Below are 56,598 nucleotides of genomic sequence, written 5' to 3' on the forward strand. Positions count from 1 at the left end.
GACCCTCGCAGCTGACCGGTACTAATAAGCCGACAACTTCACCACCTCATTCAATTATTGCTACGCGTCCACTGTGCGGTTCCCGAGAGACGAACGGGAACCCGTTTGACAACTCGACAACGTTACGGCGGTCATAGCGAAGGGGAAACGCCCGGTCCCATTCCGAACCCGGAAGCTAAGCCCTTCAGCGCCGATGGTACTGCACTCGCCAGGGTGTGGGAGAGTAGGACGCCGCCGGACATCATTCAGGAGAAGCCACCCCTACGGGGGTGGCTTCTTCTGTTTCCACCGAACAACATTTGCGCGCAGCGTCGGGCGTATTGATCAGCAAGTTTCACCGCAGTGTCGTCCCCGCTCCGCCTAATCGGCGCGGCCCCACGGCCGCCGTTCGGCGTCCGGAGCAGGGGATGAGACGATGGGGCGGTCGATCGCGACGAGGAGAACACAGATGAACAGCGAGAATCGTGCCGGGGGCACACCTGACGACCGTGGTCGGTCGGGTGGAGCGAACCGCGGTCGACCCGAGGGCTCTGGCAGCTCAGCGCGCGGCCCGCGTGACTCGCAGGGTCGGGGCGGCTCCGGCGGTTCGTCCGGTCGCGACGGCGGTTCCCGGTCGGGAGACCGGCCGCGCTCCGACGGTTCTCGTGACTCGCGCGGTGCTCGACCGGCCTACGGGGCGAGCAACGACCGTGGTTATGGCCAGCAGTCCGGTGGGCGCACAGGTGACTCGCGCGGCGGACGGCCGGCGTCGGGTGACCGTTCGTACGGCAACCGGCCGAGCGGCGACCGTCCCTCGTACGGCGACCGTCCCAGCGGCGGCGACCGGAGTCGTGGTGGCGACCGTCCTTCGTACGGTGACCGGCCTAGTGGTGACCGTCCTTCCTACGGGAACCGGCCCAGCGGTGACCGTCCTTCCTACGGGAACCGGCCCAGTGGTGACCGTCCTTCCTACGGGAACCGGCCGAGCGGCGACCGTCCCTCGTACGGCGACCGGCCCAGTGGCGGCGACCGGAGCCGTGGTGGCGACCGTCCCTCGTACGGTGACCGGCCCAGTGGCGACCGGTCTTCCTACGGGAACCGTCCCGGTGGTGACCGTCCCTCGTACGGCAGCCGGCCGAGCGGTGACCGTCCCTCGTTCGGTAGCCGTCCCGGTGGTGACCGTCCGTCTTACGGCGACCGTTCCGGCTCGGGTGACCGCAACCGAGGTGGCGACCGTCCCTCGTACGGCGATCGTCCCGGTGGTGACCGGTCCTACGGGAACCGTCCCGGTGGTGACCGTCCTTCGTACGGCAACCGACCGAGTGGCGACCGTCCGTCGTACGGCGACCGTCCCAGTGGCGGCGACCGCAGCCGTGGAAGCGACCGCCCCTCGTACGGCGACCGCCCTGCGGGCGGCGACCGCAGCCGAGGTGGGGACCGTCCGTCCTACGGGAACCGCCCCGGTGGCGACCGCCCTTCGTACGGTGACCGTCCCGCTGGCGGCGACCGCAGCCGAGGTGGCGACCGCCCCTCCTACGGTGACCGTCCCGGCGGCGACCGGCCCTCGTACGGCAACCGTCCCGGCGGCGACCGACCCTCCTACGGCGACCGCTCCGGCGGTGGCGACCGCAGCCGTGGTGGCGACCGCCCGAGCTACGGCGACCGGCCTTCCGGTGAGCGCACGTCGTACGGCAGCCGTCCGTCCGGTGACCGACCGACCGGCAACCGTCCCGGCTACGGTGACCGTCCCGCCTCCGGTGACCGGTCCGGTGGTGGGCGTCCCACGGGTGCCCGACCGTACGGCGACCGTTCCGGTGGCGGGCGTCCGACCGGCGATCGTCCCGGCGACGACCGCCGTCCGTACGGCGACAGGTCCGCGAGCGACCGGCCTTCCTCCGGTGGCCAGCGGCCGGCGTACGGCGACCGTGGTGCGCGCCCCGCGTCGGCCGAGCGTCCCGAGCGTTCCGGTTCCGGGCGTCCCCCTGCGGGCGGCAGCCGGTCGGACCGCCCGGCCACGGGTGATCGTCGGCCCCCTGCCGGTCGCTCGGGCTACGAAGGTGCCCGGAGCTCGTCCGGGCCGGACCGGCGGGAGAGCGACGACCGTCGCCTCACGCGTCCGCCGCAGGAGGAGCGCGTCGTGGCCCCCGAGATCCCGGACGAGGTCGTCTTCAGCGATCTCGACCGCGCGGTCCGCGGTCGCCTGCGCACGCTGAGCAAGGACAACGCCGAGGGCGTCGGGCGCCACCTCGTGATGGTGGGCATGCTCCTCGACACGCAGCCCGAGCTGGCGTACGAGCACGCTCAGGCGGCAGTTCGTCGTGCGGGTCGTGTCGACGTCGTCCGCGAGGCCGCCGGCCTGGCCGCCTACCGCACCGAGCGGTACGCCGAGGCGTTGCGCGAGCTTCGCACGGTGCGCCGGCTGAACGGCTCGTCGGAGCACCTCGCGATCATGGCGGACTGCGAGCGTGGCCTCGGCCGGCCCGAGCGAGCGCTCGCGCTGGCTCAGGAGCCCGAGGCGGAGACCCTCGACGCCGAGGCCAAGATCGAGCTCGCGATCGTCGTCAGCGGCGCCCGGCTCGACCTCGGCCAGGCCGAGGCTGCGGTCGCGGCTCTCGCGACGGCGGAGGTCCGGGCGGCCACGGGGCTCGTCGCGGTGCGCGTGGCGCAGGCGCGGGCAACCGCGCTCGAGGCGGCGGGCCGTGCCGACGAGGCAGCGGCCGAGCTCGCGCCGTACACGCAGGACCAGCTCGACGAGGCCGCCGGAAACGTCGAGGTGGAGGACGACGTCGTCGCGTTCGACCTCAGCGAGTTCGACGAGGACGGCGAGTACGACGAGGACGAGTCGGATGACGACGCGCCCGTGGACTCCGCCGCGGCGGAGCTGGACGACGAGGACGACGCGCACCAGGACTCGGCTGCGGCCGAGGACGACGGCGACGCGCCGGCCGACTCGGTCCACCTGGAGTCGGACGCCGACACGGCGGATGACGAGGTGCGCGAGGACTCGTCGAAGGACGACACCGACGACCACGGCGACGACGAGGACGACGCGCCCGCGGGCACGGTCGACGTCGAGGCCGGCGACACCGTGGGCGACGACGAGTCGGTGGGCGACGCGCCCGAGCCCTCGGTGGACGTCGAGTCGGACGAGGCCAGCGACGACGAGGCGGAGGGCGGCCGGTGACGGGCGGGCTCGTCGGGTCGTCGACGCCGCTCGCGGACCGGTTCGACCTCGCGCTCGTCGACCTCGACGGCGTGGCCTACCGCGGGCACGAGCCGATCGACGGCGCGGCCGAGGGGCTGACGTCGGCGCGCGAGCGCGGGATGCGGCTGGTGTTCGTGACCAACAACGCGTCGCGGGAGCCGGAGTCGGTGGCTGACCAGCTCACGGACCTGGGCATCGTCACACACGCGTCCGAGGTCATGACGGCGGCCCAGGCCGCGGCGCAGCTGCTGCGCACGCGCCTGCCGCGGGGTGCGAAGGTGCTGGTCGTCGGGGGCGCAGGTCTGGTGACCGCGGTCCGCTCGGCCGGGTACGAGGTCGTGCACTCCGCCGACGACGAGCCTGCGGCCGTGGCCCAGGGGTTCGCCCCGGAGGTCGGGTGGCCGCAGCTGGCCGAGGCGGCCTACGCGATCGGTCGCGGCGCGTGGCACGTGGCGTCGAACCTCGACCTGAGCCTGCCGACCGCCCGCGGTTTCGCCCCGGGCAACGGCTCGCTCGTCGGGGCCGTCCAGGCGGCGACGGGCGTCGTGCCCGACAGCGCGGGCAAGCCGTCGCCGACGATGTACCGGATGGCCGTGGAGCGCGTCGGTGCGCGCGAGACGCTGGTGATCGGTGACCGGCTGGACACCGACCTCGCCGGGGCGCGCGCGGGCGGCTACATCGGCCTGCACGTGCTCACCGGGGTCAGCTCGGCGCGCGACGACGTGCTGGCCGTGCCGGGGGAGCGTCCGCACCTCATCGGCGCCGACCTGCGATCGCTGCTCGTCGCCCACCCCGAGCCCGAGCAGGGCGCCGAGGGCTGGTGGACGGTGCGCGGGGCGTCGGCGCGGGTGGTCGGTGGGGCGCTCGAGATCGGGCGGGGGACACCGTCGTCGGTCGAGGATCACGTGGACGTCGTCCGGGCCGCGTGCGCAGCGGCCTGGGCCGCCGTCGACGAGGGTGTCGACCTCGACCCGAGCTCGGTGCCCGAGCTCGCGACGGGACCCGCCCAGGGCTGACGGCGTCCGACCGTCGGGCTGCGGCGGGCGCTTCCCCCACGGGTTGTGTGTGGCGAGCAGGCCGCGTCGCCCGCGGCAGGTAGCGTGGGCGCGTCCCGGGTGCAGCGGTTCCCGGGCGCTCGACGTCGCCCGCTGTGCGCGACGTCAGGTCCGACCGGCCGACGTCGTCGTCGGTCCGGGAGCACGACGAGAGCTTGTGGAGGCGGCGCAGTGAGCGAGACCGGAACGTCCGAGACGGCGGACGACGTGACGTCGGTGTCCGACGACGCCGTCGACGAGGCGCTGTCGGCGCTGGTCGGCCTCGAGGACCAGCCGCTGCGCGCGCACGTCGCCGTCTTCGACGCGGTCCACGGCGCGCTGCAGGACCGGCTCGCCGACGCGGAGGGCTGACCAGCGGTGACCACACGCCTCGACACGGAGCTGGTGCGCCGCGGCCTGGCCCGGTCGCGCCGGCACGCCGGGGAGCTGATCGCGGCCGGTCGCGTGACGGTCGACGGTGCGGCGGTCTCGCGCAGCGCAGCTCAGGTGACGGACGACCGGCAGGTCACGGTCGAGCTCGACGACGAGGACCCCGGCTACGCCTCGCGCGCCGGGCACAAGCTCGCGGGAGCGCTGGAGGTGCTCGGCACGCACGGTCCGGCGGTCGCCGGGCGGCGCTGCCTCGACGCGGGCGCCAGCACGGGGGGATTCACGGACGTCCTGCTGCGGGGCGGTGCCGCGCACGTGGTCGCGGTCGACGTCGGGCACGACCAGATGGTCGCGGAGCTGCGAGCCGATCCCCGGGTCGACGTCCGCGAGGGCGTCAACGTCCGGACGCTGACCCGCGGTGACGTCGAGCCGGCACCCGAGCTGGTGGTCGCCGACCTCTCGTTCATCTCCCTGACGCTCGTGCTGCCCGCGCTGGTCGACGTCGCCGCCCCCGATGCCGACCTGCTGGTCATGGTGAAGCCGCAGTTCGAGGTCGGGCGCGACCGGCTCGGATCGGGCGGGGTCGTGCGCCTGCCGGAGCTCTGGGTCGACGCGGTCGTCGGGGTGGCCCGGGTGGCCGCAGGCCTCGGGCTCGCCGTGCTCGGGGTGGTCCGCAGCCCCCTGCCCGGGCCGAGCGGGAACGTCGAGTTCTTCCTCTGGCTGCGCCGACCGGCAGACGGATCACCGGTCGAGGTCCCCGTCGACCAGATCACCGCCGACGTGCTCGGGGTGCAGCGATGAGCCGGCGCGCCCTCGTCGTCACCCACGGTGGGCGCGAGGAGGCCGTGCAGGCCACGCGCGACGTCGTGCGGGAGCTCGAGCGTGCCGGTGTCGAGCCGGTGCTCGCGGCCGAGGACGCCGACGCCGCGGACCTGCCCTCGTTCGAGCTGGCGGTCGTGCTGGGCGGCGACGGGACGATCCTGCGGGCGGCCGAGCTCACGCGCGGGACCGGGGTGCCGCTGCTCGGGGTCAACCTCGGGCACGTCGGGTTCCTCGCGGAGAGCGAGCGTGACGACATCGGCGAGGCGGTGCGCCGACTGACCGCCGGCGAGTTCGACGTCGAGGAGCGCGGCACGCTGGACGTCCGCGTGATCCACCCCGACGGCAGCGTCGGGACCGGTTGGGCCCTCAACGAGGCCGCGCTCGAGAAGGTCGACCGCTCGCGCATGCTCGAGGTGCTGCTCGAGGTGGACGGCCACCCCTTGTCCTCCTTCGGCTGCGACGGGATCGTCGCCGCCACCGCCACGGGCTCGACCGCGCACGCGTTCTCGGCCGGCGGCCCGGTCGTGTGGCCCGACGTCGACGGCATGATCCTGGTGCCCATCTCCGCGCACGCGCTGTTCGCGCGGCCCTTGGTGGTCGGCCCGCGCAGCCTCCTCGCGATCGAGGTGCTCGAGCGGTCGCCCGCGGCCGGGCTGGTCACGCTCGACGGTCGTCGCCGGCTCGAGGTGCCCCACGGCTCGCGAGTCGAGGTCACGCGCAGCGCGGTCCCCGTGCGTCTCGCGCGACTGACCCCGGCCCCGTTCACGACGCGGCTGGTCAACAAGTTCGACCTCCCGGTCGACGGGTGGCGCGGCCGTCCGAGTGCGCCGCGCCCCACGTTCCACGACACCCCGGAGGCCACGCGGTGATCGAGGAGATCCGCATCGAGAACCTCGGCGTCATCGGCCGGGCGCACGTCGAGCTCGGGCCCGGGCTGACCGTGCTCACGGGTGAGACCGGCGCGGGCAAGACGATGGTGCTGACGGCGCTCAACCTCCTGCTCGGTGGCAAGGCGGACCCGGCCACCGTCCGGGTCGGCTCGGCGGCGGCAGCGGTCGAGGGTCGGGTGGTGCTCGAGGCGGGCGCCCGGGCGCTCGGGCGCGCGCAGGAGGCCGGTGCCGAGCTCGACGACGACGGCAGCCTGGTGCTCCTGCGGACGGTCGGCGCCAGCAGTGACGGCACGGTCGGGCGGTCCCGCGCCTACGTCGGCGGCCGGTCCGTGCCGCAGGGCCTGCTCGCGGAGCTGGCGGACGAGCTGGTCACGGTGCACGGGCAGGCGGACCAGGCGCGGCTGCGCTCACCCGCGGTCCAGCGCGAGGCGCTCGACGAGTTCGTCGGTGCCGAGCACGGTGAGCTGCTCGGGCGCTATCGCGCGGCGTGGGCCGAGCGGGCCGGAGTCGACGCCGAGCTGACGGACCTGGTGGACCGCGCCCGCGACCGCACCCGGGAGGCCGAGCTGCTGCGGCTCGGGCTGGCCGAGGTCGAGCGCGTCGACCCGCAGCCCGACGAGGACGTGACGCTGGCCGAGGAGGTCGACCGGCTCTCGCACGCGGAGGACCTGCGGACCGCGGCGGCAGGGGCGCACGCGGCGCTCGTGGGCGCCGACGACGGGACGGACGAGGCGTCCGCGGTCGGCACCATCGAGCTGGCGCGCCGGCTCCTGGAGCACGAGGGTGCCCACGACCCGGCCCTCGCCGCCCTGGCCACCCGCGTGGCGGAGGCCGGGTACCTCCTGGCCGATGCGTCGACGGACCTCGCCGCCTACCTCGAGGACCTGCAGGCGGACCCGTTGCGGCTCGACGCGGCGCAGCGTCGCCGGGCCGAGCTCGGCAGCCTGACCCGCAGCTACGGGTCGACCATCGCCGAGGTGCAAGCCTGGGCGGACTCCGCGGGACTGCGCCTGCTCGCGCTCGACGGCGGCGACGAGCGCATCGAGACCCTGCGGGCGGATCGTGCGCGGCTCGATGCGGAGCTCGACGCGATGGCCGCTCGGCTGACGCAGGGTCGCCTCGCCGGCGCCACGCAGCTGTCCGCGGTGGTGTCGGAGGAGCTGTCCGGCCTGGCGATGGGGGGCGCCGAGCTTCGCGTCGTCGTCGACCCGGCCGACGAGCCCGGACCGCACGGCGGCGACCGGGTCGAGATGCTGCTCGTGCCGCACGCGGGGGCGCCGGCCCGGCCGCTGGGCAAGGGCGCGTCCGGCGGCGAGCTCTCGCGCGTGATGCTGGCCATCGAGGTCGCGCTCGCGACCGCACCGGGTGCCACGCGGCCGGGCACGTTCGTCTTCGACGAGGTCGACGCGGGCGTGGGGGGCCGGGCCGCGATCGAGGTGGGCCGACGCCTGTCGTCCCTCGCGCAGGGCAGCCAGGTGCTCGTCGTGACCCACCTGGCGCAGGTCGCGGCGTTCGCCGACCGGCACCTGGTGGTGACCAAGTCGACCGCGAACGGGGTCGATGTCATCACCGAGTCGGACGTGCGCTTGGTCACGCAGGACGACCGTGTACGCGAGCTGGCCCGCATGCTGTCCGGTCAGGAGGACTCCGACGCCGCGCGGACGCACGCCGCGGAACTGCTCGAGCTCTCGGCCGTGGGACGATGAGCGGCGATGAGAGCCTCCCTGCGCAAGCGCACCGCCCTGCCCGAAGCCGGCGTCGTCGCCGGTCCGGCACGAGTCGACCCACGCACCAAGGCGCTGACCAAGCGTCTGCGCCCGGGTGACATCGCGGTCATCGACCACCTGGACCTCGACCGCGTCTCCGCCGAGGCCCTCGTCGCGTGCCAGCCGGCCGCCGTGCTCAACTCCGCCCGCTCCACGTCGGGCCGCTACCCGAACCTCGGCCCCGAGATCCTGGTCGAGGCGGGCATCCCGCTGATCGACGACCTCGGCGCCGACGTGATGGCGGTGACCGAGGGGCACCGGCTCCGGGTGGTCGACGGGGCCGTGTACGACGGCGAGACGCTGGTCGCCGAGGGCGTGCTGCAGACGGCCGCGACGGTCGAGGCGGCGATGGAGGAGGCCCGCGCCGGCCTCTCCGTGCAGCTCGAGTCGTTCGCCGCGAACACGATGGACTACCTGCGCCGCGAGCGTGACCTGCTCCTCGACGGCGTGGGCGTGCCCGACATCGCCACCGTGATCGACGGCCGGCAGGTGCTCATCGTGGTCCGCGGCTACCACTACAAGGAAGACCTGGTCACGCTGCGGCCGTACATCCGGGAGTACCGGCCCGTGCTGATCGGGGTCGACGGCGGAGCCGACGCGATCCTCGACGCCGGCTGGAAGCCCGACCTCATCGTCGGCGACATGGACTCCGTGTCGGACCGCGCGCTCACCTGCGGCGCCGAGGTCGTGGTGCACGCCTACCGTGACGGTCGCGCGCCCGGTCTCGCCCGCGTGGAGCAGCTGGACGTCAAGCACGTCGTGTTCCCGGCCACGGGCACCAGCGAGGACGTCGCCATGCTTCTTGCCGACGACAAGGGCGCCGAGCTCATCGTCGCCGTCGGCACGCACGCCACGCTCGTGGAGTTCCTGGACAAGGGGCGCTCCGGCATGGCCAGCACGTTCCTGACCCGCCTGCGCGTCGGCAGCAAGCTGGTCGACGCGAAGGGTGTCTCGCGGCTGTACCGGAACCGGATCTCCAACGTGCAGCTCACGCTGCTCGTCCTGGCCGGCCTCCTGGCGCTCGGGGTGGCGCTCGCCTCGACCGCGGCGGGCCAGACCCTCATCGGCCTGCTCGGTGCGCGCATCGACGACATCACCTCGTGGGTGAGCGGGCTGTTCGGATGACCCCCGCCGCCTGCACCCTGCACCCGGTCCCGGTTCACGCCGGCCACGTACCCGACGGAGACCTCGCACCGTGATCGACTTCCGCTACCACATCGTCTCGCTCATCTCCGTGTTCCTGGCGCTGGCCGTCGGCATCGCGCTGGGGGCCGGCCCGCTCAAGGAGACGATCGGCGACACGCTCACCGGTCAGGTCGAGCAGCTGCGCGGGGAGAAGGACGCCCTCCGGGCCGAGCTCGACGTGACGTCGGGCGACCTGAAGGACACCGAGACGTACATCGACGCGGCCGGTCCGCAGCTCCTCGACGGTGCGCTGACCGACCGTCGCGTCGCGGTCATCGCGCTGGGCAAGGTCGACGAGTCGACTCGCACCGCGATCGACGAGCGGCTCGCGCAGTCGGGTGCGTCGGTGACGGCCCACGTCACGCTCGAGGAGACCTGGGCGGACCCCGACGCCCGCACGTTCCGCCAGGCGCTGGTCGGCCAGCTGCTGACGTACCTCGACCCGGTGCCCGCCGACGACGCGGGCGTCGAGGGCGAGCTCGCCTCGGCGCTGGTGCAGGCGCTGGTGACGTCCGACCCGACCAACCCCGACGCGCTGTCCGACGACGCGTCCGTGCTGCTGCAGCTGCTGTCCTCGAGCGAGAGCGACAGCCCGCTGGTCACGGTGGCCGACCCGGTGACGGTCCCGGCCGACGCGATCGTCGTGATCGGTGTGCCCATCGTGGTGCCCGCCGGCGACGCGACGCCCAGCCCCGAGCCGTCCGCGTCGGTCGTGGCGTCGCAGCTCGCGGTGCTCACGGCCGCCCAGGAGCTCTCGTCCGGCGCGGTGCTGGCCGACGGGCCGCGCGGCAAGGGGAGCCTGACGGACGCCGTGCTCGCGGACCAGGACCTGGCCGGCTCCGTCACGACCGTGTCGGGCACCGACGTGGTCACCGGGCAGGTCAACGTGCCGCTCGCCCTGGCCGGCCGGATCGCCGGCACCAACGGCCACTACGGTTTCGGCGACGGCGAGACGCCCATCCCGGCGGCCGTCGTGCTGCCGCCGGTCGACCGCACCCCGAGGGTGACCGAGGGGGCGGGCGTGTCCGGCGGGACCGACGGATGACGGTCGGCCTGCTGCGGCGGGTGCTGGCCGGGGTCGTCGCGAGCGGGGTGACCGCCGTGACGCGCGGCGCCCTGGACGGTCAGATCCCGGGCGGCCAGGAGCGCTGGCTGCGCACGAACCATCGCGGTGAGCCGATCAGCCTGCTCGAGGGCCCTGCGGTCGCCGCCGGGCTGCTCGCGGGCGGGCTCGTCGGAGCGCCATCGACCCGGGGCGCGCTCGCGCTGACGGTCGCGGCCGCGTCCGGTGCGGCGTTCGGGCTCGTCGACGACCTCGGCGAGGACACCTCGGCGCGGCGCAAGGGGCTGCGGGGGCACCTCGGTGCCCTGGCGCGCGGTGAGCTGACGACCGGCGGCCTCAAGGTTCTCGGCATCGGCGCGGGCGCGCTGGTGGCGGCCGCCGTCGCGACGCCGGTGCACCGGCCCGACGGCACGCGCCGGTCGGCGGTCGGCTGGCTGGCCGACGTCGCCGGCTCGGGCGCGCTGGTGGCGTCGAGCGCCAACCTGCTGAACCTGCTGGACCTGCGGCCCGGGCGCGCGCTCAAGGCGGCGACGCTCATCGCGGCGCCGCTGGCCGTCGGACCGGGCAGCGGGTCCGGTGCGGCCGCGTCCGTCCTCGGCATCGTCGGTGCGGCGATGGACCAGGACCTGGCCGAGGCCGACATGCTCGGCGACGGGGGAGCGAACGCCCTCGGCGCGACCCTCGGCACCGCGGTGGTGCTCAGCGCGCCCCGGCCCGTCCGGCTCGCCGTGCTCGCGGTCGTCGTCGGGCTCACCGTGGCGAGCGAGAAGGTGAGCTTCACGCGCGTGATCGAGAGCACCCCGGTGCTGCGCGAGATCGACGCCTGGGGCCGTCGGGCGGCCGACACCCCGGTGGACCGGTCCGCGTGAGCCCCGCCGCGCGGCGCACCCTCGCCGGGCTCGGCGGCGCCGCCGCCATGATCGCGGCCGTGACCGTCCTGAGCCGCGTGCTCGGGTTCGCGCGCTACCTGGTCCAGGCGCACGCGTTCCAGGCGGGGAGCATCGGAGGCGTCTACAACACGGCCAACACGCTGCCGAACGTCCTCTTCGAGGTCGCCGCCGGTGGTGCCCTCGCCGGTGCGCTCGTCCCCGTGCTCGCCCTGCCGGTGTCCCGCGCGCTGCGCAAGGACGTCGACGCGATCACGTCGGCCACGTTCGGCTGGACGCTCCTGGTCCTCGTCCCGCTCGGAGCCGCCCTGGCGGCGTGCAGCGGGCTGATCGCCTCGGCGTGGCCCGGGCAGCTCGGTGACGCCGAGCGCGACCTGCTGCAGTACTTCATTGCGGTCTTCGCGGTGCAGGTGCCGATGTACGGCGTCGCGGTGCTGCTCTACGCCGTGCTCCAGGCGCACAAGCGGTTCTTCTGGCCGGCCTTCGCGCCCGTGCTGTCGTCGCTCGTCGTCATCGCGACGTACCTCGTCTACGCGGCGCTGGCCGACGGCGAGCTCGACGACCCGGCGGCCGTCACCAGCGGGGCGCTCGCCGTCCTCGGCTGGGGGACCACGCTCGGGGTCGCCGCGATGTGCTTCCCGATGTTCGTCCCGGTCCACCGCCTCGGCGTGCGGATCCGGCCGACCCTGCGGTTCCCGGCCGGCGTCGGCCGTCGCCTGGCCGTCCTCGCGTTCGCGGGCATCGGCTCGCTGGTCGCGCAGCAGCTCTCCGTGCTGGTCAGCCTCGTGGTCGCCAGCGCCCGGGGGAACGTGGGCACCTGGTCGGTCTTCCTCTGGTCGCAGCAGGTGTACCTGCTGCCGTACGCGGTCCTCGTCGTGCCGCTGGCCACCTCGACGTTCCCCCGCCTCGCGGCCCGCGCGGCGTCCGGCGAGCACGAGGGGTTCGCACGCATGGCCTCGGGGACCACCCGCGCGGTGCTGGCCGCCGCCGCGCTGGGCAGCGCCGCGCTGGTGGCGGCGGCACCGGCCGTCACGGACATCTTCGTGGGGATCGCCGACGGCGGGGCGGGCATGCGCGCCATGACCACGACGATCACGTGGCTGATGCCCGGGCTGCTCGGCTTCGCGCTGATGTTCCATGCGTCGCGCGCCCTGTACGCCCTCGAGCGCGGCCGGTCGGCAATCGCCGCGAACGTCGCCGGATGGGGCACCGTCGCGGTGGCGACCCCGGTGATCGCGGCGGCGCTGGTCCCGGCCGGCCACGACCCGGACGCGACGCTGCTCGCGCTCGCGCAGGCCAGCTCGCTCGGCATGCTGGTCGGTGGCACGGTGGCGGTCGTCCTGCTGCGGCGCGCCGCCGGCCGGGCCGCGACCGCCGGTCTGGTGCGGGCCGCGGTCGTCCTCGTTGTCGGTGCGGGCCTCGGCGCCCTCCTGGGTCGCTGGGTGGTGGACACGGTCGCGCAGGTGGCCGGCCACGGCGTGCTCACGGCGATCGGCGCGGCGGCCGGAGGCGGGATCATCGCCGCCCTCGTCGTCGCCGGTGCCGTGCTGGCCGGGGACCGCGGGACGCTGCGGGACTTCCGGAGCCTCGAGGCGCAGCCGCGGCCGCTCGTCGACGTCCGGGTCACAGACCCCGCCAACCCGAACGCGCCGCTGTCCTGACCTCCGACGTGTCCCGACTCACCTCGCGGGACCCTCCGGCCGGGCGCGTTCGTCGGGTAGGCTGGAATCCCGTGACAGAGCGCGCGCATCGACTCTCCGGGCGGTCGGATTCCACGACCCGGCACATCTTCGTCACTGGGGGTGTTGCCTCCTCCCTCGGTAAGGGTCTGACGGCGAGCAGCCTCGGCCGACTCCTCCGCTCCCGTGGCCTCCGCGTCACGATGCAAAAGCTGGACCCGTATCTCAACGTGGACCCGGGCACCATGAACCCGTTCCAGCACGGCGAGGTCTTCGTCACCGAGGACGGCGCCGAGACGGACCTGGACGTCGGCCACTACGAGCGGTTCCTCGACGTGAACCTCGTGGGCTCGGCCAACGTGACCACCGGGCAGGTGTACTCGCAGGTCATCGCCAAGGAGCGACGCGGCGAGTACCTCGGCGACACGGTGCAGGTCATCCCGCACATCACCGACGAGATCAAGACCCGCATGCGTCAGCAGGCGGACTCCGACATCGACGTGATCATCACCGAGATCGGCGGCACGGTCGGCGACATCGAGTCGCTGCCGTTCCTCGAGGCCGCGCGCCAGGTGCGCCACGACCTCGGCCGCGACAACGTGTTCTTCCTGCACGTCTCGCTGGTGCCGTACATCGGTCCGTCGGGCGAGCTGAAGACGAAGCCGACCCAGCACTCCGTCGCCGCGCTGCGCAGCATCGGCATCCAGCCCGACGCGATCGTCCTGCGCGCGGACCGCGACGTCCCCGACGCCACGAAGCGCAAGATCGCGCTCATGTGCGACGTGGACGTCGAGGGCGTCGTCACCGCCAAGGACGCCCCGAGCATCTACGACATCCCCCGCGTGCTGCACTCCGAGGGGCTCGACGCCTACGTCGTGCAGCGGCTGAGCCTCCCGTTCCGGGACGTCGAGTGGAAGGGCTGGGACGAGCTGCTGCACCGTGTGCACCAGCCCGCCCACCGCGTCGAGGTCGCGCTCGTCGGCAAGTACATCGACCTGCCCGACGCGTACCTGTCCGTCACCGAGGCCCTGCGCGCCGGCGGCTTCCACCACGACACCAAGGTCGTCATCCGCTGGGTCACCTCCGACGACTGCCAGACGCCCGAGGGCGCGCGGCTCGCCCTCGAGGGTGTCGACGCGGTGCTGGTGCCCGGCGGGTTCGGCGTCCGGGGGATCGAGGGCAAGCTCGGCGCGCTGCGCTGGGCCCGCGAGAACCTCATCCCGACGCTCGGCATCTGCCTCGGCCTGCAGTGCATGGTCATCGAGTACTCGCGCAACGTCCTGGGCCTCGACGGCGCGTCGTCGTCCGAGTTCGACGCTGACCCGTCGCACCCCGTCATCGCCACGATGGCCGAGCAGCTCGCGATCGTCGGCGGCGAGGGCGACCTGGGCGGCACCATGCGCCTGGGTGCCTACGAGGCCGTCCTCACGCCCGGGTCCGTCGTGTCCGAGGCGTACGGCGCCACGCGCGTCTCCGAGCGCCACCGCCACCGCTACGAGGTGAACAACGCGTACCGCGACAAGCTCGAGGACGCCGGCCTGGTGATCTCCGGCGTCTCGCCCGACACCTCGCTGGTCGAGTTCGTCGAGCTGCCGAAGGACGTGCACCCGTACTACGTGTCCACGCAGGCGCACCCCGAGTTCAAGTCGCGTCCGACCCGGGCGCACCCGCTGTTCGCCGGGCTCGTCGAGGCCGCTCTCGCCCAGCGCGGCGACGAGTCCTGATGGGGGAGCCGCTCGCTGACCGCTCGGCGGCGCGGCCCGTCCTGACGCACGAGGTCATCCACACGGGGAGGATCTTCGACCTGGTCGGCGACGTGGTCGATCTCGGGGACACGCAGGTGCTGCGCGAGTACGTCGCGCACCCCGGCGCCGTCGCCGTGATCGCCCTCGACGACGACGACCGGGTGCTGCTGCTGTCGCAGTACCGGCACCCGGTGCGCTCGGAGCTCTGGGAGCCGCCCGCCGGCCTGCGGGACGTCCCCGACGAGGAGCTCGTCGTCGCGGCGGCCCGCGAGCTGGCCGAGGAGGCCGACCTGGTCGCCGGAGCGTGGTGGCGGCTGGTCGACTTCTTCACGACGCCGGGCGGCTCGGACGAGCGGATCAGGGTATTCCTCGCGCGCGACCTGAGCCCGGTGGCCGACGGCGACCGGCACACCCGCACCGACGAGGAGGCCTCGATGGTGCCCGTGTGGGTGCCGCTGGACGAGGCCGTCGCTGCCGCGCTGGCCGGCCGGCTGCACAGCCCGACGGCGGTCACCGGCGTGCTGGCGGCCGCTGCTGCCCGGGCGGGCGGCTGGTCGTCCTTGGTGCCCGTCACGCTGCCGAGCGCCGGCTGACGGCACGTCGCTCGACGGACGCCGACGGCGCGCGACCCCTCGTCGCGCGCCGTCAGCCGCCGCTCAGCGGCTGGTCGACCGCCGGTACTGCATGTTGGCGAGCGGCACGAACACGATGATGAAGATCGCCGTCCAGATCAGCGTGTAGAGCTCCGCGTGCTGCAGGGGCCATGCGGTCGGCGGCGGGACCTCCGGCGGGATGTTGCCGAAGAGCTCGCGCGACGCCTGGGTCACCGCGGACACCGGGTTCCACTCGGCGAACGTCTGCAGTGGCGCCGGGAGCGTCTCCAGGGGCACGAAGGTGTTGGCGACGAACGTCAGCGGGAAGATCACGATGAACGTGGCGTTGTTGAACACCTCGGGGCTCGGGACCAGCATGCCGAGCCACGCCATGATCCACGAGATGGCGTAGGCGAAGACGATGAGCAGCAGGTAGCCGAGCGCCGCCTCCGCGACCGAGCTGTGGATGCCCCAGCCGACCAGGAGCCCGGTCAGCGACATCACGATCAGCACGAGCACGTTGTTGGCGACGTCGGAGATCGTCCTGCCCGTCAGCACCGCCGACGGGGCCATCGGCAGCGACCGGAACCGGTCGATGATCCCCTTCTTCAGGTCGTCCGCCAGACCTGCGCCCGTGATGGTGGCGCCGAAGATCACGGTCTGGGCGAAGATGCCGGCCATGAGGAACTCGCGGTACGCGTCGGGGTCGGCGCCGCCGGGCACGGCGATCGCACCGCCGAACACGTAGGCGAACAGCAGGACGAACATGATGGGCGACAGCGTGGTGAAGACCAGCAGGTCCGGGACGCGCTTGATCTTGATGATGTTGCGCTTGGCGACGACGTAGGAGTCGGCGAAGACGGTCGGCGCGGCCATCAGGCACCTTCCTCGGAGAGCTCGTCGGCGGCCGCGTGACGGCCGGCTCGCGCGGCGTCCGGAACCGGCGGCGGGGGAGGCTCCGACGCGGGGGGCTCTCCCTCCTCCCCGTCCTCGGCGGCCCGCCCGGTCAGGGACAGGAAGACGTCGTCCAGCGTCGGCCGGCGCAGTCCGACGTCGTCGATCACGATCCCCGCGTCGTCGAGGACCCGCAGCGCCTCCGTGAGCACCTGCGCGCCGCCGCTGATCGGCATGAGCAGCGTCCGTCGGCCCTCGTCCAGGCCGGCCTTGCCGACGCCCATGGGCTCGAGCAGGTCCCGGGCGTCCAGCAGCCGCGCCGGGTCCCTCACGGTGAGCTCGAGCCGCTCCCCGCCAACCTGCATCTTGAGCTGGTCCGCCGTGCCCTGCGCGATGATCTTGCCGTGGTCGATGACGACGATGTCGTCCGCCAGCAGGTCGGCCTCCTCGAGGTACTGCGTGGTCAGCAGGAGCGTGGTCCCGCCGGCGACGAGGTTCTGGATGACCTCCCACATCTCGGTCCGACCGCGGGGGTCCAGGCCCGTCGTCGGCTCGTCGAGGAAGATGATCGGCGGGTCGGCGACGAGCGCGCCCGCGAGGTCCAGCCGGCGCCGCATGCCGCCCGAGTAGGTCTTGGACGGACGGTCCGCGGCGTCCTCGAGCCGGAACGCCGCCAGCAGCTCGCGTGCCCGCTCGCGCGACCGCTTCACGCCCAGGTGGTAGAGCCGCCCGATCATGTCGAGGTTCTCGAAGCCGGTGAGGTACTCGTCGACGGCGGCGTACTGGCCCGAGAGGCCGATCCGGCGCCGGACGTCCCGCGGCTTGGCGAGGACGTCCACGCCGGCCACCGTCGCGGACCCGCTGTCGGGCTTCAGGAGCGTGGTGAGGATGCGGACGATCGTGGTCTTGCCGGCGCCGTTGGGGCCGAGCAGCCCGAGCACCGAGCCGGACGGCACGGTGAGGTCGACCCCGTCGAGGGCCGTGACGCTCTTGTAGTGCTTGACGAGTCCCTGCGCAGTGATCGCGTCAGCCATGGGTCGAGGCTAGGAGAGACCACCGACATCGGCACAGGGCATACCCGGGCAGACCGGGTCAGGCGGCGGTGTGCACCCCGTCGAGCGCCGGGACCGTCGAGCGCGTGCGCAGGCTGCCCACGAAGAACGTCACCGTCGACGCCAGCAGCGCGGCACCGAGCATGTGGAGGTTGACCAGCCCGATCGGCAGGCCGGTGAACAGCTGGACGTAGCCGATCAGGCCCTGGCTCAGCGTGACCCCGAGCAGGACCAGCCCGGTGGTCCACGGGCGCCCGGACACGCCCCGGCGGCGCAGCAGCACCAGCACGGCGACGAGGACGGCGACGAAGGCCCAGACGGACGCGGCGTGCAGCTTCGCCATGAGCCATGGGTCGACGCCGAACCGGTAGCCCACCTCGTCGTCACCCGAGTGCGGCCCCGCGCCGGTCACGACGACGCCGAGGGCGAGCACCACAGCCGTCAGCGCCACGAGCACGCGGGCGAGGGTGCGGGTGGTGCGGTCGACCAGGGGCACGGCCGGCCCGTCGCCCTCGCGCGTCCGCACGACGAGCCACGTCGAGAACGCGACCAGGGCCATGGAGATGAGCAGGTGGCTGCCGACGATCGCGGGGTTCAGGTCGACCAGCACGGTGATGCCGCCGATGACGGCCTGGACGAGGACGCCGACGACGGGCACGACGCCGAGCCGGCGGTACGCCGACGGGCGGCGGCGGTCGCCGGTCACCAGGAGGGCCACGGCCAGGGCGATGACCACGAGCACGAAGCTGACGGTCCGGTTGCCGAACTCGATGAAGGGGTGCAGCGACGTCGCCTCGTGCAGCTGCGGCGTGAACTGCCCGGGCTCGCACTGGGGCCACGTCGAGCAGCCGAGGCCCGAGCCGGTGAGACGCACGGCGCCACCGGTGACGATGATCGCGATCTGCCCGGCCAGGTTGGCGACGACGGCCGTCCAGGTCCACCGGTCGCGGATCCGGTCCAGGGTCGACGACGGGGCGTCGAGGGCAGGCGTCGAGCTCACGTCGACCAGCCTACGGTCCGGTCCCGGTGCTCCCGACCGCCCGGCGGGCGAGGCTCGTCACAGCGGGATGTCGAGCGCTCCGCCCGCGGCGAGCAGCGTCAGGGCGATGCCGACGACGACGGCGAAGGCGCTGGGCACGAACACGTGGGGGAGCCAGGCGGTGTGCCGACGCATCCGCCGGATCTCCTCGCTCGTCATCTCGCGCGGCGGCTCCGCGAGGGCGGCGGCCGGGTCGCTCCGACCCGCCGCGGTCCACGCGGCGTCGATCCGCGGTGCCGAGACGGGTACCCCCTGCAGCCGCAGGTCCGTCCACGACGCCGACCACGCCTCGATCTGCCGCATCCGGGGGTAGTAGCGGACCTGGTGCCGCTTGGTCATCGCCTCGATCAGCCAGAACGCGGCACCGCTGGCGGCGGCCAGGGCGAACAGCGCGTAGTGCTGCTGCTGGAAGCCGAGCCCGAGACCGGCCAGGCTCAACGTGACCGACCAGCTCTTGACGGTCAGGAGCCGGCCGTCGAAGTCGGAGACGGTCCGCACGAGTGCGGCGTACTCGGCGGCGAGGGCTGTCTGGAACGTGCCGTCCTGCGCGGGCTCCATCGGCCCACGGTAGCGGTCAGTGCCAGCGGAACAGCCGGCTCGCGCCCCAGCCCAGCGCGGCGGCCCAGGCCACGAGCACGACCACGGACCACGCCGGGAGCACCCCGTGCATGAGCGTCTCCCGCATGGCCTCGCCCAGCGCACCGGACGGCAGCAGCAGCGCGACGTGGGACATCGGCCCGGGCAGCTGGCCGGCCGGGATGATGACCCCGCCCGCGACGGCGAGGACGAGCAGCAGGAGGTTGGCGACGGCCAGCACGGCCTCCGCGCGCAGGGTCCCCGCGACGAGCAGGGCGAGCGCGGTGAACGCCGCGGTGCCCAGGACGATCGCCACGACGGCCAGGAGCAGCCCGGTCGGGTCCGGGTGCCAGCCGAGCAGCAGCGCGGTCGCGCCGATGATCACGATCTGCACGACCTCGACCACCAGCACGCCGAGCACCTTGCCGGCGAGCAGCCCGCCGCGCCCGAGCGGGGTGGTGGAGAGCAGCCGGAGCACGCCGTTGCGGCGGTCGAACGACGAGGCGATGGCCTGCGAGGTGAACGACGTGGTCATCACGGCCAGCGCGAGGATGCCCGGCGTGAGGAAGTCGATGCGGCTGGCGCCGCCGGTGTCCAGGTCGATCGAGGTGGCCCTGGTCAGCCCGACGAGCACGAGGACCGGGACGACGATCGTCACCAGCAGCTGCTCGCCGTTGCGCAGGATGGCGCGCGCCTCGAACGACGTCTGGGCGGCGACGCGCTGCGCGGTGGGGGCGGCCAGGCGCGGCGGGTGCTGTGCGGCGGCGCTCATCGCAGGTTCCGTCCCGTGAGGTCGAGGAAGACGTCCTCGAGCGTGCGACGACCGACCGACAGCTGCGTGACCAGCACGCCCTGCTCGGCGAGCCAGGAGGTCAGGGCGGCCACGGTCCGCGGGTCGACGGCGCCGGTCACGGTGTACGAGCCGTCGCGCGGCTCGGTCACCGCGAAGTCCGGACCCAGCGCCGACCCGAGGTCGAGCCCCGGCGTGGTCACGAGCCGCAGGGACCGGTCGTCGGCCGAGGACACGAGCGACGGCACCGAGCCCTGGGCGATCACGCGCCCGTGGTCGACGACGACCACCTGGTCGGCCAGGTCCTCGGCCTCGTCCATCAGGTGCGTCGTGAGCAGCACCGCGACGCCCTCGTCGCGGAGCTCCCGCACGAGGTCCCACACGGCGTGCCGGGACTGCGGGTCCATCCCGGCGCTCGGCTCGTCGAGGAACACGACCTCCGGCCGGCCGACGATCGCGGCGGCGAGCGCGAGGCGCTGGCGCTGGCCGCCGGAGAGCCGGCGGACCGTGGTGCGCGCGAACGACCCGAGGCCGAGGCGCTCGGTGAGCTCGCCGAGGTCGCGGGGCTCGGCGTACATCTTGGCGACGTGGGTGAGCATGTCCTGCGCGCGGACGCCGGTGGGCAGGCCGCCGTCCTGCAGCATGACGCCGACCCTCGGCCGCAGGTCGCGCGCCTGCGTGAGCGGGTCCTGGCCCAGCACCCGCACGGTGCCCTCGTCGGGCTCCCGCAGGCCCTCGCAGCACTCGACGGTCGTGGTCTTGCCGGCACCATTGGGCCCGAGTATCGCGGTGACCTGACCGTGGTGGGCGACGAGGTCGAGCCCGTCGACCACGGCGCGACCGCCGTAGCGCTTGACGAGCCCGGAGATCTCGAGCGCGGGGGAGTCGGGCACGAGAGGGAAGTCTAGGGCGCCCGTCGTGCGACGCCGGTGCGCCCGGGTGTGAGGGACGCGACCCTCAGCGAAGGGTCTCCTTGCTTGCAGGGATGGATATTGGCAACAAGGATGTTGCCAATATCGCGGGGTGCCGTCTTCCCCCCGCAGCCTGACGAGACCGCCGGAGGTGTGGCATGAGCGCGACGCTGCCCTCGGTCGACCACGTCGTGGCGGACAGCCCCGAGTCCGACGCCGGCACGCGGCAGCGCGTGCTCCAGATCGTCGCGAGCGCCGGGCCGGTGTCCGCCGCCGAGCTGGCCGCGCAGCTCGACCTCGCGCCCGCCGGGATCCGTCGGCACCTGGGGGTCCTCGAGGCCACCGACCAGATCGCCGTGCACGACGGCGCCTCCCGTGGCCCGCAGGGACGCGGCCGCCCGGCACGCCGCTACGTCGTCACCAGCCGCGGCCAGGCAGCCCTGTCGCACCGCTACTCCGAGATCGCGGCGCAGGCGCTGCGGTTCCTCGCCGAGACCGCCGGGCCCGAGGCCGTCCAGGGCTTCGCCGAGCGACGGGTCCGGGATCTCGAGGAGCGGCACACCGCCGCCGTCGAGGCGGCCGGGGACGACGTCGTCGCGCGCGTCCGGGCGCTGGCCGAGGGCCTCGCCGCGGACGGGTACGCGGCGTCCGCGCGCCCGGCCCCGGGTGGCGCCGCCATGCAGCTGTGCCAGGGCCACTGCCCCGTGCAGGACGTCGCCCACGAGTTCCCTCAGCTCTGCGAGGCCGAGGCGCGCGCGTTCTCGCGCCTTCTCGGCGTGCACGTGCAGCGCCTCTCGACGCTGGCCGGAGGCGGCCACGTCTGCACCACCAACATCCCGATCTCGAACGCCCCCCACGCCCCTGCCCACCCCGTGCTCTCCGTGGAAGGACAATCAGCATGAGTGCACAGACCGACAGCACTGCGGCCGCTGCGCCGCAGATGACCCAGGACGAGGCCATCGCCTCCATCGGGAACTACAACTACGGCTGGCACGACGCCGACACCGCCGGGTCCGTCGCGACCCGTGGTCTGTCGGAGGCCAAGGTCCGGGAGATCTCCGCGCTCAAGAACGAGCCCGAGTGGATGCTCAAGACGCGCCTGAAGTCGCTGCGCCTGTTCGACAAGAAGCCCATGCCCTGGTGGGGCTCGGACCTGTCGGGCATCGACTTCGACAACATCAAGTACTTCGTGCGCTCGACCGAGAAGCAGGCCACCAGCTGGGAGGACCTGCCCGAGGACATCAAGAGCACGTACGACCGCCTGGGCATCCCGGAGGCCGAGAAGCAGCGCCTCGTCGCCGGCGTCGCCGCGCAGTACGAGTCCGAGGTGGTCTACCACCAGATCCAGGAGTCGCTCGAGGAGCAGGGCGTCATCTTCCTCGACACCGACACCGCGCTGCGCGAGCACCCGGAGATCTTCGAGCAGTACTTCGGCTCGGTCATCCCGCCCGGGGACAACAAGTTCGCGTCGCTCAACACCGCGGTCTGGTCGGGCGGCTCGTTCGTCTACGTGCCGCCGGGCGTGCACGTCGAGATCCCGCTGCAGGCCTACTTCCGGATCAACACCGAGAACATGGGCCAGTTCGAGCGGACGCTGATCATCGCCGACGAGGGCTCGTACGTGCACTACGTCGAGGGTTGTACGGCGCCGGTCTACTCGAGCGACTCGCTGCACTCCGCGGTGGTCGAGATCATCGTGAAGAAGAACGCGCGCGTCCGGTACACGACCATCCAGAACTGGTCGAACAACGTGTACAACCTGGTCACCAAGCGGGCGACCGCGGCCGAGGGCGCCACCATGGAGTGGGTCGACGGCAACATCGGCTCCAAGGTCACCATGAAGTACCCGGCCATCTACCTCCTCGGCGAGCACGCACGCGGCGAGACGCTGTCGATCGCGTTCGCCGGCGCGGGCCAGCACCAGGACGCGGGCGCGAAGATGGTGCACGCCGCGCCGCACACGTCCAGCTCGATCGTCTCCAAGTCGGTCGCGCGCGGCGGTGGCCGCACGTCCTACCGCGGTCTGGTGCAGGTGCTCGAGGGCGCCCACCACTCCGCGTCGAACGTGCTCTGCGATGCCCTGCTGGTCGACCAGATCTCGCGCTCGGACACCTATCCGTACGTCGACGTCCGCGAGGACGACGTGTCGATGGGCCACGAGGCGACCGTGTCGCGCGTGAGCGAGGACCAGCTGTTCTACCTGATGTCCCGAGGCATGCCCGAGACCGAGGCCATGGCCATGATCGTGCGCGGGTTCGTCGAGCCCATCGCCCGTGAGCTGCCCATGGAGTACGCCCTCGAGCTGAACCGCCTCATCGAGCTGCAGATGGAAGGGGCCGTCGGCTGATGACGACCACCACAGACTCCCTGTCGACCGACCACACGCGGGCCACCGCCGACGGGAGCCACTCGCACGGGGTCGGGCCGCTGCCCGAGGCGTCCCGTGCCTCCCGCCCCACGTCGTTCGACGTGGCCGACTTCCCGGTCCCCAACGGCCGCGAGGAGGAGTGGCGGTTCGCTCCCGTCGCCCGGCTCGCCCCGCTGTTCGCCGGGGCGACCGACGGCGTGCTGGACGGGCACGGCGTGCTCACGACCGTCGTCGAGGCCCCCGAGGTCACCGTCGAGATCGTCGAGCGCGACGACGCGCGGCTGGGGAAGGCCGGCAAGCCCGGCGACCGCACCGCGGCCGTGGCGTGGGCGTCGTTCCCGCGCGCGACGATCGTCACGATCCCGCAGGAGGCCGTCGCCTCCGAGGTGACGTCGATCCGCATCGAGGGCGTCGAGGGTGCCGGCACGCACGAGGCGTCGCTCGAGCCCAGCGCCACGCACCTGCTGGTGCACGCGAAGCCGCTGTCGCAGGCCGTCGTCGTCATCGACCACGTCGGGCACGCCGCGCTCACGGAGACCGTCGAGATCGTCGCCGAGGAGGGTGCGCACCTCACGGTCGTCACGGTGCACGACTGGGCCGAGGGCTCCGTGCACGCCTCCTCGCACCGCCTGCGCATCGGCCGGGACGCCACCGTCAAGCACATCGCGGTCACGCTCGGCGGCGACGTCGTGCGGATCACGCCCGACGCCGAGTTCGTCGGCGAGGGCGCCAACGTCAAGATGGTCGGCTTGTACTTCGCCGACGCCGGCCAGCACCAGGAGCAGCGCCTCTTCGTCGACCACGCGGTGCCCAACTGCATCTCGCGGGTCACGTACAAGGGCGCCCTGCAGGGCGAGGGCGCGCACACGGTGTGGGTCGGCGACGTGCTCATCCGCGCGGCCGCCGAGGGCACCGACACCTACGAGCTCAACCGCAACCTCGTGCTGTCGGACGGCGCGCGCGCCGACTCGGTGCCGAACCTCGAGATCGAGACCGGCCTCATCGAGGGCGCGGGCCACGCGAGCGCGACCGGCCGGTTCGACGACGAGCAGCTCTTCTACCTGCGTGCCCGTGGCATCCCCGAGGCCGACGCGCGTCGGCTCGTCGTGCGCGGGTTCTTCGCCGAGCTGATCCACGAGATCGGCGTCCCGTCGATCGAGGAGCGCCTCATCGGCGCGATCGAGCGCGAGCTGGAGAAGTCCATGAGCGTGCTGGACGCCCTGTCGGAGGGCGGCCACGTCGAGGGTTCCGAGGTGTCCCTCACGACGGAGCGTGCATGAGCGCCCAGCTGGCCTGCTACGACGAGGACGTGCCCGTCGAGGGCACGTTCCGCGTCGAGCTGGAGGCCGAGCACGGCACCGTCGAGGTCGCGCTCGTGCGTGACTCCGACGGCGAGCTGCACGCCATCAGCGACATCTGCTCGCACGGCGCGGTCTCGCTGTCGGACGGCGAGGTGGAGGGCTGCACGATCGAGTGCTGGCTCCACGGCTCGCGGTTCGACCTGCGCACCGGCAAGCCGACCGGCCCGCCCGCCGTCCAGCCCGTCCCCGTCTACCCCGTGACCGTCGACGGCCAGCGCGTGCTGGTCGACGTCGACGCCCCGCTCTGAAGAAGTCTGGAAGGAACAGCATGTCCACCCTGGAGATCCGCGACCTGCACGTCAGCGTCGAGACGAAGGAGGGCGCCAAGCCCATCCTGCGCGGCGTCGACCTGACCGTCGCCAGCGGCGAGACGCACGCCATCATGGGCCCGAACGGCTCGGGCAAGTCGACGCTCGCGTACTCGCTCGCCGGCCACCCGAAGTACCAGGTGACCTCGGGCACCGTGACGCTCGACGGCGTCGACGTCCTCGCGATGTCGGTCGACGAGCGGGCCCGTGCCGGCCTCTTCCTCGCCATGCAGTACCCGGTCGAGGTCCCCGGCGTCAGCGTCTCGAACTTCCTGCGCACCGCCAAGACCGCGATCGACGGCAGCGCCCCGCCGCTGCGCACGTGGGTCAAGGACGTGCGCACCGCGATGGACAACCTGCGCATGGACCCGGCGTTCGCCGAGCGTTCCGTCAACGAGGGCTTCTCCGGCGGCGAGAAGAAGCGCCACGAGATTCTCCAGATGGAGCTGCTCAAGCCGGCGTTCGCGATCCTCGACGAGACCGACTCGGGCCTCGACGTCGACGCGCTGCGCGTCGTGTCGGAGGGCGTGAACCGCGTCAAGGCCGGCGGCGACGTGGGCGTCCTGCTCATCACGCACTACACGCGCATCCTGCGCTACATCACCCCGGACTTCGTGCACGTCTTCGTCGACGGCAAGATCGCCGAGGAGGGTGGCCCCGAGCTCGCCGAGCGCCTCGAGAACGAGGGCTACGACCGGTTCCTGTCGAGCGCCACGGTTCTCTGAGGACCACGGTGACCAGCACCCTGGAGGGCTCGGCCCGGACGCTCGACGCGACCGAGCTGGCAGCCGTGCGCGCGGACTTCCCGCTGCTCGCGCGGACGCTGCGCGGCGGCCGGCCCCTGGTGTACCTCGACTCGGGGGCGACCTCGCAGAAGCCCGAGGTCGTGCTGGACGCCGAGCAGGACTTCTACATCCAGCGCAACGCCGCCGTGCACCGGGGGGCCCACCAGCTCGCCGAGGAGGCCACCGAGGCGTTCGAGGACGCGCGTGACCGCGTGGCGTCGTTCGTCGGGGTGTCGCCGGGCTCGCTGGTGTGGACGTCGAACGCCACGGCCGGTATCAACCTCGTGGCCTACGCGATGTCGAACGCGTCGCTCGGGCGCGGGGGAGCGGCTGCCCAGCAGTTCGCGCTCGGCGCGGGCGACGAGATCGTCGTGACCGAGGCGGAGCACCACGCGAACCTCGTGCCGTGGCAGGAGCTCGCGTTCCGCACGGGCGCGACGCTGAAGTGGCTCGGGGTCGAGGACGACGGGCGCATCCGGCTCGACGACCTCGACACCGTGGTCACGGAGCGCACCAAGGTGCTCGCGTTCACGCACGCCTCGAACGTGACGGGCGCGATCACCCCGGTGGCCCCGTTCGTGGCCCGCGCCCGCGCGGTCGGCGCCCTGACGGTGCTGGACGCCTGCCAGTCGGTGCCGCACCTGCCGGTCGACCTGACCGCGCTCGGGGTCGACTTCGCGGCGTTCTCGGGGCACAAGATGCTCGGTCCCACGGGGGTCGGCGCGCTGTACGGGCGGCGCGAGCTGCTCGAGGCCATGCCGCCGGTGACCACGGGTGGGTCGATGGTCGAGGTCGTGACCATGGAGTCGACCACCTACGCGCCGCCGCCCCAGCGGTTCGAGGCGGGGACGCAGATGGTGTCGCAGGCCGTCGGGATGGGCGCCGCGGCGTCGTACCTGGCGGAGCTGGGCATGGACGCCGTCGCCGCGCACGAGGCGCACCTGGCCGGCCTGCTGCTCGACGCGGTCGCGTCGGTGCCGGGCGTGCGGGTCATCGGACCGACGGACACCCGCGACCGCCTGGCCACGGTCTCGTTCGTCGTGGACGGCGTGCACGCGCACGACGTGGGGCAGGTGCTCGACGACGCCGGCGTAGCCGTCCGGGTGGGCCACCACTGCGCGCAGCCCCTGCACCGGCGGTTCGGCGTAGCGTCGACCTCGCGCGCGAGCGCCGCGGTCTACACGACCGACGAGGAGATCGAGGTCTTCCGGGAAGCACTGACGGGGGTCCGGGCGTTCTTCGGTCTGGAGGTGTCATGAGCACGGGATCGATGGAGCAGCTCTACCAGCAGGTCATCCTCGACCACGCGAAGTTCCCGCACGGCAAGGGGCTGGGCGCGGCGGGCGACCTGCACCTGCACACGGGCGAGTCGCACCAGGTGAACCCGACGTGCGGCGACGAGGTCACGCTGCAGGTCGACGTCGACAGCACGGCTGACGGCGGCGCGATCATCCGGGACGTGCGCTGGGACGGGCAGGGCTGCAGCATCTCGCAGGCCTCCGTGTCCGTGCTGCACGACCTGGTGGTCGGCAACGACCTGGCCACCGTCGACCAGATCGGCGGCACGTTCCGCGCGCTCATGCAGACGCGCGGCGCGGGCCTCGACGACGAGGCCGAGGACACCCTCGGCGACGCCACCGCCTTCACCGGCGTGGCCAAGTACCCCGCGCGGATCAAGTGCGCCCTGCTCGGCTGGGCGGCGCTGACCGACGCACTCATCAAGACCGGCGCACGGGAGAACTCATGAGCACGGACACGCCCTCGCCCGCCCCGACCACGGTGGCCGACGTCGAGGAGGCCATGCGCGACGTCATCGACCCCGAGCTGGGCATCAACGTCGTCGACCTCGGCCTGGTCTACGGGCTGACCATCGACCAGACCAACACGGCGGTCATCGACATGACGCTCACGTCGGCGGCCTGCCCGCTGACGGACGTCATCGAGGACCAGTCGGCCCAGGCCCTCGAGGGTCTGGTCGACGGCTTCCGCATCAACTGGGTGTGGATGCCGCCGTGGGGCCCCGAGAAGATCACGCCCGACGGCCGCGAGCAGATGCGCGCCCTCGGCTTCAACATCTGAGGACGACAGATCCGAAGGCCCTGGTCAGCATGCTGACCGGGGCCTTCGGCGTCGCTGACCTGCATGTTCGTCAGCTGCGAACCGTCGCTGCCGTTCCGGAACTGATCGTTGCCGGCCCGCACTCGTCGTTGCGTGCGGGCTCTTCATCGTTCGGGCGTCACTGCTTGAACAGGGCGCCGATCTCCTTGTGGTCCTCGTTGTACACCGTCATCTGGTCGCCGTCGACGTTCGCCGATGCGGCTGCGGACAGCCAGGTGTCGACGTTGTCGCACACCTTCATGGTCGCGGCGAACGGACCGAACTGAACCTCGGAGCCGTCGATCTTCCAGGTCCCGGTCAGCTGGTTGCACCCGTCGCTGCCGCTGACCGTGCCGTCGTCGACGAGCTCGAGGTCGACCGGGGGCTCGGTGTCCGTCTGCGACCAGGTCCCGGTGACGTCGCTGGACTCGAGAGCGGCTCCGGACGAGTCTTCGCTGCTGGAACAGGCGGCCAAGGCCGCACCGCTCAGGGCGACGAGGAGGGCGATCCGTAGCAAGGCCGCGCGCGGTTGGCTCACGCGGCCGACGCTAGCAGCACGAACGCGCTGCTCACAGGGGGCAATGACCCATGCGCTGCGTCCGTGCGCGTGCGGGCCCGGTTTCACCATCTGACCACGCTCGTCGACGAAGGCCCCGGGCTGACCCTGGGGCCTTCGTCGTGTCTCAGAGCTGGTCGGCGGCGAACGTGTCGCAGGCCTCGAACGTGCGCTGCTGGTAGCCGGTGGTGAACCAGCGCTCGCGCTGCTCGCTCGACCCGTGCGTCCACGTGTCCGGGTTCACGCCGCCCCCGGACTGCTGCTGGATGTTGTCGTCGCCGACCGCGGCCGCCGCGTTCAGCGCGTTCTGCAGCTGTTCCGGCGTGATCGGCTCGAGGTAGGTCACGCCGGTGTCGGGGTCGACCGTCGTGGCGGCCGTGCCGGCCCACATGCCGGCGTAGCAGTCGGCCTGGAGCTCGGTGCGGACGGAGTCGGACTCGGCGCCGGTGCCCTGCCGGTCGGCCTGGTCCATGACGCCGGTGATCTGCTGGACGTGGTGGCCGTACTCGTGCGCGACCACGTACTCCTCGGCGAGCGGACCGTCCTCGCCGCCGAGCTGGCTGAGCTGGTCGAAGAACGCGACGTCGAGGTAGATCGTGGCGTCGGGCGGGCAGTAGAAGGGTCCGGTGGCACTGGTCGCGTCGCCGCAGCCGGTGCTGACGGAGTCGGTGAACGCGACGGCGTCCGGCTGGCTGAACTGGGCGCCCGCCGCCGGGACGGTCGCGCCCCAGTAGGTGTCGAGCGAGTCGAGCGTCGCGCTGAGCCGACAGGTGCGGTCGGTGTTCGCCTGCTCCGCCGTGCACTCGCCGACGGTTCCCTCGGGCTGCGGCGCGCCGCCGCCCGTGGCGCCGGTCAGGTCGACCTGCCCGTTGGAGAACAGGTAGACGAGCAGCACGATGAGCCCGACGGCGCCGCCACCGCCCGCCGCGATCTTCCCGCCGTTGCCGCCGGTGCGCACACGCCCGCCGCCGAAGCTGCCACCCTCCTGGAACGTCACCGAGGCACCGTAGCGACGGATCGGCGGCCCCGCGCGTCGAGAGCGGGTGATCAGTCCTCGCCGAGCCCCCGGGCGGCCAGCGCGTCGCCGGTTGCCCGCGCGTGGGCCACCATGCGCACCGCCGCCGGGACGAGGATCGCCCGCGGCTCCCGGTCGAGCCCGCGGGCACGGGCGGCGTCCCGCGTCTCGAGCGACATGCGCGCGAGCACCGGGATCGTCCGAAGGAACAGGCCCACGGCCAGCGCGAACGTCTCCGGCGCGAGGCCGACGTGCCGCAAGGGCCGGGCCAGCCGCGCGAGCGCGTCGAGCAGGGTGTCGGCGCGGGTGGTCGCCGTGACGACTGCCCCCATGAGCACGAGGGCGACGAGGTCGACGGCGACCTCGACGGCCGTCGCCCAGCCGCGGGCCCACCACTGGTAGGCGCCGATGAGCGCGGCGGTGACCAGCGCGGGCACGAGGCCGCGGGTGGTCCGGTGCCAGGGGATGCGAGCGACGAGCTGGGCGAGCAGGGCGACGCCGAGGGCGACCACCGCGGACAGGGGACCGCGCACCCACACGACGGCGACGGCGAACACGGCGAGGAACGCGAGCTTGAACCCGGCGGACGCGCGGTGGATGACGGTGGTGCCGGGGTGGTAGAGGCCGAGCGGACCGGCCCACGGCGGCCGGATCGGGCCGCTCACGAGCGGACCTCCATCAGCGCGCGGTAGGCCGCGACGGCCGGTCCGGCCTCCCCGTCGACCACGACGGCGCCGTCGTCGACGACGATCACGCGATCGGCGCGCAGCGCGGCGTCCAGGTCGTGGGTCACCACGACGACCTGCTGGTCCAGGTCCGCCAGCAGGCGGTCGACGACGCCCCGCCAGCGCAGGTCCAGCAGGGTGGTGGGCTCGTCGCACACCAGCACCGCGGGTTCCGTGGCGAGGACCGACGCGAGCGCCAGCAGCTGCCGCTGGCCGCCGGACAGGGCGTGCACGGGCACCTCGGCGTGCTCGGCCAGCCCGAACCGGGCGAGCGCGGCGCGCGCAGCGACGTCGCGCTCGGCCAGCGTCATCGGCAGGCGCCGCAGGGAGAGGGCCACGTCCTCGACCGGCGTCGGCATGACCAGCTGGGCATCCGGGTCCGTGAACATGAACCCGACCTTGCGGCGCACCGCCGCCCCGTCCTTGGCGGTGTCCAGGCCGTCCACGCGGACGGTCCCTGACGACGGCAGGACGAGGCCGTTGAGCAGGCGCGCCAGCGTCGACTTGCCCGAGCCGTTGGCGCCGACGATCGCGACCCGCCGCTCGGCGAGCTCCAGCGTCACCGGACCGAGCAGGCGCACGACGCGGTCCGCGCCGCCCGCCGGGTCGGGGCTGTAGGCGGTGACGAGGACGTCGTCGAGGACGATCACGGATGCGTCAGCGGCGCGAGCGCAGCATGTCGGGGAGGGCCTTGAAGATCGCGACGGCGACGGCAGCGGCGGCGAGGTTCTTGATCACGTCGCCGGGCCAGTACACGAGGTCGATCGCGAGGGCCTCGCGGAACGAGATCCCGAGGCGCGCCATCAGCCCGACGATCCCCGCGGGGTGGATGGTCAGGAAGCTGGCGCCCAGGCCGGCGACCACGAGGAGCGGGTACCGCCAGGCGGAGGTGGTGCGGACGGCCCACTGGCCGAGGCGGGCCGCGAACGTCGACGCCTGCAGCCGCGGGGCCAGCCGCAGCGCGATCCCGCCGAAGGCCCCGGCGAGCGCGGCGGCGAACGGGAAGGCCAGCAGGTAGCCCACCGACGGCTTGCTCAGCACGACCAGGCCGCCGGTCCCCTCGGCGAAGATCGGCAGGCCGGCCAGCCCGAGCACGAGGTAGAGGAGGGCGGCCAGGCCGCCGCGACGCCACCCGAGCACCAGGCCCGCGAGGATGACACCGAAGGTCTGCAGGGTGATGGGGACGCCCGACGGCGTCGGGATGCCGGGCAGGATCGCGCACACGGCGATGAAGGCGGCGAAGCTGGCGACGAGCGCGACGTCCGTGCTCACGGAGGCGCGGGCGACGGGGGCGGGCAGGGCGGCGGCGGTCTCGTCCTCGGGTGCGGACATGGGGTGACCCCTCGATCGTCGTGGCGGAAGCGGGCGTTCGCGCTGGTGCGGGGATGTGACGTCCGTCCCCTGCGGCCGGTCGCCACGCTAGCCGGTCGTAGACTTGGTGGCGTTTGTGCCCGCGGCCAACGCCAGCGCGGCGAACTCGGAGGAAACCATCAAGTGATCACTGCCCAGGCTGTCGAGCTGCGCATCGGCGCACGCGTGCTGCTCGAGGAGTCGTCGTTCCGCATCGCGGCCGGCGACCGGATCGGTCTGGTCGGTCGCAACGGCGCCGGCAAGACCACACTGACCAAGACCCTGGCGGGGGAGACCCAGCCCACCGGCGGTCAGATCATCCGCTCGGGCGACGTCGGCTACCTGCCGCAGGACCCTCGCACGGGTGACCTGGAGCAGCTCGCGATGGACCGGGTGCTGTCGGCGCGCGGGCTCGACGAGGTCGTGCGTGCCATGCGCGCCACCGAGACGGCGATGGCCAGCGAGGACGACGCCGTCCGGGAGAAGGCGATGGACCGCTACTCCCGGCTCGACTCCCGGTTCAACGCGGCCGGCGGGTACGCCGCCGAGAGCGAGGCGCACCGCATCGCGTCGAACCTCGGCCTCGACGAGCGCGTGCTCGGCCAGACCATCGGGACCCTCTCGGGTGGTCAGCGCCGTCGCGTCGAGCTCGCCCGCATCCTGTTCTCGGGCGTCGAGACCCTGCTGCTCGACGAGCCCACCAACCACCTCGACGCCGACTCGATCATGTGGCTGCGTGACTACCTGAAGTCGTACTCGGGTGGGCTCATCGTGATCTCGCACGACGCCGACCTGCTGCGTGCGGTCGTGAACAAGGTCTTCCACCTGGACGCGAACCGCTCGCAGCTCGACCAGTACGCGCTCGGCTGGGACGCGTACCTGCAGCAGCGCGAGACCGACGAGAAGCGCCGCCGTCGCGAGCGGGCCAACGCCGAGAAGAAGGCCTCCGCGCTCATGGCGCAGGCCGACAAGATGCGCGCCAAGGCCACCAAGACCGTCGCCGCGCAGAACATGGCCCGGCGCGCCGAGCGCCTGCTCTCGGGGCTCGAGGACGTCCGGGCGTCGGACAAGGTGGCGCGTCTGCGCTTCCCCGAGCCGGCCGCGTGCGGAAAGACGCCGCTCACCGCGTCCGGGCTCTCCAAGACGTACGGGTCCCAGGAGGTCTTCACCGACGTCGACCTCGCGATCGACCGCGGGAGCAAGGTCGTCGTGCTGGGGCTCAACGGTGCCGGCAAGACGACGCTGCTGCGCATTCTCGGCGGCGTCGAGAAGTCCGACACCGGCGAGGTCCACTCCGGGCACGGGCTCAAGCTCGGCTACTACGCGCAGGAGCACGAGACGCTCGACATGGACCGGACGGTCGTCGAGAACCTCAAGTCGTCCGCGCCGGACCTCACCGAGACCCAGGTGCGGTCCGTGCTGGGCTCGTTCCTGTTCTCGGGCGACGACGCCGACAAGCCCGCGCGCGTGCTGTCCGGCGGCGAGAAGACCCGCCTCGCGCTCGCGGCCCTGGTGGTCTCCAGCGCGAACGTCCTGCTGCTCGACGAGCCGACGAACAACCTCGACCCGGCGTCGCGCGAGGAGATCCTCGCGGCCCTGCGCGGCTACGCCGGAGCCGTCGTGCTGGTGTCGCACGACGAGGGCGCCGTCGCGGCGCTCGACCCCGAGCGCGTGCTGCTGCTGCCCGACGGGGACGAGGACCTGTGGAGCCCGGCCTACCTCGACCTCATCGCGCTGGCCTGACCGGCCGGCCCGCTGGACGACGCCCCGGCCGCGCGGACCGGGGCGTCATCCGTCGGCTCAGACGACGCCGAAGGTGGCCAGCCAGCTCGTGACGACGGAGATGTCGACCCGCTGGTAGCCGCCGAGGTACCGGCAGTTCTCGGTGTACCCGTAGCTGGTGACGGCGACGATGCTGCCGTTCAGGAACACCGGACCGCCCGAGTCCCCGAAGCACGTGCCGCCGGTGCCGCGGTTGTCCTTCTCGTTCCCGTTGGTCTGCAGGATCTGCGGGGTGAGCTTCTGACCCGGCATCTCGACGTACCGGCGGATCAGCGGGTAGCTCATCGGCTGGGGCTTCTGCGGGCCCGTCTCCGGCTTGCGGACCTCGGTGCCGTAGCCGACGGCCGTGAACAGCGTCTTGTTGAGCACCGGCTGCGCGAACCCGTCGAGGTAGTTCAGGCTCGCGAGGCCGGCCGGGGCGATCCCCGTGACCGGGTGGTCGAGCACGATGACACCGACGTCGTTCCAGTTGCCGACGTCGGTGAAGTCGGAGTAGTCGGGGTGCGTGTGCGCCGTCCCCGAGAGGTAGCCGGCCGCCTCGATCTCGGCCTGCGTGTAGCCGGCGCTCGGGTCGGCGGCGACCGGGAACGGGGTCGGCGGCTGCTCCGCGATGACGGAGTCGAACGTCACGAGCGTCTTGCCGAGCGTCCCGTCCGTGCAGTGCGCGGCGGTGAGCACCACGGTCGGCGAGACGAGGGTCGCGCTGCACCGGAACCGGCCGTCAGCGCTGTAGAACAGGATCAGTCCGACGTTCGGGTGGGTGTTCCCGTCGGCGGTCCCGCCGGTGCTGGCGAGCGCGGGTGCCGCGCCGAGGGCGGTGAGCCCCAGTGCCATGGCACAGGCGACGACGAACTTGAGCAATCTGGGTCGCATGCGAAGTTCCTCCTGGTTGGTCTGGTGATCCACACCACACCATGCGCGACCCTGGCGCGCCAGCCGATCAGCGGGGCCGCTCCTCGCCGCCCGATCCCTCGCCCAGCTGGGCGTCGATCAGCGCGTCCTCGGCGTCCTCGTCGCGACCACCCCGGCGTCGGGGGGCGTCGGGGGCGGTCGGCGCCCGACGCGGGCGCGGGGTGTCGCGGGTGGGCCACAGCTCCACGCCGTTCGACATCACGGGGGGCGGGGGTGCCACAGGGGCCGCGTCGTCGAGCGCAGCCCGCTCGTCCTGCAGCTCCCGGCGGGCGCCGAGGCAGAACGCGATGAGGCCACCCAGCGCGAACGTCCACCACTGGAACGCGTACGACAGGTGCGACCCGGGGTCGGTGCTCGGCGGCGGGAGCTGGCCCGGCACGGGGGAGACCGCCGGGTCCTCCGACGTCATCGCCACATAGGCGTCGTACGTGTCGCCCTCGACCCCGCCGACGGCGAGCACCTGGTCGACCGAGATCGCCTGGACCTGCCCCGGCGGTGCGTTCCGGGTGGTGGCCGGCTCGTCCTGCCGCAGCCGCGCGGTGAGCGTGACGGACCCCTCGGGTGGGGCCGGTGCCGCGACGTCGGCGCTCGCGTCCTCGCCCGGATCCACCCACCCGCGGTCGACGACGAGCACCGAGCCCGCCTGCGTCGGAGTGGACGCGGTCCCCGCCGAGGCGTCCTCGACGACGAACGGGACGAGCACGTGGTACGCCGGGGCGCCGTCCACGGGCCGGTTGCGCAGCAGGACGGTGGCGTCCGGCTCGTAGTGGCCGACCACGGTCACGCGCTGCCAGACGTCGTCGTCGGTGAGCGCGGTGCCGGTGGCGGGCAGCACGGTGTCGAGCGGCACGGGGTCCGCCGACCAGTTGGTCTCGACCACGGCGATCGCCGCGTCCCGCCAGACGTGGCGGTTCCACTGCCAGCGGCCGAGGAACGTGCACGCGACCGCGACGACGACCCCGAGCAGGACCAGGCCGACGGCGCGGCGGGTCGCGGGGCTCATGACCCGGCGGCGGGCTCGAGCTCCGCCGCAGGGACGACGCCGCGCAGGAAGCCCCGCACGTCGAGGAACTGGCTGAGGTGTTCGCGGTGGTCGTCGCACGCCAGCCAGACCTTCCGGCGCTCCGGCGTGTGCAACGTGGGGTTGTTCCAGAGCAGACCCCACGTGGCGGTCGCGCGGCAGCCGCGGCTGCTGCAGACCAGCTCGTCGACGGCGTCGGGGACGGGGCCGAACAGGCTCACTCGCGACCGTCCTGGCGCTCGTCCGACGGTCCGAGCCCGCGGGGCCCGGTGCCGGGGCCGAGCTCGCGCGGCGTCATGAAGGAGACGTCCGAGTCGCTGCGCTCGCGGCCGGCGTTCGCGAGGAGCACCGCCGAGTACGGCAGCACGACGGCGGCGACGATGAGGACGAGGGAGGCCCACAACGGGATGTGGCCCCAGCTGAGGACGGCGCCGGCGAAGCAGATCACGCGGATCCCCATCTGGACGAGGTAGCGCTTCTGCCGGCGGGCCATGTCGTCGGCGAGCGCCTCGGGCGCCGAGGTGATGCGGTGGATCTCACCCGGGGGGACCTCCGGGTGCCGACGGTTGCTGCTCACCACCTGATGGTAGTCCGGCTGGGCTGAGGCGATGCTGAGGGACGGTGTTGTGCAGGTCCCACAACGTCGTGGGACGAACATGGGCGCGGACCCTGCCGTGACGTGCGGCGGACGTCGGATAGCGTCGTGTCCCGTGCCAGAGACTTCCGACAACACCAGCACCCCCACCCCGCGCAGCGTCCTCGTCACCGGTGCCAACCGCGGCATCGGGCGCGCGATCGCCGAGCGGTTCGTGGCGAACGGCGACAAGGTGGCCACGATCTACCGCTCGGGCGAGCTCCCGGCCGGCGTCCTCGGCGTGGTCGGCGACGTGCGGGACACCGCCAGCGTGGACGCGGCGTTCGCGCAGATCGAGGCCGCGCACGGCCCGGTCGAGGTGCTCGTCGCCAACGCGGGCGTGACGCGCGACCAGCTGCTCATGCGGATGACCGACGAGGAGTTCTCCGAGGTCCTCGACGTCAACCTCACGGGCGCCTTCCGCTGCGCCCGCCGTGCCAGCAAGGGCATGATCCGGCTGCGCCGCGGGCGGATCATCTTCATCTCCTCGGTGGTCGGGCTCTACGGCTCGGCCGGCCAGGTGAACTACGCGGCCTCGAAGTCGGCGCTCGTCGGGATGGCACGGTCCATCACCCGGGAGCTGGGCGGCCGGGCGATCACCGCGAACGTGGTGGCCCCCGGCTTCATCGACACCGACATGACGCGTGCGCTGCCCGAGGACAGGCAGAAGGCGTACCGCGAGTCGATCCCGCTGGGCCGGTTCGCCGAGCCCGACGAGGTGGCCGGCGTGGTCGAGTTCGTCGCCTCGGACGCGGCGGGCTACATCTCCGGCGCGGTCATCCCGGTCGACGGCGGCCTCGGCATGGGCCACTGATCCTCTTCCTGAAGCACGGCGACAACGAGAACGGAACGCACATGGGTCTGCTCGACGGCAAGAAGCTCCTGGTCACCGGCGTCCTCACGGACGGCTCGATCGCCTTCCACGTGGCGCGCCTGGCGCAGCAGGAGGGCGCCGAGGTGCTGCTGACCTCGTTCGGCCGCCAGTTCCGCCTCACGCAGGCGATCGCGCGCCGGCTCCCCAAGGAGGCGCAGGTCCTCCAGCTCGACGTCACCGACGCCGACGACCTCGCCGCCCTCGAGGGCCGCGTCCGCGAGGCCGGGTTCGACGCGCTGGACGGCGTCGTGCACTCGATCGGCTTCGCGCCCCAGTCCGTCATGGGCGGCAACTTCCTGGCCGGTGAGTGGGCGGACGTCGCCACCGCCCTGGAGGTCAGCGCCTACTCGCTGAAGTCCCTCGCCGTGGCCACACAGCCGCTGCTGGGCACCGGCGGGTCGATCGTCGGGCTCACCTTCGATGCCCGGTACGCCTGGCCGGTCTACGACTGGATGGGCGTCGCCAAGGCGGCCTTCGAGTCGACCGCGCGCTACCTGGCCCGCGACCTCGGCCCGCACGGCATCCGCGTGAACCTGGTCTCGGCCGGCCCGATCCGCACCACCGCCGCCAAGTCGATCCCCGGCTTCGAGGCGATGGAGGGCGGCTGGCCCGAGCGTGCGCCGCTCGGCTGGGACGCGTTCGACCCCGAGCCGACGGCCCGTGGGGTCGCCGCGCTGCTCTCGGACTGGTTCCCGGCGACCACGGGCGAGATCGTGCACGTCGACGGCGGCTACCACGCGATGGGTCTGTGACCCTGCGCACGGAGCCCGAGGGGTGGGACGCTGAGCGCGTGACGCCCGACACCGGCACCCGGCGACTGCTGCTGCTACGTCATGCCAAGGCCGAGCACCCGGACCTCATCGCGGACATCCAGCGCCCGCTCTCGCTCGTCGGTCGGCGTCAGTCGGCCAAGGTGGGGGCGGCGCTGGCGGCGGAGGACCTCGTCCCGGACCTCGTGCTGTGCTCGTCCAGCGTGCGGACCCGGCAGACGTGGGACCTGGTCCGTGGCTCGCTGGGCGCGGACCCGACCGTCCAGTTCCTCGAGGACCTGTACTACGCCGGGTCCCACGCGCTCGTCGAGCTGGTGCGCGCCGTGCCGCGGGACGTGCGGACGCTGCTGGTCGTGGGCCACGAGCCGACGATGTCGCAGGCGGCCGTCGTCCTGGCCGGGCCTGACTCGGACCCGACCACGCTCGCCCGTGTCCGGGTCGGCGTGCCGACGGCCAGCTGGTCGCTGCTCGAGGTGGCCGACTGGGACGAGCTGGTCAGCGGTGCGGCGTCCCTGCGCCGGCTCGCGATCCCGGAGTGAGCTCAGTACAGCTCGCGCAGCGCACGGGTGCGTCCTGAGTCGGTCGCGAGGTCGGTGCCGGCGCTGACGAGGTCGATGCCGCCGATCAGCGGCCGGCGGGCGATCTCGCGCACCGTGGGGTCGCTCATCGCACCCACGAGCAGCCCGGCGACGGACGCCCCGTCGACGACGTCGAACGGCCGCGCGTGGAACCGGGAGGTCCGCTCGGGCACGGCGGGCGTGACTCCGAGTCCGTTGTGCCGCCGCACCAGCTCCGCGAGGACCGCGCCGAGCCGCTCCTGCCGCTCCTCCCAGCCGCCGGCCGCCAGGGTGTCTGCCATGGACCGCCGCAGGGGCTCCGTCGAGGTGAGACGCGCGAGCGCCGTGCCGAGCCACTTGTCGTACGGCGCGTACCGGCGCTCCTGCAGGAACGCCAGCTGGCTCGCGGTCCGGCACACCCGGGCGGTGATCATCCGCGACCCGAGGTCGTCCCCGGCCATGCCGGCGCGCGGGGCGAGGTGCTCGTCCTGCCCGATCGCCGACCACGCCGCGGCCTGCTGGTAGAGCCAGACGTCCCGCGGGTAGAACCGCAGGCGCGCACGGACGGCCTCGAGACCGAGGTCGTCGTGGAAGACGGCGCCGGCGGTGATCGAGAGCAGCCGTTGCTGGGGCACGACGAGCCAGTCCGCCGGCGTCACGGGGTCGACCGGACCGAGCACGCGGCCGAGCAGGGAGTCGAGCGTGAGGATCTCGACACGGTGGTCGGCGCCCCCGGGGCCTCGCGTGCCGTCCGGTGCCGGTGCTGCCGCTCCCGTGGTCCAGCCGGCGATCGCGGCGGGCAGGCGGCCGCGGAGCTCCGCGTGCAGGCCGGCGCCGTGCGCGGCGTGGTCCGACTCCGACAGGAGCAGCTGCAGCCGCGGGCCCCAGTCGTGGTCGGTCGACGTGAGATCGTCGAACCCGAGCACGTCGGAGCCCGGCCCGACGAGCGCGGCCGTGTGCGGGAGGTCGCGCGCGACGAGGATCGGGCGGACCTCGTCGTACAGCAGCCGTGCGAGGTCCAGACCCGGCACGAACTCGCTCACCGCGCGAAGACCGGGAGGTCGAGCACGGCGTCCAGCCGGTCCCGGACCACCGCGTCGGCGGCCTCGCAGACCAGCGGCTTGGCGTTGTAGGCGATGCCGAAGCCGGCCGCCGCGAGCATGTCGAGGTCGTTGGCGCCGTCGCCGATCGCGATCGTGCGCTCCATCGGGATCCCCACGGACGCGGCGTACTCCCGCAGCGTCTCGGCCTTGGCGGCTCGGTCCACGACGGCGCCGCTGACCCTGCCGGTGAGGTGACCGTCGACGACCTCGAGCGCGTTCGCCCTGGTCAGCGTGATGCCGAGGGTCGCGGCGAGCGGGCGGACGATCTCGATGAACCCGCCGGAGACGAGCCCGACGGGCCACCCCCGGGCGTCCAGCTCGGCGACGAGCTCGCGCGCGCCGGGGGAGAGCTCCACCTCGGCGAGCACGTCCGCCAGCACCGACTCCGGCAGGCCCGCGAGCGTGGCCACGCGCTCGTGCAGCGACGCGGCGAAGTCGATCTCGCCCCGCATGGCGCGCTCGGTGATCTCGGTGACGAGCTCCTCGGAGCCCGCGCGCGCCGCGAGCATCTCCACGACCTCACCCGTGATGAAGGTCGAGTCGACGTCCATGACGACGAGGCGGGGCTGGGGGACGCTCACGGAACCGCAGGGTAGTGCCGGGCACGGGGTGGCCGTGCCGACGGCTCACTCCTCGATGATCGTGCCCTTCGGGACGACGGTGATGCCCGACTCCGTGACGGTGAAGCCGCGCGCCCGGTCGTGGTCGTGGTCGAGCCCGATGCGGACGCGCTCGGGGACGACGACGTTCTTGTCGATGATCGCCCGGTGGACCTGGGCGTACCGGCCGATGTGGACGTCGTCGAAGAGCACCGAGTCCGTGACCTGCGCCCACGAGTGCAGGCGGACGCCGGGCGAGAGCACCGACCCCGACACGGTCGCGCCGGAGACCAGCACGCCCGGCGAGACGACCGAGTCCACCGCGTGGCCGAGCCGGCCCGCGCCGGCGTGGATGAACTTGGCGGGCGCCAGACTGGTGTAGCCGCTGTAGAGCGGCCACTCGTCGTTGTAGAGGTTGAACACCGGCTCGATCGAGATGAGGTCGATGTTCGCCTCGTAGAACGCGTCGATCGTCCCGACGTCGCGCCAGTAGTCGCGGTCGCGCGGCGTGGAGCCGGGGACGTCGTTGCGCAGGAAGTCGTAGACGCCGGCGGTGCCGCGCTCGACGAAGTACGGGGCGATGTCGCCGCCCATGTCGTGCCGCGAGCTCACGTTCTCGGCGTCGGCGGTGACTGCAGCGACGAGCGCGTTCGCGTTGGCCACGTAGTTGCCCATCGACGCGAGGATCTCGCCGGGGGAGTCGGCCAGGCCGACCGGGTCCGTCGGCTTCTCGCGGAACGCGGCGATGCGGGTCGGGTCCGTCGGGTCGACCTCGATGACGCCGAACTGGTCGGCCTCCTCGATGGGCTGGCGGATGGCGGCGACGGTGAACTCGGCGCCGGAGGCGATGTGGGCGTCGACCATCTGGGAGAAGTCCATGCGGTAGACGTGGTCCGCGCCGACCACGACGACGATGTCGGGTCGCTCGTCCTCGATGATGTTGAGGCACTGGTAGATCGCGTCCGCGCTGCCCAGGTACCAGTGCTTGCCCACGCGCTGCTGCGCCGGGACGGCCGCGACGTAGTTGCCGAGCAGCGGCGACATGCGCCACGTCTTGGACACGTGCCGGTCGAGGCTGTGCGACTTGTACTGCGTCAGCACGATGACGTGCAGGTACCGCGAGTTGATGACGTTCGACAGGGCGAAGTCGACGAGCCGGTACAGCCCCCCGAAGGGCACCGCCGGCTTGGCACGGTCGGCGGTGAGGGGCATCAGTCGTTTGCCCTCCCCACCTGCGAGGACGATAGCGAGGACGCGCGGCGCTGCCATGGCTACGACCCTAGGCCCCCGACGCGGTCCCAGCGAGGCGTGTTCCGCCCGGCGCGCTAGCGTGTCGGCGGGAGAACCGGTCGTCGGTGCCGGTGACGAGGGGATGGTTGAAGTGCGTGTCGACCTGCTGACCCGGGAGTACCCGCCGTTCATCTACGGCGGCGCAGGCGTCCACGTCGCGGGGCTCTCCCGCGTCCTCGAACGGACGATCGACGTGCGCGTCCACTGCTTCGACGGTCCGCGCGACGCCCCGGGTGTCACCGGGTACTCGGTGCCCACCGAGCTCGCTGCGGCCAACTCGGCGCTGCAGACGTTCGGCATCGACCTCGAGATGGCCGACGCGGTCGGCAAGGTCGGCGCCGACGGCATCGCGTCCGACCTGGTGCACTCCCACACCTGGTACGCCAACCTGGGCGGCCACCTGGCCGGCCTGCTGCACGGCCTGCCCCACGTGGTCAGCGCGCACAGCCTCGAGCCGCTGCGGCCGTGGAAGGCCGAGCAGCTGGGCGGTGGCTACGCCCTGTCGAGCTGGGCGGAGAAGACCGCGTACGAGGGTGCGGCCGCCGTGATCGCGGTGAGCGGGGGGATGCGCGACGACATCCTGCGCGCGTACCCCAAGGTCGACCCGGCGTTGGTCAAGGTGGTGCACAACGGCATCGACCTGGACCAGTGGCAGCGACCGACCGACGACGAGGCGGTCGCCCGGGCCGACGTGACCGTGCGTGCGCTGGGCATCGACCCGTCCCGGCCCGCCGTGGTGTTCGTCGGCCGGATCACCCGGCAGAAGGGCCTGCCGTACTTCCTGCGCGCGGCCGAGCTGCTGCCGCCGGACGTCCAGGTGGTGCTCTGCGCCGGAGCGCCCGACACCCCGGCGATCATGGCTGAGGTCACGGGCCTGGTCGACCTGCTGCGGACGAAGCGGTCGGGCGTGGTGTGGATCGAGCAGATGCTGCCGCGCGACGAGCTCATCGCCGTCCTCATGCACGGCACCGTGTTCGCCTGCCCGTCGATCTACGAGCCCCTGGGCATCGTCAACCTCGAGGCGATGGCCGTGGGGCTGCCGGTCGTCGGGACGGCCACGGGCGGCATCCCCGAGGTGATCGACGACGGCGTCACGGGGCGGCTGGTGCCGATCGACCAGCTGCAGGACGGCACGGGGACCCCGGTGGACCCGGACCGGTTCGTCGCGGACCTGGCGGCGGCCTTCACCGACGTGCTCGGCAACACCGCGCGGACCGCGGAGTGGGGGATCGCGTCGCGCCGGCGGGTCGAGGACCACTTCACGTGGGAGGCGATCGCCGAGCGGACGCTCGAGGTGTACAGGGGGGCGTTGGCCTGACGGGCTCAGGGGCGTTGGCCTGACGTGCCCAGCGGCTCCGGCCTACGGGCTGAGCTGGGACGACGCCGCAGCCATCGCCCGACGGGCCATGCGGTCGACCTCGCGCAGCGCCGTGGAGCGCTGGTCCGCCTGCCACAGGTTCACCGCCGCGCCGTCGTCCTGGGTGGCCAGCGCGACGATGGCGCGCAGCCGTGCGGCGCTGGACAGCACGCGGACCCGGCGGCCGTCGAGCCCGTCCGGCAGCCGCCAGGCCGGCAGTTCGAGCTCGCGCAGCGCGGCGACCGTCTCGGCCGCGTCGGGCCGCCAGCGGGCGATGTCGAGCTTCACCAGCGCCTCCGTCGCCTGCAGCAGCCCCTGGCGCAGCTCACGCTCGGCGTCCTGGAGCGTCCCGGTCCGGGCGTGCGCCGCGTGCCGCCAGTCGGGGACGTCCGAGACTTCCCACGTCACCAGGTGCCCGGGCTCGAGGTCGGAGCCGAAGCGCTCGACGACGGGCACGGCCACGAGGCACGCGGTCGGGGTGCGGACGAGCACGGCCTCGCCGGCCTCCGTCGCGGCCGAGCTCACCGCTGCGGGCGTCGGCCCCGGGTCGCCCGGCACGGGCAGGACGGCCGCCACGTCGCGCGGTGAACCCGCGCACGCGTCCAGCAGCGTGCCCAGCGGCTCGTCGGTGATGTCGTCGCGCAGGGGGTCGTCCGCGGCCGGCCGGCGCTGGACCGTGTGCGGCTCGTCGTCGGACTGCACGGCGTCGACGAGCACGGAGCGATCGGCCTTGTCGTCCGACAGCCACAGGGCGAGCAGCACGGAGCGGGGGAGCTCCAGGATGAGGTCCACCGGACAACCGTAGATCGTGACCCAATGCACGGCCGAGCGGCCCGTCGCAGCCCGCCCACGTGCGGCTCGACGGTTAGGGTCATGCCCATGACCGACGTGCTCGACCTGCAGGCCGTGACGATCCGCCGGGGAACGACGACGATCCTCGACGAGGTGACGTGGACGGTCCGCGAGGGTGAGCGGTGGGTGGTGCTCGGCCGCAACGGCGCCGGCAAGACCACGCTGCTCCAGGTCGCCTCCGGGCGCATGCACCCGAGCAGCGGGACCGCGGACCTGCTGGGCTCGCGGATGGGCCGGGTCGACGTCTTCGAGCTGCGCCCCCGCATCGGCCTGTCGAGCGCGTCGCTGGCGGACCGGATCCCGGCGGGTGAGCGGGTCAAGGACGTCGTGCTCACCGCCGCGTACGGCGTGACGGGCCGCTGGCGCGAGGAGTACGAGTCGCTGGACGAGTCGCGCGCCACGGACCTGCTCGCCGCCTTCGGGGTGGCGCACCTGTCCGACCGGTACTTCGGGACCCTGTCCGAGGGTGAGCGCAAGCGCGTGCAGATCGCGCGCTCGCTGATGACCGACCCCGAGCTGCTGCTGCTCGACGAGCCGGCCGCCGGGCTGGACCTCGGGGGGCGCGAGGAGCTCGTCGCGGCGCTGGCGGAGCTGGCGGCCGACCGCCGTTCGCCGGTGCTGGTGCTGGTCACGCACCACGTCGAGGAGATCCCGCCCGGCTTCACGCACATCCTGCTGCTGCGCGAGGGCAAGGCGTTCGCGCAGGGGCCGATCGACCAGGTGCTCACGCCGGAGACGCTCTCGGGCGCCTTCGACCTGCCGCTGGTCGTCGACAGGATCGGCGGCCGTTGGGCCGCTCGGGCGGACTCGTCACAGGGTTGAGGTTGCGCCAACCCTTCGCAAAGAAAAAGCCTAGTATCGATGGGGACGCGGGATCCATCGACGGACTCCGCCCCGACCGAGGGAGTGGGCCCCGATGGGTTGGCTGTGGTGGATCGGTGCGGCGCTCGTGCTGGGCATCCTCGAGATGCTCTCGCTCGACCTGGTGCTCATCATGTTCGCCGGCGGAGCCTTGGCGGGAGCCGCAGCCTATGGGCTCGGCGCCCCGGTCGGCGTCCAGATCATCGTGGCGGCCTTGACCTCGGTGGTCCTGCTGGCCACGCTGCGGCCGTTCCTGCTCAAGCGCCTGCGTGAGCGCACCCCGCTGATCGAGACGAACTCGGCCGCGCTCGTCGGGCAGGAGGCGGTCGTCGTCTCGACCGTCACCGTCGAGGGGGGCCGCGTGAAGCTCAACGGCGAGGTCTGGAGCGCGCGCGTCGACGTCGCGCAGGCGATCCCGCCGGGCACCGAGGTGCGCGTCTCGCGCATCGACGGCGCGACCGCGGTCGTCGCGCCCGTCGCGGGCCTCTGACGCAGACCCCATCGACGTTCGACCCGCGGGCAGCGAGTCCGCGCCAATTCAGGAGGCTTGATGTTCTTGGACAACGTTGGCTCGGGCACGATCGCCGCCTACATCGTCGGCGCTCTGATCCTGCTGTTCGTCATCACCGCCCTGGTGCGGGCGGTGCGGATCGTGCCGCAGGCGACCGCGGTGGTCGTCGAGCGGCTCGGGCGGTACTCACGGACGCTGGACGCCGGCCTGCACCTGCTCATCCCGTTCGTCGACCGGGTGCGCGCGAGCGTCGACCTGCGCGAGCAGGTGGTGTCCTTCCCGCCGCAGCCTGTGATCACGTCCGACAACCTCGTGGTCAGCATCGACACCGTCATCTACTTCCAGGTGACCGAGCCGAAGTCGGCGGTCTACGAGATCGCCAACTACATCCAGGGCATCGAGCAGCTCACGGTCACGACCCTGCGCAACGTCGTCGGCTCGATGGACCTCGAGCAGACGCTGACCAGCCGCGACCAGATCAACGGCCAGCTGCGCGGCGTGCTCGACGAGGCGACCGGCAAGTGGGGCGTGCGCGTCAACCGCGTCGAGCTCAAGTCGATCGACCCGCCCGAGAGCATCAAGGGTTCGATGGAGCAGCAGATGCGCGCGGAGCGTGACCGTCGCGCCACGATCCTCACGGCCGAGGGCATCAAGCAGTCGCAGATCCTCACGGCCGAGGGGCAGAAGCAGGCAGCGATCCTCACGGCCGAGGGCAACGCCCAGGCCGCGATCCTCAACGCCGAGGGCGAGGCACGCGCCATCCTGCAGGTGTTCGACGCCGTGCACCGCGGCGACGCCGACCCGAAGCTGCTGGCCTACCAGTACCTGCAGATGCTGCCGAAGATCGCGGCGACCCCGTCGAACAAGATGTGGTTCCTGCCGTCCGAGCTGACCAGCGCGCTGGGGGTGTTCGCCAAGGGCTTCGGCGGCGCGTTCACGCCCGACGACAGCGGGCGCCCCGCCGGTACCTCGCCGCTCGGCGACGACCTGCCGCCGACGACGCTCACGGACCCGGCGGTGGCGCTGGCCGAGGCGCGGCGCGAGTCGGCGGCGGCGACGGCTGACGCGACCAGCTCGGGGACGCTGAGCGGGCGCCCGTTCGACCCGGGCGTCGAGCTGGGCCAGCGGCCCGGCAGGGGAGCGGTGCCGCCACGCGCGGCGCAGCCGCCCGAGCCGCCTCAGGACGCCCCCGGGGCGTGACGGGAAGGGGCCGGGTCGTCCGTCGACCCGGCCCTCACTCGTTGGTGGGGGGGCGTTCGCTCACAGCGAACATGGGTCGAGAACTTCCGGAGTGAGTGCTCACTCAGTTACCCTCGCCGGATGGAGATGGTCACCGGTGCCGTACGCGCGGGTCGGGCCGCGCCGTTGCCGCCCGACGAGCGTCGCGCCGCGATCCTGCTGGCCGTGCGACCCGTGCTGCTGGCCCGTGGCGCCGCGGTCACGTCGCGCGAGCTCGCCGAGGCCGCCGGAGTGGCGGAGGGGACGCTCTTCCGGGTGTTCACCGACAAGGTGACGCTCATCCGCGAGGCCGTGCTCGCCGCGGTCGACCCGGCCGACTCGATCCCGGAGATCGCGGCGATCGACCGGACGCTCCCGCTGCGCGACAAGCTGCTCCTCCTGATGACCCAGGCGCAGGCCCACGTGGGCGACGCGATGCGCTGGATGGGCCTGCTGCACGAGGTCGGGCGGCTGGAGCCGGCCGGGCCGACCCCGCAGAACCGCGAGGCCGCGATCCGGCAGTGGGGACTGCGGCAGCAGGCGGGGACCGCCGCCGTGACGGCCGTGGTCGCGGAGCTCCTGGAGCCCGACATCGGCGCGCTGCGCCTGCCGGTCGTCGACGTCATCGACCTGTTTAACACCGTGCTGATCGGAGCGACGATGCGTACCGTCGACGCCGCTCGCCGGGGGCTCGACACCGGACCGCCGGACCCGGAGAAGCTGGTCGACCTCATCCTCCACGGCGTCCTCGCCCCCACCCCGACCGACAGGAGCTCATGATGCTGATCAAGCTGCTCAGGGAGCATCTCAAGCCGTACCAGGGTGCGGTGGTCGCGGTGGTCGTGCTGCAGCTGGTGCAGACGATGGCCACGCTGTACCTGCCCAGCCTCAACGCCCGGATCATCGACGACGGTGTGGTGAAGGGGGACACGACCGAGATCCTGCGCCTCGGCGGCATCATGCTCGCGGTGAGCTTCGTCCAGGTGATCGCCGCGATCATCGCCGTCTACTACGGCTCCCGGACCGCCATGGCGTTCGGGCGTGACGTGCGCGAGCGGCTGTTCGGTCAGGTGCAGACGTTCTCGGCGCAGGAGGTGGCCAAGTTCGGGGCGCCGACTCTCATCACGCGCACGACGAACGACGTCCAGCAGGTGCAGATGGTCACGATGATGACCTTCACGATGATGATCATGGCGCCGATCATGCTGGTCGGCGGCGTGATCATGGCGATGCGCGAGGACGTGGTCCTGTCCGGCATCCTGCTGGTCTCCGTGCCGGTGCTCGGCCTGATCATCGGCCTGATCATCTCGCGGATGGTCCCGTACTTCCGGTCGATGCAGAAGCGGATCGACGGGATCAACCGGGTGCTGCGCGAGCAGATCGCCGGCGTGCGCGTGGTCCGCGCCTTCGTCCGTGAGCGCCGCGAGTCGCAGCGGTTCGACGGCGCGAACGCGGACCTCTACGACACGTCGCTGCGCGTCGGCAAGCTCATGGCTCTGATGTTCCCGTCGGTCATGGTCGTGCTCAACGTCACGAGCGTCGCGGTGCTCTGGTTCGGCGCGTACCGCGTGGACTCGGGCGCCATGCAGATCGGCCAGCTCACGGCGTTCCTGTCGTACATCGCCTACATCCTGATCGCGGTCATGATGTCGACGATGATGTTCGTGATGGTCCCGCGGGCCGTCGTCTCGTCGGAGCGCATCGGTGAGGTGCTCACGACCGACACGTCCGTCGTCCCGTCGCAGCACCCCGTCGGGCTCACGGGCAATCGGCCCGGCCTGCTGGAGCTGCGGGGCGTCGAGTTCCGGTACCCGGGCGCCGAGCGCTCGGTGCTGCACGGCGTCGACCTGGTCGCGGAGCCCGGCAGGACCACCGCCATCATCGGCTCGACCGGTTCGGGCAAGACGACCCTGGTGAACCTGATCCCGCGGCTGTTCGACGTGACCGGCGGCTCCGTGCTGCTCGACGGGGTCGACGTGCGCGACCTCGACCCGGACCAGCTGTGGACGCAGATCGGCCTGGTCCCGCAGAAGCCGTACCTGTTCGCCGGGACGGTGCGGTCGAACCTGGAGTACGGCAAGCCCGGGGCGTCCGACGAGGAGCTGTGGCACGCGCTCGAGGTCGCGCAGGCCCGCCCGTTCGTCGAGGCGCTGGCCGAGGGGCTCGACGCCCCGATCTCGCAGGGCGGCACCAACGTGTCCGGCGGGCAGCGACAACGGCTCGCCATCGCGCGCGCGCTCGTGCGCAAGCCGTCCGTGTTCCTGTTCGACGACTCGTTCTCCGCACTCGACTACGCCACGGACGCGGCGCTGCGCGCGGCGCTCGTGCCCGAGACGCGGGACGCGACCGTGCTGGTCGTCGCGCAACGGGTGGCCACCATCCGGCACGCGGACTCGATCGTCGTGATGGAGGACGGCCTGGTGGTCGGTGTGGGCACCCACAGCGAGCTGCTGGAGTCGTCGGAGACCTACCGGGAGATCGTGTACTCGCAGGTCAGCGTGGAGGAGGCGGCATGAGCACCGACGAGCGCCAGGCACCCGCACAGCGGATGCCCCCGCAGCGCCGCGGCCCCGGGGGCGGCGGTCCCATGATGAACATGGGCATGCCCGGGGAGAAGTCGATGAACTTCCGCGGGTCCGCCCGGCGGTTCCTGGGCGAGATGCGCGGCGAGCGCTGGCCCATGGTGGCGATCATCGCGATGGGCACGGCATCGGTGGTCCTGGCGGTCATCGGACCCAAGCTGCTGGGCAACGCGACGAACGTCATCTTCGCCGGCGTGATCGGCAAGCAGCTCCCGGCCGGGAGCACCAACGCCCAGGCGGTCGACGCCCTGCGGGCCGCGGGTCAGACGTCACAGGCCAACATCGTCGAGTCGTCTGGCGCGGTGCCCGGAGTCGGGATCGACTTCACGCACCTGCGCAACATCCTGCTGGTCGTCCTCGCGATCTACCTGGGCTCGTTCCTGTTCGGGTGGCTGCAGGGCCGCATGACGGCCGTCGTCGTGCAGCGCGTGGTCTACCAGATGCGTCAGCGGGTCGAGGCGAAGCTGTCCCGGCTGCCCCTGAAGTACCACGACGGCCAGCCGCGCGGCGAGCTGCTGAGCCGCGTCACCAACGACATCGACAACGTCGCCCAGACGCTGCAGCAGACGCTCTCGCAGTTGATCACCTCGGTGCTGACGGTCGTCGGCGTGCTCGTGATGATGTTCGTGATCTCGCCCCTGCTCGCGGTGATCGCGCTGGTCACCGTGCCGCTGTCCATCTGGATCGCGGGGGCGATCGCCAAGCGCTCCCGCCCGCAGTTCATGAAGCAGTGGGCCGTGACCGGCCAGCTCAACGCCCACATCGAGGAGATGTACACGGGCCACTCGCTGGTCACCGTCTTCGGTCGCCAGAAGGAGTCGGCGCAGACGTTCGCGGAGCGTAACCAGAGCCTCTACGAGTCGAGCTTCAAGGCGCAGTTCATCTCGGGGATCATCCAGCCGGCCCTCGGGTTCGTGGCCAACCTGAACTACGTGATCGTCGCGGTGGTGGGTGGCCTGCAGGTGGCGTCGGGCACGCTGACGCTCGGCAGCGTGCAGGCGTTCATCCAGTACAGCCGCCAGTTCACCCAGCCGATCACCCAGATCGCGTCCATGGCGAACCTGCTGCAGTCGGGCGTCGCCTCGGCCGAGCGCGTGTTCGAGCTGCTCGACGCCGAGGAGCAGGAGCCCGACCCGGTCGAGCCGGTGCAGCCGGTCCAGCCGCTCCAGGGCCGTGTCGCGTTCGAGAACGTGGCATTCAGCTACTCGCCGGAGAAGCCGCTGATCCGGGACCTGTCCCTGGTGGCCGAGCCGGGTCAGACGATCGCGATCGTCGGACCGACCGGCGCCGGCAAGACGACCCTGGTCAACCTCCTGATGCGCTTCTACGAGGTCGACGACGGCCGGATCACGCTGGACGGCGTCGACGTGCGGGACATGACCCGCGACGCGCTGCGCTCGCAGATGGGCATGGTGCTGCAGGACACGTGGCTCTTCGGCGGCACGCTCGCGGAGAACATCGCGTACGGCGTCGAGCACGCGACGCAGGACGAGATCGTCGAGGCCGCGGTCGCGACCCACGTCGACCGCTTCGTGCGCACGCTGCCCGACGGGTACGAGACCAAGGTCGACGACGAGGGCGCGAACGTCTCGGCGGGGGAGAAGCAGCTGCTCACCATCGCCCGCGCGTTCCTGGCCGACCCCGCGATCCTCATCCTCGACGAGGCCACGTCGTCCGTCGACACCCGCACCGAGGTGCTGGTCCAGCAGGCGATGAACGCGCTGCGGCACGGACGGACGTCGTTCGTCATCGCGCACCGGCTGTCCACCATCCGCGACGCCGACACCATCCTGGTGATGGAGGCCGGCGCGATCGTGGAGCAGGGCTCGCACGACGAGCTCCTCGCGGCCGGCGGCGCGTACGCGCGGCTGTACGCGAGCCAGTTCGCGGCCGCGGTGGCGCCCGTGGACTGAGCCCGCCCCTGTCATCACGGCCCCCGGTGCGCGTAATGTCCGCAATGTCTGATTGGCGGCGATGCCAACGGGGGGCGCGATGAGCGAGGTCGACGGGGACAGCACGGCGGCGCAGGCGGCCGACGACGGGGTCCGGGTGCTCGAGATCCGGATCCACGGCGTCGGCAACACGCCTCCGCAGGGCACGCTGGGCGTCGACGTCGACAAGGTCGTGCGCACGCGCGGCGACGACCTGGCCAGCTTCTGGGAGACCAAGGAGCAGCAGGCGGCCGAGCAGCCGGCCGCGGGCGACACCCCGTCGGCGGTGCGGGCGCGGCACGTCGAGGCGTACTCGTGGGGCTCGCTGGCGCGCGCGAGCGCCCTGCCCGGGCTGGGCTTCGTGGCAGGTCTCGGGCAAGCGGCCATCCGGGCGGCATGGACCTTCGTGATCCCGCTCGGCATCGCGAACGCCGCCTACTGGGCGCGCCGGATCCCCGAGGACCGCTTCTCGACACCCGGGCGCGACGGCGTCGCCCCCGGGACGACGACGGCTCCGTTCGGTGCCGCCGCGGTCCGGCTGTTCTGCCTGACGCTGACGCTGCTGCTCGTCGCGACGTTCGCGATCGCGTCGGTCGACATCGTGGGCACCCAGTGCTTCGGAGCGCTGGAGGACAAGACCCCTGCGGCCGACCCGCGCGAGGTGTCCAGGCTGGTCTGCGCCCAGCTCCCCAGCGCCGTCCGGTCGATGGCCGGGATGAGCGACGGACAGCGGATCGCCGTCCTCGCCCTCGTCCCGGTCGCGCTGCTCGTCCTGCTCGTCCTCCTCGCCGCGAGCGGCCGCACCCGGTTCGACGCACGCGTCTCCGTGACCCGCGCCGTCAAGGGCGGGACGACGACCGACGCGCCGTGGAAGGGCACGCCGGTGCTCGCCCGGACGGGGTTCTGGCGCACCGCGGCCCGCAGCAGCAAGGACTCGACGATGCACGTCGCGAGCGGGCTCGCACTGGTCGCCGGCTACCTCGCCTACCAACGGTGGACCGGGATCGCGTCGCCCGGCCTGCTCGGGTCCGACGGGCTCTGGGTCGCGCTCTTCTGCGTCGCCGCCCTGCTGATCTTCGGCGTCGCCTTCCGGGTCGTCTCCGTGACGACCGGGTTCCCCGACATCGTGGCCGAGGACCCGCCCGTGATCCCGCGCCGGCTCGGACGGGTGCTGCTGCGGGTGTTCTCGCACCGGATCCTGTGGCTGGGGGCTCTGGGTCTGCTCGGCGTCGAGCTGGTCCTGCTCGCGTTGTCGGGCGACTACCTGCCGGGCGCCCGGGAGGGCGAGGTCCAGGCGGTGTCCTACGCGTCCGACGCGCTGGCGACGGCCCTGGTGAGCCTGCTCGTGCTGCTGTGCATCGTCGGGGTCGGGCTGCGCCGGGGAGCCCGCGGACCGATGTGGATGGGGCTCGTGCTGGCGATCGTGCTCTTCGGGCTCGCGGCCGCGGTGCTGGGCGTCCGCTCGCAGAGCGACCCCGCGTGGATCGCCGCGGTCGTCGTCGTGGTGCTGCTGGTCGCGCTTGTCGCCCACGTGGTGAACGGCGACAAGGGGACCGAGACGGCGACGCTCGACGGCGCTGAGCCGACGACGGCCCGGTCGCGGAACAAGTACGAGGGGTGGGCGGGGACGGCTCCCGCGGTCTTCATGACGCTCGCGGCGGGGCTCGCCGTGCTCATGAGCAGCCTGGTCGTCGTCGGCGTCGCCGCGCTCCTCGAAGCACCGGAGGCGCCCCAGCCGGCCGGCTCGGGTGCGGAGCCCGGCGTGATCGCGATCCCCGCGACGCCGCGCAGCCCGGAGAGCTCAGTCGTCGGCACCCATCATGTCCTCGCCGCGCCGACGGTGTTCACCGCCTTCGGCTGGGCCACCATCGCCGTCCTCGTCGGCCTCGTGGCCCTCGCCGGCCTGATCGCCTGGCGCGGCCTGCGTGCCCCGGAGATCCCGGTGCGCCCGCGCGCGTCCTACCTCGGCCTCGGACGGCTCAGCCCGGCCGGCGCGGAGGTCGTGATGGACGCGCGACGCGCGGCCGCGATGGCGCAGCGGGCGGAGATCGCGGTCGGCGGCTTCGCCGTGCTGCTCGCGGGCGCCCTCGCGTTCGCGCTGGGTGCGGCGGTGCTCGCCGCCATCCGGGCACCGTCGGCCGACTCGCTGGGGTGCCGGGCCGTCTGCTCCAGCACGTCGCTGCGCGTCGCCGTCGCCGCGCTCATCGCCGGTGTGGCGGCGGCCGTCCTGAGCAACGCCCTCGCGGGCACCCGCTCCGGTTCGGCTCGGCCGTGGGGGTTCCTGTGGGACCTCCAGTGCTTCCTCCCGCGAGCCGCGCACCCGTTCGGCCCGCCGTGCTACTCCGAGCGGGTGGTTCCCGAGCTGCGTCGGCGCATCGACGACTGGCTCGAGGACGAGGACCAGGACCCGACGGGCGAGTCCCGACGGCAGGACAGGTCGCGGCGGGTCGTCGTGTCGGGGCACAGCATGGGAGTCGTCCTCGCCGTGGCCGCGCTCTTCGCCCGGTGGGACGGCGCGACCCACAACCTCGCCGGCGAGACCGTCTCCCTGTGGGCGGACCCGCGGATCTCCCTGCTGACCTACGGCACCCAGCTGCGGCCGTACTTCGGCCGGTTCTTCCCCGAGCTGCTGGGACCCGACGTGATCGGGAACCGGCCGTGCCTGCGTCCGCGGCTGCGGAGCACCGATCCGTGGTCCGCCGACCCCGACGTGCCGGCGGTGCCGCAGACCGACGGGACCCAGGTGACGACGTTGCTCGACTCGCTCGGCGGGCGGGCGGAGCCGCGCTGGATCAGCCTGTGGCGGCGCACCGACTTCGCCGGCTTCCCGGTGGACCAGTACACGATCGGTCCGCCGCTGGAGGCGGACGAGCCGCAGCCGCCGGAGTGGCCCGAGCCGCCCGCCGACGGTGGGCCGGACCCCGCCGAGGTCGGTCGACCGCGCCCGCCGCACCCCCTCGACCGGATGGCGACCGAGTACGACGAGCAGGCCTACATGTTCGTCGCCGCCCGCCACTCGGGCTACCCGCAGACGGCGGCGTACGAGCGGGCGATGGCCGACCTGGTCGCGCGGATGAACCACCAGACGGACGGCCTCTAGCGCGACGGAGCGTGGACGGGCCGGCGCCCGCGGACCCGTACGCTCGGCGTCATGCCGACCCTGGCCGACGCCGAGCGCACCGGGTTCCACCGCGACCGGATGACGATCGCGTTCTACAGCGGCTTCGCCGTCTGGGGCTGGCTCCTGTACAGCTTCAACCCGAGCGTGCCGCTCCTGGCCGACGAGCTCGGCATCTCCGACGCGCAGGCGGGGCTGCACGGGACGGCCATGGCCGCCGGCGGGATCATCGCCGCGTTCGTCGCCCCGCGGCTGGTCCGCGGCAGGGGCCGCCGCGCCGCGATCCTGCTCGCGTGCGTGCTCGTGTCCGTCGGCGCGTCGGGGCTCGTGGCCGCACCGGCGCTCGGCTGGAGCCTGCTGTCGATGGTCGTGCTCTCGCTCGGCGGGAACGTCCTGGTCAGCGCGGCGCAGGCAGGCCTCGCGATGCGGCACGGCAGCAAGGCCTCGGCCGCGCTCACCGAGGGGAACGGCGTCGGCTCCACGGTCGGGCTGGTCGGCCCGCTGGCTGTCGGCGTCTGCGTCGCGGTCGGCTGGGGATGGCGGCCGGCGGTGCTGGTGACGGTCGCGCTCGCGCTGGTCACCGTGGTCCTCGTCTCCCGCATCCCCGTCGGCGGCGCCATGACTCCTGCGCGGGCCGCGGGCGATCCTCCGCCCGCCCCGCGACCCGTGCGGACGGGGAGCCGGGTACCGGCCTGGTGCTTCCTGGTCTGCCTGGTGGCCGGGATCTCGCTGGAGTTCGCGACGACCTACTGGTCGACCAGCCTGATCCTGCAGCAGACCGGCGCAGGGGCCGGAATCGCCGCCGCAGCGACCGCCGGGCTGGTGGCGGGCATGTCTGCCGTCCGGTTCGTCGTCGGCCCGCTCTCGCTGCGGGTCGCGCCGACCACGCTGCTGGCCGTCGCCTTCGTCGTCGCCATCGGCGGCTGGGCGATCCTGTGGACGGCGACCACGCCGGCGATGGCGATGGTCGGCCTGGTGGTCGCCGGGTTCGGGTACGGCGCCCAGTACCCCTTGTCCGTCTCCCTGCTGCTGGCCACGGCCCCGGGTCGGACGGACGCCACGCAGGCCCGGGCGACCCTCGTCGGCAGCATGGCGGTGGGGGTGGCCCCGTTCGCGCTCGGTGCGCTCGCCGACTCCGTCGGCACCCACGACGCCTTCCTCGTCGTGCCCGTCGTGGCGCTGGTCGGGGTGGCGGCCGCCGTGGTCGGAGGACGGGCCACCCGTGGGAAGGTCGCGCCGGTGATCGAGCTCGAGCGCGGCGTGGCGGCGGATCGATAACGTTTTCGACCGTGGCAGGCTGGCGCCCATGTCCTCCATGCAGCACCGACGCGCCGACGCCGTCGTCACGGTCCTCCGCGCCGACGGCCGACCGCTCGCCGACACCGACGTGGTCGTCGCGCAGGAGCGGCACGCGTTCCTGTTCGGGAACATCGGGTTCGACTTCCTCGACGCCGACGGCGGCCCTGCGTCGCTGGCCGACCTCTGGTTCGATGTGTTCAACGCCGCGACCCTGCCGTTCTACTGGGGCACCTTCGAGCCCGTCCGGGGACAGTCGGACACCGCGCGGCTGCTGCGCGCGGCGCGCTGGTTCGCCGACCGCGGCGCCGTCGTCAAGGGCCATCCGCTCGCCTGGCACACCGTCGGCGCACCCTGGCTGGTGGACCTCACCACGGACGAGATCGCCGACGCCCAGGACGCGCGGATCCGCCGCGAGGTGGCGGACTTCGCCGGGGTGATCGACACCTGGGACGTGATCAACGAGGTCGTGATCATGCCGGTGTTCGACAAGGAGCCCAACGGCCTCACGCGGCTGGCGTGGGACCGGGGGCGCATCCCCACCGTCCGGCTGGCGTTCGACGCCTCGCGGCAGACCAACCCGTCGGCGACCCTGCTGCTCAACGACTTCGACATGTCCACCGCGTACGAGTGCCTGATCGAGGGCGTGCTGGAGGCCGGCATCCAGGTCGACGCGATCGGCCTGCAGAGCCACATGCACCAGGGCTACTGGGGCGAGGGGAAGACGCTCGCGGTCCTCGACCGGTTCGCGCGCTTCGGCCTCCCGCTGCACCTCACCGAGACCACGCTGGTGTCCGGCGACCTCATGCCGGCGGACATCGAGGACCTCAACGACCACCAGGTCCCGTCGTGGCCCTCGACACCCGAGGGCGAGGCGCGGCAGGCCGACGAGATCGAGCGGCACTACCGGACCCTGCTGGGCCACCCCGCGGTCCAGGCGGCGACGTACTGGGGGATCGCCGACGAGGGTGCGTGGCTGGGCGCCCCGGCCGGTCTGGTCCGCGTCGACGGCACCCCGAAGCCCGCGTACGACGCTCTGCGGCGGCTGGTGAAGGACGAGTGGTGGCTGGCGCCGACGACCCTACGGACCTCCTCGTCCGGGCGGGTGCCGGTCAGCGGGTTCCGCGGGACGTACTCGGTGGAGGGCGTCCCGTTCGCGCTCGGGCAGGACCGGGAGGTCGTCGTCCGGCTGGAAGGATGAGCGCGTGCCCGTGCCCTCGCTCCAGCCCGTCACCGACCCCGCCGACGAACGCCTCGCCGACTACGTCTCACTGACCGACGTCGCGCTGCGCTCGCGGCAGGAGCCGGCCAAGGGGCTCTACATCGCGGAGAGCTCCACGGTCCTCGGTCGGGCGCTGGCCGCCGGCCACCGACCGCGGTCGATCCTGCTGTCGCCGCGCTGGCTGCCCGACCTCGAGCGGTTGCTGGCCGGCCTGCCCGCCGACGACGCCGTCGTCCCGGTCTACGTCGCCGAGGAGCCCGTGCTCGAGGCCATCACCGGGTTCCACGTCCACCGGGGGGCGCTGGCCGCGATGCACCGGCCGGCCCTCGCGCCGGTGTCGTCGCTGCTCGCGGGTGCCCGTCGGGTCGCGGTCCTCGAGGACATCGTCGACCACACGAACGTCGGAGCCGCCTTCCGGTCCGCCGCCGCGCTCGGGGTCGACGCCGTGCTGGTCACCCCGCGCTGCGCCGACCCGCTCTACCGGCGGTCGGTCCGCGTGTCGATGGGGACCGTCTTCCAGGTGCCGTGGACGCGCATCGACCCGTGGCCCGACGGGATCTCCGTCCTGCGCGAGGACGGCTTCGTCACCGCCGCGCTGGCCCTGTCCGACGACTCGATCACGCTCGACCAGCTGGTCGCCGACCCGCCGGAGCGGTTGGCGCTCGTGCTCGGGGCCGAGGGGCACGGGCTGAAGCCGGTCACCGTCGCCGGGTCCGACCTCGTGGTGCGGATCCCGATGGCCGGCGGGGTGGACTCGCTCAACGTCGCGGCGGCCGCCGCCGTGGCGTTCTGGGCGACCCGGGTTCCCTGACCGCGTCAGACCGGGTCCTCGCGGGGCAACGTGTACCGCAGGAAGCCGGTGGTCCTCTCCCATGTCTCCCCGCGCACCCGCGCCGTGATGATCGGGTCGCCGCCGTACCGGAACGTGACTCCTGGTCCGGGACCGAGGCTCGTGGAGGCGCCCCCCGGTGGGCCGGTGATCATGTGCCCGACGTGGTCGATCACGACGTCCGCCCACGGGTACGGGTGGTCTGCCCGGCGCA

General features: G+C 72.9%; 55 protein-coding genes and 1 rRNA gene (1 of these 56 only partly in view). 36 read left to right on the top strand and 20 right to left on the bottom strand.

Annotated elements, in window-relative coordinates; translation table 11 throughout:
- Positions 1-123: 123 nt before the first annotated feature.
- From rrf to AC1DWH_RS17535, 13 genes are all read left to right on the top strand, one after another.
- Positions 124-240, top strand: a 5S ribosomal RNA gene (gene rrf, locus AC1DWH_RS17475).
- A 1,876-nt stretch (positions 241-2,116) separates the two neighbouring features.
- The gene (locus tag AC1DWH_RS17480; protein ID WP_477094758.1) at positions 2,117-3,163 is read left to right on the top strand and encodes a hypothetical protein; all 1,047 of its coding nucleotides are present in this window, start codon (positions 2,117-2,119) and stop codon (positions 3,161-3,163) included.
- Entirely contained in the window at positions 3,160-4,200 is a 1,041-nt protein-coding gene (locus AC1DWH_RS17485; RefSeq protein ID WP_477094759.1) for an HAD-IIA family hydrolase, read from the top strand. The genes AC1DWH_RS17480 and AC1DWH_RS17485 overlap by 4 nt, the downstream gene beginning before the upstream one ends.
- A gap of 210 nt (positions 4,201-4,410) precedes the next feature.
- On the top strand, positions 4,411-4,590 hold the full coding sequence (locus AC1DWH_RS17490; RefSeq protein ID WP_477094760.1) for a hypothetical protein: 180 nt from the start codon (positions 4,411-4,413) through the stop codon (positions 4,588-4,590).
- A gap of 6 nt (positions 4,591-4,596) precedes the next feature.
- Complete coding sequence (locus AC1DWH_RS17495) at positions 4,597-5,409, top strand: TlyA family RNA methyltransferase (protein ID WP_477094761.1); 813 nt, start codon at positions 4,597-4,599, stop codon at positions 5,407-5,409.
- Entirely contained in the window at positions 5,406-6,299 is an 894-nt protein-coding gene (locus tag AC1DWH_RS17500) for an NAD kinase (RefSeq protein ID WP_477094762.1), read from the top strand. The genes AC1DWH_RS17495 and AC1DWH_RS17500 overlap by 4 nt, the downstream gene beginning before the upstream one ends.
- Complete coding sequence (gene recN / locus AC1DWH_RS17505; protein WP_477094763.1) at positions 6,296-8,026, top strand: DNA repair protein RecN; 1,731 nt, start codon at positions 6,296-6,298, stop codon at positions 8,024-8,026. Before AC1DWH_RS17500 ends, recN begins: the two co-directional genes overlap by 4 nt.
- A gap of 6 nt (positions 8,027-8,032) precedes the next feature.
- Positions 8,033-9,211, top strand: coding sequence for a putative cytokinetic ring protein SteA (gene steA / locus AC1DWH_RS17510; protein WP_477094764.1), 1,179 nt, complete (start codon positions 8,033-8,035; stop codon positions 9,209-9,211).
- A 70-nt stretch (positions 9,212-9,281) separates the two neighbouring features.
- The gene (locus AC1DWH_RS17515; RefSeq protein ID WP_456847449.1) at positions 9,282-10,316 is read left to right on the top strand and encodes a copper transporter; all 1,035 of its coding nucleotides are present in this window, start codon (positions 9,282-9,284) and stop codon (positions 10,314-10,316) included.
- Positions 10,313-11,203: a hypothetical protein gene (locus AC1DWH_RS17520; protein WP_477094765.1), complete on the top strand. Its 891-nt coding sequence runs from the start codon at positions 10,313-10,315 to the stop codon at positions 11,201-11,203. The genes AC1DWH_RS17515 and AC1DWH_RS17520 overlap by 4 nt, the downstream gene beginning before the upstream one ends.
- The gene (gene murJ, locus AC1DWH_RS17525) at positions 11,200-12,882 is read left to right on the top strand and encodes a murein biosynthesis integral membrane protein MurJ (protein WP_477094766.1); all 1,683 of its coding nucleotides are present in this window, start codon (positions 11,200-11,202) and stop codon (positions 12,880-12,882) included. The genes AC1DWH_RS17520 and murJ overlap by 4 nt, the downstream gene beginning before the upstream one ends.
- A 71-nt stretch (positions 12,883-12,953) precedes the next feature.
- Positions 12,954-14,624 carry a CTP synthase gene (locus AC1DWH_RS17530; RefSeq protein WP_456846778.1) on the top strand — a complete coding sequence of 557 codons (1,671 nt, stop codon included), beginning with the start codon at positions 12,954-12,956 and terminating at the stop codon, positions 14,622-14,624.
- The gene (locus tag AC1DWH_RS17535) at positions 14,624-15,238 is read left to right on the top strand and encodes an NUDIX domain-containing protein (RefSeq protein ID WP_477094767.1); all 615 of its coding nucleotides are present in this window, start codon (positions 14,624-14,626) and stop codon (positions 15,236-15,238) included. Before AC1DWH_RS17530 ends, AC1DWH_RS17535 begins: the two co-directional genes overlap by 1 nt.
- Before the next feature lie 63 nt (positions 15,239-15,301).
- Here the strand turns inward: AC1DWH_RS17535 and AC1DWH_RS17540 are convergent, their stop codons facing one another.
- From AC1DWH_RS17540 to AC1DWH_RS17565, 6 genes are read right to left on the bottom strand one after another with little or no spacing between them, the layout of a single operon-like run.
- Positions 15,302-16,114, bottom strand: coding sequence for an ABC transporter permease (locus tag AC1DWH_RS17540; RefSeq protein ID WP_477094768.1), 813 nt, complete (start codon positions 16,112-16,114; stop codon positions 15,302-15,304).
- The gene (locus AC1DWH_RS17545; RefSeq protein ID WP_477094769.1) at positions 16,114-17,166 is read right to left on the bottom strand and encodes an ATP-binding cassette domain-containing protein; all 1,053 of its coding nucleotides are present in this window, start codon (positions 17,164-17,166) and stop codon (positions 16,114-16,116) included. Before AC1DWH_RS17545 ends, AC1DWH_RS17540 begins: the two co-directional genes overlap by 1 nt.
- 58 nt (positions 17,167-17,224) lie before the next feature.
- Positions 17,225-18,184 carry a COX15/CtaA family protein gene (locus AC1DWH_RS17550; protein WP_477094770.1) on the bottom strand — a complete coding sequence of 320 codons (960 nt, stop codon included), beginning with the start codon at positions 18,182-18,184 and terminating at the stop codon, positions 17,225-17,227.
- Positions 18,185-18,241: 57 nt separating this feature from the next.
- Positions 18,242-18,781, bottom strand: coding sequence for a hypothetical protein (locus tag AC1DWH_RS17555; RefSeq protein ID WP_477094771.1), 540 nt, complete (start codon positions 18,779-18,781; stop codon positions 18,242-18,244).
- Positions 18,782-18,797: 16 nt separating this feature from the next.
- On the bottom strand, positions 18,798-19,571 hold the full coding sequence (locus AC1DWH_RS17560; RefSeq protein WP_477094772.1) for an ABC transporter permease: 774 nt from the start codon (positions 19,569-19,571) through the stop codon (positions 18,798-18,800).
- Positions 19,568-20,482 carry an ABC transporter ATP-binding protein gene (locus AC1DWH_RS17565; RefSeq protein ID WP_477094773.1) on the bottom strand — a complete coding sequence of 305 codons (915 nt, stop codon included), beginning with the start codon at positions 20,480-20,482 and terminating at the stop codon, positions 19,568-19,570. Before AC1DWH_RS17565 ends, AC1DWH_RS17560 begins: the two co-directional genes overlap by 4 nt.
- Positions 20,483-20,658: 176 nt before the next feature.
- Between AC1DWH_RS17565 and AC1DWH_RS17570 the strand changes: the two genes are divergently transcribed.
- The 8 genes from AC1DWH_RS17570 to AC1DWH_RS17605 are packed head-to-tail and all read left to right on the top strand — an operon-like array spanning position 20,659 to position 27,401.
- Positions 20,659-21,402, top strand: coding sequence for a helix-turn-helix transcriptional regulator (locus AC1DWH_RS17570; RefSeq protein ID WP_477094774.1), 744 nt, complete (start codon positions 20,659-20,661; stop codon positions 21,400-21,402).
- Positions 21,399-22,847, top strand: a complete 1,449-nt coding sequence (sufB, locus tag AC1DWH_RS17575) for a Fe-S cluster assembly protein SufB (RefSeq protein WP_456846673.1) — start codon at positions 21,399-21,401, stop codon at positions 22,845-22,847. The genes AC1DWH_RS17570 and sufB overlap by 4 nt, the downstream gene beginning before the upstream one ends.
- Positions 22,847-24,148: a Fe-S cluster assembly protein SufD gene (gene sufD / locus AC1DWH_RS17580; protein ID WP_477094775.1), complete on the top strand. Its 1,302-nt coding sequence runs from the start codon at positions 22,847-22,849 to the stop codon at positions 24,146-24,148. Before sufB ends, sufD begins: the two co-directional genes overlap by 1 nt.
- Complete coding sequence (locus AC1DWH_RS17585; RefSeq protein WP_456846675.1) at positions 24,145-24,477, top strand: non-heme iron oxygenase ferredoxin subunit; 333 nt, start codon at positions 24,145-24,147, stop codon at positions 24,475-24,477. Before sufD ends, AC1DWH_RS17585 begins: the two co-directional genes overlap by 4 nt.
- A gap of 20 nt (positions 24,478-24,497) precedes the next feature.
- The gene (gene sufC / locus AC1DWH_RS17590) at positions 24,498-25,262 is read left to right on the top strand and encodes a Fe-S cluster assembly ATPase SufC (RefSeq protein WP_477094776.1); all 765 of its coding nucleotides are present in this window, start codon (positions 24,498-24,500) and stop codon (positions 25,260-25,262) included.
- 8 nt (positions 25,263-25,270) lie between these two features.
- A complete protein-coding gene (locus tag AC1DWH_RS17595) occupies positions 25,271-26,581 on the top strand; it encodes a cysteine desulfurase (protein WP_477094777.1) in 1,311 nt (436 codons plus the stop codon).
- Positions 26,578-27,069 carry a Fe-S cluster assembly sulfur transfer protein SufU gene (gene sufU / locus AC1DWH_RS17600; protein WP_456846678.1) on the top strand — a complete coding sequence of 164 codons (492 nt, stop codon included), beginning with the start codon at positions 26,578-26,580 and terminating at the stop codon, positions 27,067-27,069. The genes AC1DWH_RS17595 and sufU overlap by 4 nt, the downstream gene beginning before the upstream one ends.
- Positions 27,066-27,401: a metal-sulfur cluster assembly factor gene (locus AC1DWH_RS17605; RefSeq protein ID WP_456846679.1), complete on the top strand. Its 336-nt coding sequence runs from the start codon at positions 27,066-27,068 to the stop codon at positions 27,399-27,401. Before sufU ends, AC1DWH_RS17605 begins: the two co-directional genes overlap by 4 nt.
- A 157-nt stretch (positions 27,402-27,558) precedes the next feature.
- Here the strand turns inward: AC1DWH_RS17605 and AC1DWH_RS17610 are convergent, their stop codons facing one another.
- The 5 genes from AC1DWH_RS17610 to AC1DWH_RS17630 all read right to left on the bottom strand — a co-directional run bounded on the left by AC1DWH_RS17610 (position 27,559) and on the right by AC1DWH_RS17630 (position 31,047).
- Entirely contained in the window at positions 27,559-27,957 is a 399-nt protein-coding gene (locus AC1DWH_RS17610) for an META domain-containing protein (RefSeq protein ID WP_477094778.1), read from the bottom strand.
- Between the two features lie 145 nt (positions 27,958-28,102).
- Positions 28,103-28,972, bottom strand: coding sequence for a KPN_02809 family neutral zinc metallopeptidase (gene ypfJ, locus AC1DWH_RS17615; RefSeq protein ID WP_477094779.1), 870 nt, complete (start codon positions 28,970-28,972; stop codon positions 28,103-28,105).
- A gap of 50 nt (positions 28,973-29,022) precedes the next feature.
- Positions 29,023-29,655 carry an energy-coupling factor transporter transmembrane component T family protein gene (locus AC1DWH_RS17620; protein WP_477094780.1) on the bottom strand — a complete coding sequence of 211 codons (633 nt, stop codon included), beginning with the start codon at positions 29,653-29,655 and terminating at the stop codon, positions 29,023-29,025.
- Positions 29,652-30,365 carry an energy-coupling factor ABC transporter ATP-binding protein gene (locus tag AC1DWH_RS17625; RefSeq protein ID WP_477094781.1) on the bottom strand — a complete coding sequence of 238 codons (714 nt, stop codon included), beginning with the start codon at positions 30,363-30,365 and terminating at the stop codon, positions 29,652-29,654. The genes AC1DWH_RS17620 and AC1DWH_RS17625 overlap by 4 nt, the downstream gene beginning before the upstream one ends.
- Positions 30,366-30,372: 7 nt before the next feature.
- On the bottom strand, positions 30,373-31,047 hold the full coding sequence (locus tag AC1DWH_RS17630) for a biotin transporter BioY (RefSeq protein WP_477094782.1): 675 nt from the start codon (positions 31,045-31,047) through the stop codon (positions 30,373-30,375).
- A gap of 162 nt (positions 31,048-31,209) precedes the next feature.
- Here AC1DWH_RS17630 and abc-f point away from each other — a divergent pair, with 162 nt between their 5' ends.
- Positions 31,210-32,808, top strand: coding sequence for a ribosomal protection-like ABC-F family protein (gene abc-f / locus AC1DWH_RS17635; RefSeq protein WP_477094783.1), 1,599 nt, complete (start codon positions 31,210-31,212; stop codon positions 32,806-32,808).
- Positions 32,809-32,865: 57 nt separating this feature from the next.
- Here the strand turns inward: abc-f and AC1DWH_RS17640 are convergent, their stop codons facing one another.
- The 4 genes from AC1DWH_RS17640 to AC1DWH_RS17655 all read right to left on the bottom strand — a co-directional run bounded on the left by AC1DWH_RS17640 (position 32,866) and on the right by AC1DWH_RS17655 (position 35,357).
- Complete coding sequence (locus tag AC1DWH_RS17640; RefSeq protein ID WP_477094784.1) at positions 32,866-33,720, bottom strand: S1 family peptidase; 855 nt, start codon at positions 33,718-33,720, stop codon at positions 32,866-32,868.
- Positions 33,721-33,787: 67 nt separating this feature from the next.
- Positions 33,788-34,762: an SURF1 family cytochrome oxidase biogenesis protein gene (locus tag AC1DWH_RS17645; protein ID WP_477094785.1), complete on the bottom strand. Its 975-nt coding sequence runs from the start codon at positions 34,760-34,762 to the stop codon at positions 33,788-33,790.
- Positions 34,759-35,001 (bottom strand): hypothetical protein, encoded by a 243-nt coding sequence (locus AC1DWH_RS17650; RefSeq protein ID WP_477094786.1) that lies wholly within the window; start codon positions 34,999-35,001, stop codon positions 34,759-34,761. The genes AC1DWH_RS17645 and AC1DWH_RS17650 overlap by 4 nt, the downstream gene beginning before the upstream one ends.
- Positions 34,998-35,357: a DUF3099 domain-containing protein gene (locus tag AC1DWH_RS17655; RefSeq protein ID WP_477094787.1), complete on the bottom strand. Its 360-nt coding sequence runs from the start codon at positions 35,355-35,357 to the stop codon at positions 34,998-35,000. Before AC1DWH_RS17655 ends, AC1DWH_RS17650 begins: the two co-directional genes overlap by 4 nt.
- 133 nt (positions 35,358-35,490) lie before the next feature.
- Here AC1DWH_RS17655 and fabG point away from each other — a divergent pair, with 133 nt between their 5' ends.
- The 3 genes from fabG to AC1DWH_RS17670 are packed head-to-tail and all read left to right on the top strand — an operon-like array spanning position 35,491 to position 37,597.
- The gene (fabG, locus tag AC1DWH_RS17660; RefSeq protein WP_477094788.1) at positions 35,491-36,228 is read left to right on the top strand and encodes a 3-oxoacyl-ACP reductase FabG; all 738 of its coding nucleotides are present in this window, start codon (positions 35,491-35,493) and stop codon (positions 36,226-36,228) included.
- 41 nt (positions 36,229-36,269) lie between these two features.
- Positions 36,270-37,040, top strand: a complete 771-nt coding sequence (fabI, locus tag AC1DWH_RS17665; protein WP_477094789.1) for an enoyl-ACP reductase FabI — start codon at positions 36,270-36,272, stop codon at positions 37,038-37,040.
- Complete coding sequence (locus tag AC1DWH_RS17670) at positions 37,037-37,597, top strand: SixA phosphatase family protein (protein WP_477094790.1); 561 nt, start codon at positions 37,037-37,039, stop codon at positions 37,595-37,597. The genes fabI and AC1DWH_RS17670 overlap by 4 nt, the downstream gene beginning before the upstream one ends.
- A gap of 2 nt (positions 37,598-37,599) precedes the next feature.
- On the opposite strand, the gene AC1DWH_RS17675 is transcribed toward AC1DWH_RS17670, so the two are convergent.
- Genes AC1DWH_RS17675 through glgC form a run of 3 tightly spaced genes read right to left on the bottom strand, consistent with a single transcriptional unit; the run spans position 37,600 to position 40,586 of the window.
- On the bottom strand, positions 37,600-38,658 hold the full coding sequence (locus AC1DWH_RS17675) for a DUF4037 domain-containing protein (protein ID WP_477094791.1): 1,059 nt from the start codon (positions 38,656-38,658) through the stop codon (positions 37,600-37,602).
- On the bottom strand, positions 38,655-39,299 hold the full coding sequence (serB, locus tag AC1DWH_RS17680; RefSeq protein WP_477094792.1) for a phosphoserine phosphatase SerB: 645 nt from the start codon (positions 39,297-39,299) through the stop codon (positions 38,655-38,657). Before serB ends, AC1DWH_RS17675 begins: the two co-directional genes overlap by 4 nt.
- A 45-nt stretch (positions 39,300-39,344) precedes the next feature.
- A complete protein-coding gene (gene glgC, locus AC1DWH_RS17685; RefSeq protein WP_477094793.1) occupies positions 39,345-40,586 on the bottom strand; it encodes a glucose-1-phosphate adenylyltransferase in 1,242 nt (413 codons plus the stop codon).
- Positions 40,587-40,698: 112 nt separating this feature from the next.
- Here glgC and glgA point away from each other — a divergent pair, with 112 nt between their 5' ends.
- Entirely contained in the window at positions 40,699-41,925 is a 1,227-nt protein-coding gene (glgA, locus tag AC1DWH_RS17690) for a glycogen synthase (RefSeq protein ID WP_477094876.1), read from the top strand.
- A 42-nt stretch (positions 41,926-41,967) separates the two neighbouring features.
- Here glgA and AC1DWH_RS17695 read toward each other — a convergent pair whose 3' ends face one another.
- Positions 41,968-42,756 carry a hypothetical protein gene (locus tag AC1DWH_RS17695; RefSeq protein ID WP_477094794.1) on the bottom strand — a complete coding sequence of 263 codons (789 nt, stop codon included), beginning with the start codon at positions 42,754-42,756 and terminating at the stop codon, positions 41,968-41,970.
- Positions 42,757-42,843: 87 nt separating this feature from the next.
- Here AC1DWH_RS17695 and AC1DWH_RS17700 point away from each other — a divergent pair, with 87 nt between their 5' ends.
- The 10 genes from AC1DWH_RS17700 to AC1DWH_RS17745 all read left to right on the top strand — a co-directional run bounded on the left by AC1DWH_RS17700 (position 42,844) and on the right by AC1DWH_RS17745 (position 56,366).
- Entirely contained in the window at positions 42,844-43,638 is a 795-nt protein-coding gene (locus tag AC1DWH_RS17700) for an ABC transporter ATP-binding protein (RefSeq protein ID WP_477094795.1), read from the top strand.
- A gap of 94 nt (positions 43,639-43,732) precedes the next feature.
- Positions 43,733-44,167 (top strand): NfeD family protein, encoded by a 435-nt coding sequence (locus AC1DWH_RS17705; protein WP_456845412.1) that lies wholly within the window; start codon positions 43,733-43,735, stop codon positions 44,165-44,167.
- Between the two features lie 60 nt (positions 44,168-44,227).
- Positions 44,228-45,388 carry an SPFH domain-containing protein gene (locus AC1DWH_RS17710; RefSeq protein ID WP_456845413.1) on the top strand — a complete coding sequence of 387 codons (1,161 nt, stop codon included), beginning with the start codon at positions 44,228-44,230 and terminating at the stop codon, positions 45,386-45,388.
- Between the two features lie 120 nt (positions 45,389-45,508).
- A complete protein-coding gene (locus tag AC1DWH_RS17715) occupies positions 45,509-46,186 on the top strand; it encodes a helix-turn-helix domain-containing protein (RefSeq protein ID WP_477094796.1) in 678 nt (225 codons plus the stop codon).
- The gene (locus AC1DWH_RS17720; protein WP_456845415.1) at positions 46,186-47,922 is read left to right on the top strand and encodes an ABC transporter ATP-binding protein; all 1,737 of its coding nucleotides are present in this window, start codon (positions 46,186-46,188) and stop codon (positions 47,920-47,922) included. Before AC1DWH_RS17715 ends, AC1DWH_RS17720 begins: the two co-directional genes overlap by 1 nt.
- On the top strand, positions 47,919-49,901 hold the full coding sequence (locus AC1DWH_RS17725; RefSeq protein WP_456845416.1) for an ABC transporter ATP-binding protein: 1,983 nt from the start codon (positions 47,919-47,921) through the stop codon (positions 49,899-49,901). Before AC1DWH_RS17720 ends, AC1DWH_RS17725 begins: the two co-directional genes overlap by 4 nt.
- 79 nt (positions 49,902-49,980) lie before the next feature.
- Complete coding sequence (locus tag AC1DWH_RS17730; RefSeq protein ID WP_477094797.1) at positions 49,981-53,019, top strand: hypothetical protein; 3,039 nt, start codon at positions 49,981-49,983, stop codon at positions 53,017-53,019.
- A 51-nt stretch (positions 53,020-53,070) separates the two neighbouring features.
- Positions 53,071-54,315: an MFS transporter gene (locus AC1DWH_RS17735; protein WP_477094798.1), complete on the top strand. Its 1,245-nt coding sequence runs from the start codon at positions 53,071-53,073 to the stop codon at positions 54,313-54,315.
- 28 nt (positions 54,316-54,343) lie between these two features.
- On the top strand, positions 54,344-55,534 hold the full coding sequence (locus tag AC1DWH_RS17740) for an endo-1,4-beta-xylanase (RefSeq protein WP_477094799.1): 1,191 nt from the start codon (positions 54,344-54,346) through the stop codon (positions 55,532-55,534).
- Positions 55,535-55,538: 4 nt separating this feature from the next.
- A complete protein-coding gene (locus AC1DWH_RS17745) occupies positions 55,539-56,366 on the top strand; it encodes a TrmH family RNA methyltransferase (RefSeq protein WP_477094800.1) in 828 nt (275 codons plus the stop codon).
- A 5-nt stretch (positions 56,367-56,371) separates the two neighbouring features.
- On the opposite strand, the gene AC1DWH_RS17750 is transcribed toward AC1DWH_RS17745, so the two are convergent.
- A protein-coding gene (locus tag AC1DWH_RS17750) for an alpha/beta hydrolase (RefSeq protein WP_477094801.1) crosses the window boundary here: on the bottom strand, positions 56,372-56,598 show its 3' end. Its footprint extends 712 nt past the window's final position; 227 of the gene's 939 nt are visible here — the last part of the coding sequence; the start codon falls outside the window, past its right edge; it ends in the stop codon at positions 56,372-56,374.

The organism is Cellulomonas sp. P2_F12, from assembly GCF_056403775.1.

Excerpts from the sequence above, each read along its gene's own strand:
- AC1DWH_RS17710 (WP_456845413.1), top strand. The coding sequence starts at position 44,228 with ATGTTCTTGGACAACGTTGGCTCGGGCACGATCGCCGCCTACATCGTC.
- AC1DWH_RS17740 (WP_477094799.1), top strand. The coding sequence starts at position 54,344 with ATGTCCTCCATGCAGCACCGACGCGCCGACGCCGTCGTCACGGTCCTC.
- AC1DWH_RS17570 (WP_477094774.1), top strand. The coding sequence starts at position 20,659 with ATGAGCGCGACGCTGCCCTCGGTCGACCACGTCGTGGCGGACAGCCCC.
- AC1DWH_RS17735 (WP_477094798.1), top strand. The coding sequence starts at position 53,071 with ATGCCGACCCTGGCCGACGCCGAGCGCACCGGGTTCCACCGCGACCGG.
- sufD (WP_477094775.1), top strand. The coding sequence starts at position 22,847 with ATGACGACCACCACAGACTCCCTGTCGACCGACCACACGCGGGCCACC.
- sufB (WP_456846673.1), top strand. The coding sequence starts at position 21,399 with ATGAGTGCACAGACCGACAGCACTGCGGCCGCTGCGCCGCAGATGACC.
- AC1DWH_RS17730 (WP_477094797.1), top strand. The coding sequence starts at position 49,981 with ATGAGCGAGGTCGACGGGGACAGCACGGCGGCGCAGGCGGCCGACGAC.
- AC1DWH_RS17545 (WP_477094769.1), bottom strand. The coding sequence starts at position 17,166 with ATGGCTGACGCGATCACTGCGCAGGGACTCGTCAAGCACTACAAGAGC.
- AC1DWH_RS17555 (WP_477094771.1), bottom strand. The coding sequence starts at position 18,781 with ATGGAGCCCGCGCAGGACGGCACGTTCCAGACAGCCCTCGCCGCCGAG.
- AC1DWH_RS17560 (WP_477094772.1), bottom strand. The coding sequence starts at position 19,571 with ATGAGCGCCGCCGCACAGCACCCGCCGCGCCTGGCCGCCCCCACCGCG.
- AC1DWH_RS17535 (WP_477094767.1), top strand. The coding sequence starts at position 14,624 with ATGGGGGAGCCGCTCGCTGACCGCTCGGCGGCGCGGCCCGTCCTGACG.
- AC1DWH_RS17500 (WP_477094762.1), top strand. The coding sequence starts at position 5,406 with ATGAGCCGGCGCGCCCTCGTCGTCACCCACGGTGGGCGCGAGGAGGCC.
- AC1DWH_RS17715 (WP_477094796.1), top strand. The coding sequence starts at position 45,509 with ATGGAGATGGTCACCGGTGCCGTACGCGCGGGTCGGGCCGCGCCGTTG.
- AC1DWH_RS17630 (WP_477094782.1), bottom strand. The coding sequence starts at position 31,047 with ATGTCCGCACCCGAGGACGAGACCGCCGCCGCCCTGCCCGCCCCCGTC.
- sufC (WP_477094776.1), top strand. The coding sequence starts at position 24,498 with ATGTCCACCCTGGAGATCCGCGACCTGCACGTCAGCGTCGAGACGAAG.
- AC1DWH_RS17640 (WP_477094784.1), bottom strand. The coding sequence starts at position 33,720 with ATGCGACCCAGATTGCTCAAGTTCGTCGTCGCCTGTGCCATGGCACTG.
- AC1DWH_RS17520 (WP_477094765.1), top strand. The coding sequence starts at position 10,313 with ATGACGGTCGGCCTGCTGCGGCGGGTGCTGGCCGGGGTCGTCGCGAGC.
- AC1DWH_RS17725 (WP_456845416.1), top strand. The coding sequence starts at position 47,919 with ATGAGCACCGACGAGCGCCAGGCACCCGCACAGCGGATGCCCCCGCAG.
- AC1DWH_RS17585 (WP_456846675.1), top strand. The coding sequence starts at position 24,145 with ATGAGCGCCCAGCTGGCCTGCTACGACGAGGACGTGCCCGTCGAGGGC.
- fabI (WP_477094789.1), top strand. The coding sequence starts at position 36,270 with ATGGGTCTGCTCGACGGCAAGAAGCTCCTGGTCACCGGCGTCCTCACG.
- sufU (WP_456846678.1), top strand. The coding sequence starts at position 26,578 with ATGAGCACGGGATCGATGGAGCAGCTCTACCAGCAGGTCATCCTCGAC.
- AC1DWH_RS17720 (WP_456845415.1), top strand. The coding sequence starts at position 46,186 with ATGCTGATCAAGCTGCTCAGGGAGCATCTCAAGCCGTACCAGGGTGCG.
- AC1DWH_RS17605 (WP_456846679.1), top strand. The coding sequence starts at position 27,066 with ATGAGCACGGACACGCCCTCGCCCGCCCCGACCACGGTGGCCGACGTC.
- steA (WP_477094764.1), top strand. The coding sequence starts at position 8,033 with ATGAGAGCCTCCCTGCGCAAGCGCACCGCCCTGCCCGAAGCCGGCGTC.
- glgC (WP_477094793.1), bottom strand. The coding sequence starts at position 40,586 with ATGGCAGCGCCGCGCGTCCTCGCTATCGTCCTCGCAGGTGGGGAGGGC.
- AC1DWH_RS17645 (WP_477094785.1), bottom strand. The coding sequence starts at position 34,762 with ATGAGCCCCGCGACCCGCCGCGCCGTCGGCCTGGTCCTGCTCGGGGTC.
- AC1DWH_RS17705 (WP_456845412.1), top strand. The coding sequence starts at position 43,733 with ATGGGTTGGCTGTGGTGGATCGGTGCGGCGCTCGTGCTGGGCATCCTC.
- AC1DWH_RS17540 (WP_477094768.1), bottom strand. The coding sequence starts at position 16,114 with ATGGCCGCGCCGACCGTCTTCGCCGACTCCTACGTCGTCGCCAAGCGC.
- AC1DWH_RS17700 (WP_477094795.1), top strand. The coding sequence starts at position 42,844 with ATGACCGACGTGCTCGACCTGCAGGCCGTGACGATCCGCCGGGGAACG.